The sequence below is a fragment of the Enterobacter sp. TCD1-1 genome (assembly GCF_020567405.1).
GTDB classification, from domain to species: domain Bacteria; phylum Pseudomonadota; class Gammaproteobacteria; order Enterobacterales; family Enterobacteriaceae; genus Enterobacter; species Enterobacter quasiroggenkampii.
Genome location: NZ_JAJCXF010000001.1, coordinates 1,486,788 through 1,543,845, shown reverse-complemented (window position 1 = coordinate 1,543,845; position 57,058 = coordinate 1,486,788). Strand labels below are relative to the sequence as shown.

Here is a 57,058-nt window from a genome sequence, read left to right as displayed (position 1 = left end):
TTATATGAAAATAGTTTATGCCTGCTTTTGGGTGAAAAGCCTAAAGAAATCAACATATGAATAAAACAGAACAATTGGCGAATCTGGCGGCGTATGCAGAAAGCCGCCTGGCAAACGATCCGCCGCTTCGGGCCGTACGTGCCTTTGAGGCCATCGCCCGGCTGGGCAGCGTCACGCTGGCCGCACAGGAGCTGAATATCTCTCCGTCGGCCGTCAGCCATCAGCTCAAGGTGCTCGAAGGATACCTGCAAATGCCGCTCACGGAACGTCAGGGGCGCAGGCTGGTGCTGAGCCAGCACGGGCGGGAATATTACCGCTCGATCCGTGCGGCGTTTAACGTGCTGCGCCAGGCGACGGAGCACCTGGCGGAGCAGGCGCAAACGCGTCAGGTCACCATCAGCCTGATCCCGCTGTTTGGTATGGGGTGGTTTATTCCACGTTTGCCTGCGTTTATGCGCGCCAATCCCCAAACCGAGATCAACGTGGTGTATGCCAACCACCGTAACTATCTGAGCGACGCGTCGGATATGTCGATTCGTTTTGGCAACGGGCAGTGGGCGGGCTATCAGAGTGAAAAGCTGATTTCCGGTCAGATGGTGCCGGTGTGCAGCCGTGCGTTTTTACGCATTCATGGCCATATCGATACGCCTGAGCAGTTGCTGCAAATGCCGCTCCTGCACGATGAAGAGCGTACAAGCTGGACGCAGTGGTTTTTGTTGCAGGGGGTAAAACGTCCTCTCCGGCGCAGCGGCCCGCTGTTTGAAGACGGACTGTTGACGCTGGCGGGCGTACAGGCTGGTCTGGGCTGTGCGCTAATGCGTGAGCCGCTGATTGCGCCGTATCTTGAGAGCGGTGAGCTGGTGAAGATATTTGACCTACCGATTGATGACGGGCGCGATTATTACCTCTGCGTGCGTTCGGATTCAGAGATGACCGAGGACGGCAAGCTGCTGCAAACCTGGCTGCGTCGGGCGGCGGGCGGGGAGTCGTCCGTCGGGTAAAGGACGGCGAAAAAAAAGCCAGCTTGTTCAGCTGGCTTTTGGACAGACAAGGTTTTAGAACTGGTAGGTCAGACCCAGCGCCACGATGTTGTCGGTACCGATGCCTGCCTGGCGAGTGAACTTGTTGTCGTCGAGCAGGTTGATTTTGTAATCCACGTAGGTGGACATGTTTTTGTTAAAATAATAGGTCGTGCCAACATCGATGTATTTAACCAGATCCTGGTCGCCGAAGTTTTCGATGTCTTTGCCTTTAGACTGCAGGTAAGCGATGGACGGACGCAGGCCAAAGTCGAACTGATACTGAGCCACAACTTCGAAGTTTTGCGCCTTGTTTGCAAAGCCGTAGATGTCGGTACGCTTGTTGTTAGAGGTACCGAAGCGGGTTGCGTTATAGGTCTGAGAGTACTGCGCCGCGAGGTAAACGTTGTTCGCGTCGTATTTCACACCACCGCTGTACACTTCTGCGCGGTCGCCTTCACCGTATACGCCAGCCGCATTCTGGTCAGCGGTACGACGGGAAGAAGACATTGCACCACCTACGCTGAAGCCTTCGCCCAGATCGTAAGTCAGGGATGCGCCATAGCCGTCACCGTTCTGGTTCAGCAGGCTGCGGCCGCTGGTGTTTTCACCGCTTACGCTGCCGTTTTTACCCTGATACTGCAGAGCAAAGTTCAGGCCATCAACCAGACCGAAGAAGTCCTGGTTACGGTAGGTTGCCACGCCGTTAGCACGAGACTGCAGGAAGTTGTCGGCACCGTAGGTGTCACCGCCGAATTCTGGCAGCACGTCGGTCCAGGAGGTCACGTCGTAAATCACGCCGTAGTTACGACCGTAATCGAATGAACCTGCTTCCGCGAATTTCAGACCTGCAAACGCCACACGCGTCCAGGACTGGTTGTCGCCTTCGTCTTTGTTGCCCTGAATCTGGTATTCCCACTGGCCGTAACCGGACAGCTGATCGTTAACTTGCGTTTCACCCTTGAAGCCGATACGCATGTAGGTTTTATCGCCATCTGCGCCAGCGTCATCAGAGAAATAGTGCAGACCTGTCACTTTACCGTACAGATCCAGCTTGTTACCGTCTTTGTTGTAAATTTCGGCAGCGTTAACAACGCCTGCTGCCAGCATGGAAGTGACTGCCACTGCAACTAATTTAAGTTTCATCTTAAATGTTCCTTATAATTTTTTTTGGGTATTTCCTGAACCACTTTGAACGATTTCTAAACGAGGCTGTTCGTCAATGGCATGCTATTCTTAAAAATCTCGTCGTCTTATTTCAATAATAAGTTTCAAAATATTAGAGATAATTTCAATTAGTGTGATCTCGATCGTGTGGGAAGGGTGATATGCAAACAATATGAGCGGAATTTATACGATTAATATGTATTTAATGCGTGGGATTATTGCTGTCGCTATAATTTCTGAAGGTTTTAATATCGTGCGTTAGATTTCGGTATGTTCGAGGGGTTGGGGCGGGTTCTATTACTGTTTTTCTTTAAAATTAGTTGGTTAGTCTGAATATTCGACGGCTATTCCGCATATTTCAATAAATGTGTCAGATCTGAATTATTGCAGTCATGGCTATCCATGGCGTTAATATTGATGGTTGACTAATTTCATGCTGTTGTCAGTTTATGTCAATTCCTTTCAGGGTGCTTTACAGATAACAGCAAATATAAACCGAATTTAAACAGACTGTCTGTTATCAGAATAAATATTCTGAAGTGCGATCACATTTTAAATTTATGTTAATTATGTTGCCGGGTTGAAATTCCCCCGGCCACGGCAGAAAACCTTATTTTCGCGTTGCGTACCAGCAGAGCAACGACCCGGCGCAGACCATCAGCGCGCCTTGCCAGAACGAGAATGAAAGGGGGGAGCTTAACACTGCGGCAGCAAGCGCAGCAGAGAGGACGGGGGTAAAATAGGACACGGCAGCCAGCACCGTGACGTTACCGTGCAGGATACCAATATTCCATGCGGCGTAACCAAACCCAAGCGCAATGCCGCACATAATGAGCTTCACCACCACCGGGAGGGTAAACACCATGTCGGGCTGATCGCTCAGGGCATATTTCACCCACAGACTTAGCGCGGTCAGCAAGACAAACAGGGTGATGCCGTTTTGTCCTTTCGCAAATTTGCTGGTGACTGTGCAATAGGCGGCCCAGATAAAGGCCCCGGCAAACGCCAGCGCATAGCTGAGAGGGCTGGAAACGACATTGCGGGTTATTTCTTCAAGGTGTAATCCCTCTTCGCCACCCAATACCCAGCAGACGCCCAGCAGCGAAATGACCAGGCCTGGGATCACCCACAGGGTAGATTTTTGCCCGTTGAACAAAATCGCAAATACGATCGTCAGGCTCGGCCAGAGGTAATTCACCATACCGACTTCAATCGCCTGCGCGCGCGTGGCGGCATAGCCCAGCGACAGCGCCAGGCATATTTCGTAGCTGACAAATAAAACGCTGCCCGCAATAAGATACCGCGGCGAGAACCGTCTGATATCAGGAAATCCTACCGTCACCAGGCACAGCAATCCGCTGAGGGTATAGATCATCGCCGCACCGCCTACCGGGCCCAGTCCCTCACTCACGCTGCGAATAAGACCGACCATGGTGCTCCATAACAATATCGCCGCCAGCCCAATAAGCGTTGCTCTCTTTCTGTCCATTACTTCGCCATCGCAATAAAAATCAAAGGAAAAATGTATCGCATTACGCCTGTCGCTGTCGTGAATTATTCTCTTAAGCCGTTAATCAAAAAGGGGTAATGAAATATTGCGGGGGTGACTATTAAGGGGGGGAAGACAGATGACCTTGATTTGACGCAAAAAAATCAGGGGCTTTGCTGTTAGTTTGCGGCGCGAAGTCTTTTCAGATAACGAGGACAACAATGGACGTCAGCCGCAGACAATTTTTTAAAATCTGCGCGGGCGGTATGGCCGGAACAACAGCCGCAATGCTGGGATTTGCTCCCAAAATGGCGCTGGCTCAGGCACGCAACTATAAGCTGCTGCGCGCGAAAGAGATCCGTAACACCTGCACATACTGCTCCGTGGGTTGTGGGCTTTTAATGTATAGCCTGGGCGATGGCGCGAAGAACGCCAGAGAAGCGATTTACCACATTGAAGGGGATCCGGATCATCCGGTGAGCCGCGGGGCGCTTTGCCCGAAAGGGGCGGGGCTGCTGGACTACGTTCACAGCGAAAACCGCCTGCGCTACCCGGAATATCGCGCGCCGGGTTCTGATAAATGGCAGCGTATCTCCTGGGATGAGGCCTTCTCCCGTATTGCAAAATTAATGAAAGCCGACCGCGACGCCAACTTTATTGAAAAGAACGCGCAGGGCGTGACGGTCAACCGCTGGCTGACCACCGGCATGTTATGCGCCTCTGCGGCCAGTAATGAAACCGGCATGCTGACGCAAAAATTTGTGCGCTCTCTCGGCATGCTGGCGGTAGACAACCAGGCGCGCGTCTGACACGGACCAACGGTAGCAAGTCTTGCTCCAACATTTGGTCGCGGTGCGATGACCAACCACTGGGTTGATATCAAAAACGCGAACGTCGTGGTGGTGATGGGCGGTAACGCCGCTGAAGCCCATCCGGTGGGGTTCCGCTGGGCGATGGAAGCGAAAAACAACAATGATGCGACGCTTATCGTCGTCGATCCGCGCTTTACGCGTACGGCATCGGTGGCCGATATCTATGCGCCAATCCGCTCCGGTACGGACATTACGTTCCTGTCCGGTGTGCTGCTGTACCTGATCGAAAACAACAAAATTAACGCGGAATACGTTAAGCACTACACCAACGCGAACCTGCTGGTGCGGGATGACTTTGCCTTCGATGACGGACTGTTTAGCGGCTATGACGCCGAAAAACGCCAGTACGATAAAACGTCCTGGAACTATCAGTTCGATGAAAACGGCTATGCGATGCGGGATGAAACCCTGACGCACCCGCGCTGCGTGTGGAACCTGCTGAAACAGCATGTTTCCCGCTATACGCCGGACGTTGTGGAAAACATCTGCGGCACGCCGAAAGCGGACTTCCTGAAGGTGTGTGAGGTGCTGGCCTCCACCAGCGCGGCCGACAGAACCACCACGTTCCTGTACGCGCTGGGCTGGACGCAACACACCGTCGGCGCGCAGAACATCCGCACCATGGCGATGATCCAGCTGCTGCTCGGCAACATGGGCATGGCCGGGGGTGGCGTGAACGCGCTGCGGGGTCACTCCAACATTCAGGGGCTGACCGACCTCGGACTGCTCTCGACCAGCCTGCCGGGCTACCTGACGCTGCCGTCTGAAAAGCAGACGGATCTGCAAAGCTATCTGGCGGAGAACACGCCAAAAGCGACGCTGCCGGACCAGGTGAACTACTGGAGCAACTATCCGAAGTTCTACGTCAGCCTGATGAAATCCTTCTACGGCGATGCGGCGCAGAAAGAGAACGACTGGGGCTTTGAGTGGCTGCCGAAGTGGGATCAGGCTTATGACGTCATCAAGTATTTCAACATGATGGATAAGGGCGACGTCACGGGATATATCTGCCAGGGCTTCAACCCGGTGGCCTCCTTCCCGGACAAGAACAAAGTCGTTCGCAGCCTGAGCAAGCTGAAGTACATGGTCGTTATCGATCCGCTGGTGACCGAGACCTCCACCTTCTGGCAGAACCACGGGGAATCAAACGATGTCGATCCGGCCTCGATTCAGACCGAAGTGTTCCGCCTGCCGTCCACCTGCTTTGCGGAAGAGGATGGCTCCATTGCCAACTCCGGCCGCTGGCTGCAGTGGCACTGGAAAGGCCAGGATGCACCGGGCGAAGCGCGTAACGACGGTGAGATCCTGGCCGGGATCTACCACCGCCTGCGCGAAATGTATCGCACCGAAGGCGGCAAAGGCGCGGAGCCGCTGCTGAAGATGAGCTGGCGCTACAAGCAGCCGGATCGTCCTGAATCCGAAGAGGTCGCGAAAGAGAACAACGGCGTGGCGCTGGCGGATCTGTATGACGCGAGCGGCAATCTGGTGGCGAAGAAAGGTCAGCTGCTGAACAGCTTCGCGCTGCTGCGCGACGATGGCTCCACGGCCTCGTCCTGCTGGATCTACACCGGCAGCTGGACCGAGCAGGGTAACCAGATGGCCAACCGTGATAACGCTGACCCGTCAGGTCTGGGCAACACCCTGGGCTGGGCATGGGCGTGGCCGCTGAACCGTCGCGTGCTGTACAACCGCGCGTCGGCGGACATCAACGGGAAGCCTTGGGATCCGAAGCGCATGCTGATCCAGTGGAACGGGGCGAAATGGACGGGGAACGATATCCCGGACTACAGCACCGCCGCACCGGGCAGCAACACCGGACCGTTTATCATGCAGCCGGAAGGACTGGGACGCCTGTTTGCTCTCAATAAGCTGGCGGAAGGGCCGTTCCCGGAGCACTACGAGCCGATGGAAACGCCGCTGGGGACAAATCCGCTGCACCCGAACGTGGTCTCCAGTCCGGTGGTGCGTATCTACGAAGACGACGCGCTGCGTCTGGGCAAAAAGGACAAATTCCCGTACGTGGGGACGACCTACCGCCTGACCGAGCATTTCCATACCTGGACCAAGCACGCGCGGCTTAACGCTATCGCGCAGCCGGAACAGTTTGTGGAGATAAGCGAAACGCTGGCGAAGGCGAAAGGCATTGCCAACGGCGATCGCGTGAAGGTGAGCAGCAAGCGCGGCTTTATTCGCGCGGTGGCGGTGGTCACCCGCCGCCTGCAGTCGCTGAACGTGCACGGCCAGCGGGTGGAAACCGTCGGCATCCCGCTGCACTGGGGCTTTGAAGGGGTGGCGCAGAAAGGCTACATCGCTAATACCCTGACGCCAAACGTTGGCGATTCCAACTCGCAAACGCCGGAGTACAAAGCGTTTCTGGTCAACATCGAGAAAGCGTAAGGAGCGATTAAATGACGATGGAAACACAAGACATTATTAAACGCTCCGCGACGAACCCGATTACCCCCGCGCCTCGCGCGCGGGACTACAAGGCAGAAGTCGCCAAGCTTATCGACGTCTCCTCCTGCGTGGGCTGTAAGGCCTGCCAGGTGGCCTGCTCGGAGTGGAACGACATCCGCGATGAGGTGGGGCATTGCGTAGGGGTTTACGATAATCCGGCGGATCTGAGCGCCAAATCCTGGACGGTGATGCGTTTTAGCGAAACCGACCAGAACGGCAAGCTGGAGTGGCTGATCCGCAAAGACGGCTGCATGCACTGTGAAGATCCGGGCTGCCTGAAGGCGTGCCCGTCTGCCGGGGCAATTATCCAGTATGCCAACGGGATCGTTGATTTCCAGCAGGACAACTGCATCGGCTGCGGCTACTGCATCGCGGGCTGTCCGTTTAATATTCCGCGCCTCAATAAAGAGGATAACCGGGTATACAAATGTACCCTGTGCGTGGACCGCGTCAGCGTCGGTCAGGAACCTGCCTGCGTGAAGACCTGTCCCACCGGGGCGATCCACTTCGGCACCAAAAAAGAGATGCTGGAGGTGGCGCAGCAGCGCGTCGATAAGCTCAAAGCACGGGGCTACAACAAAGCGGGCATTTACAACCCGCAGGGCGTGGGCGGTACGCACGTGATGTATGTGCTGCACCATAGCGACCAGCCGGAGCTGTACCACAACCTGCCGAAGGATCCGGCGATCGATACCTCCATCAACCTGTGGAAAGGGGCGCTTAAACCGCTCTCCGCGGCGGGCTTTATCGCCACCTTTGCCGGGTTGATCTATCACTACATCGGTATCGGGCCAAACAAAGAGGTGGATGACGACGAGGAGGAGCATCATGAGTAAGTCGAAAATGATCGTGCGCACCAAATTTGTCGATCGCGCCTGTCACTGGACGGTGGTGGTCTGCTTCTTCCTGGTGGCGGTATCGGGAATTTCGTTCTTCTTCCCGACGCTGCAGTGGCTGACCGAAACCTTCGGTACGCCGCAGATGGGGCGCATTCTGCACCCGTTCTTCGGCGTGCTGATTTTCGTGGTGCTGATGTTTATGTTCGTGCGCTTCGTCCATCACAATATTCCTGACAAGCAGGATATCCCGTGGGTGAAAGGGATTGTCGAAGTCCTGAAGGGTAACGAGCATAAAGTCGCGAAGGTGGGGAAATACAACGCCGGGCAGAAGATGATGTTCTGGACCATCATGAGCATGATTTTTGTGCTGCTGGTGACCGGCGTGATGATCTGGCGTCCGTATTTTGCGCATTATTTCCCGATTCAGGTGGTGCGTTACGCGCTGCTTATCCACGCGACATCGGCCATCATCCTGATTCATGCCATCCTGATCCATATGTATATGGCGTTCTGGGTGAAAGGGTCAATCAAAGGGATGATTGAAGGGAAGGTGAGCCGCCGCTGGGCGCAGAAACACCACCCGCGCTGGTACCGTGATGTGGAGCGACTGGAAGCAAAACAGGAAAGTACGGAAGGGATGAAGTAAGACCTGCGCCGTCGGCTTTGCCCGGCGGCGCTGCGCTTGCGCGGGCCTACTCTTCAAATTAGAACCGCTCCTCCACATACCGGAACGGATATTTTGTGGGTTTGACTTTGCCGATTTTGCGTTTCGGTAAATCCACTTTCTCAACATGTATTTCTTTATACGGGATCTGCGAAAGCAAATGCGAAATAATGTTCAGTCGCACGCGTTTTTTATCCTCTGAACGCGCCACAAACCACGGCGCCCAGGCGGTATCGGTGGCTTCAAACATGGCGTCGCGGGCGCGGGTGTACTCGTCCCACAGGTTAAAGGATTTAATATCCATCGGCGACAGCTTCCAGATCTTACGCCCATCGTTAATACGGTCGCGCAGGCGTCGCTCCTGCTCTTTCGGCGTCACCTCCAGCCAGTACTTCAGCAGGATAATCCCGGCATCGACCATCGCTTTTTCCATGACTGGCGCGCCGTCCAAAAATTTCTCCGCCTGTTCCTCCGTGCAGAACCCCATCACCCGCTCCACGCCCGCGCGGTTATACCAGCTGCGATCGAAGATCACGATTTCACCCGCCGAGGGCAGGTGGGGCACATAGCGCTGGAAGTAGAGCTGGCTTTTTTCCTTTTCAGTCGGCGCAGGGAGCGCAACAACGCGAAACACGCGCGGGCTGACGCGCTCGGTGATCGCTTTAATGGTGCCGCCTTTGCCGGCACCGTCGCGTCCTTCAAAAACAATACACACTTTTAACCCTTTGGCGACGACCCATTGCTGGAGCTTAACCAGTTCGACGTGCAGGCGGCGGAGCTCTTTCTCATACTCTTTGGTCTTAAGCGGTGCATTCGTTACGACATCAACAGCGACAGGGGTTTTCTTTTTGCTTCCCATGATTGTCATCCTCAGGTTGTCCGGTGCGGAAAAAGCGAGGCCGCACTATGAAGTGTAATCCACCTGATATTATGCGTATTGTTTTTAGGTAATTAATGTCACGACACTTTTTTCAGATACTGAGGTATGCACGAAGGTGCTAAGCACCTGTTCCTCTATTCGAATGCCGCGGATGCAATAAAATTAGCACTTTTAATTCCTCATGCCATGTGTGGTTAATGTGATAATTTCATTCTTATTTACTTAAAGGAACTAAGAATGAGTTGGAATAAAGAAGCCGCAGTTTCGTATCTCCGTTCACACGCTCTGGGGCGCTCTCACAGTGAATGTGCTAAGTTTACCCGCCTGGCCATTCTGGCTGGCGGTGTTAAGGTAGCGAACACAGATTATGCAAAAGATTATGGGGTTGAATTATTACGTGCAGGATTCAGTGAGCTGCCGCCCGGTTCAACATTAATTTCTGGCGATGTAGCTGTTATACAGCCCTACCCTGGTGGAAATGGCATAGGTCATATGACTATGTATGACGGTACGCAGTGGATTTCTGATTTTATTCAAAAAAGCATGTATCCGGGGCCTGGGTACCGCAAAATGCAACCATCATTTAAAATTTACAGGATGCACTGATGAAAAGAATATTTTTATCATTCGGTTTGTTGCTGGTGGGATGCAGTTCGGCTACCAATCAACATCATAGCGCGCAAGACGCTACCGAATCATTTTATAAATCCTATCTTTCCGTATTCGGCAGCGATGAAACCAGGCCTTATCCTGCCGACGAACTACGTAAATATGTTTCTGCTGATACGATTGCTCGCATTAATACCATTCAGGAAATTTCTGAACAAGAGTTAATTGAGTCTGACTATTTTACGTATACCCAAGATTATTCTCGTGAATGGATACCTGCGTTACGAGTGGAAAACGCCAGGGAATTTTTAAACGGTGAAGTAGTCCAGGTCATTGAAGGGGCGGGTAACGGGAGAAGCATCCATCTTGAGGTATTTCTTCGTCGTGAAGATGATGCATGGAAAATCTACCGCGTTCGTGACATAACGAACAATCATGAGCATCCTATTTTCAATGCTGGTGCTATTACACGCGCTAAAGCAGCGGCAGAGAGCGCACTGTAAAACCAGACCTTGAACCCTTTCCAGCCCTGACACCTGCCGGGGCTTTTTGTTTGCCACTCCCACCGCGTAGCAGTTGGAGAAAACTCCTGAATCAATGGATTAACCTGTCAGCCAGCTGATTTGAACTGGCTCACCATACAAGATTATTCAATAATGCCCGTTGCGAGTGATTAACCCGTGGTTGAGGTATGAAAAAGACAATATTTTCGTTGGCGCTTGGCACATTTGGCCTGGGCATGGCTGAATTTGGCATTATGGGCGTGTTAACCGAGCTGGCGCATGACACCGGTATTTCGATCCCCTCCGCCGGGAATATGATCTCGTTTTATGCCTTCGGCGTGGTGATTGGCGCCCCGATTGTGGCGCTGTTCTCAGGCAAGTTCTCGTTAAAAACCACGCTGCTGTTTCTGGTTGCCCTGTGCGCGGTCGGGAACGCTCTGTTTACGTTTTCTACGTCATATTTCTGGCTGGCGACCGGGCGCCTGATTTCCGGTTTTCCGCACGGCGCGATTTTCGGCGTCGGGGCGATTATTCTGTCTAAAATTGCGCCGCCGGGGAAGGTGACGGTCGCGGTGGCCGGGATGATCGCCGGGATGACCGTCGCCAACCTCGTGGGCGTCCCGCTCGGCACCTGGCTGGGGCACCAGTTCAGCTGGCGTTATACCTTTTTCCTGATCGCCCTGTTCGATGCGCTGGTGATCCTTTCGGTGCTGATCTGGGTACCGGACATCCATGACAAATCAGAAATTAAACTGACCGAGCAGTTCCAGTTCCTGAAGAAACCGGAGCCCTGGCTGATTTTTGCCGCCACGATGTTTGGTAATGCTGGCGTGTTCGCGTGGTTCAGCTTCGTTAAACCGTTTATGGTCAACGTTTCTGGCTTTTCCGAAGGCATGATGACCCTCATCATGATGTTGATGGGCCTTGGCATGGTGTTGGGCAATCTGTTGAGCGGCAAACTCTCGGGACGCTTTAGCCCGCTGCGCATTGCGGCCACCACCGACATGGTGATTGTCGCCTCGCTGATGCTGCTTTTCGCCTGCGGTGAACTGAAAACGGCCTCGCTAATCACGGGCTTTATCTGCTGTGCCGGGCTGTTCGCGCTCTCTGCGCCGCTGCAGATCCTCCTTCTGCAAAATGCGAAGGGCGGCGAGATGCTGGGGGCGGCCGGAGGGCAGATGGCGTTTAATCTCGGCAGTGCGATCGGGGCGTACTTTGGCGGGATGATGATTACCCTCGGCTTTAGCTGGCGCTACGTCACGCTGCCTGCGGCGTTACTCTCGTTCTCGGCCATGAGTGCATTACTGATCTACGGTTATCTGCGGGCCAGACAGGCTCAGGCTAACGCTCGCGCGCTAGCCTGATTGAAGTCAGGCAAGCCAGGGCTCGCCCAGGGTCAGCATCAGGCGGTTGGCCCAGGCGAAGAACGCGGCGGACTGCACCAGGTCAAGTTGGGCTAAGGTGTCCAGCCCCTCTTTTTCCAGCGCGGCAAGGTGCAGCGGCGTGGCGGCAGGCGGGGTTACCGACAGCGCTGCCGCAAAATTAATCTCCGCCTGCCAGCGCGCAGATTGCCCCTCGCTCAGGGATTGTCCTGGACGCACGGCCAGCAGGGCCTCTACCGCCGCGTCATCCTTTGACAGCTGGCTGGCTTTCCGCGCATGGACAGATGCGCAGTAGATGCAGCCGTTAATTTTACTGGCGACCGTTGCGGCCAGCTCGCGCTCGGCGCGCGGCAATCCCCCCGGCGTATAAAAAATCCCTTTATCCGTTAGCGTGCGCTGTTCAAGCACCGGCAGGTTGCGCCCCAGCAGGCGGAAATAGTCGGAATCGGTGTGGCCAAACTTCGCCAGTATAGCAACCTCGTCATCACGAAAATCCGCCAGCGGTTTGGCGGCGATCCACGGCTCCCAGCCCAGTTCCTGCTGGGTGAAGGCGACGGGAGCCGCCTTTCCGGTGGCCGTGGTGGCGGTCGTGTGCCAGACGCCTGCCGCCACCGGCGCATCGCTTGTGGCGACAGGCCTGTCGTTCAGCAGCCGCAGTCCGGCAATCAGTCGGCTCTGGAAGCTGACAAAGGCGATAAGCTGCGCCAGGGTCACGATGCCTTCCTTGCTCCATCCCGCCTGGGTCAGCGCCCTTAACGATGTCGGCGTGGCTTCGACGGGGGAGAAGGTCAGCAGGCGCGCGAAATTGAGCGCCGGGGTCAGACGGTCTGAGGTCGGGTCTGCCAGGCCAAACCCCGCATAGTGCGCGGCCAGCGCCTCCGCGTTATGCCACCTCGCAACTTTTGCCGCGACGGCGAAGCGCTCGTCCAGCGCAAAATCGCTATCCTGCTGAGTGAATAAGATTTCGTAGCTGCCTTGTGCGTGGCGCGTGGCGGCGTCCCGCGTGGCGCGCGCCTCTGCCAGAGGGGAACCGGGTTTAATTTCCGCCAGCTCGGCGAGAATGTCGTGACTTAATGACATAGGTATCTCCTCAATGGATATGGGGGGCAATATGTTCGGCGATCAGTTCGATGGAGCGCAGCGTGTCGCGATGGGTGGGCTCGACCGAATGGACCTGGAATGAGATATCCGTGGCGCGCCGGAGAACGGAATCGGCCTGCAGCGAACGCAGCACCGTCTCAGGCGAACCGATATGGGCGTCGAACTGGCGACGAAAATCTGTGACAGTGTCACCTTTAACCACGTGTCCGGCAGCGCGATGCTGCTGGGCCTGTTTCGTGAGACCCGGCGTTGCAACCTTCAGCGCATAGTCATCGCTGTCGGCGACGAATGCCGTACGGGAAGCCAGAATGCGCGGTGTGATACCGGCGGGCAGTGCCTCAAGGTAGGCATCCACAATTGGGTTCTGGATCGCGTCGAGCGTTAAATCCAACTGCTCTGCCGGGCGCGGCTGCGTGCGGGAGAGCATTAAACCGTGTCCGGCCCGCGCGGCGCGAACGGCACCGTCGACGGAAAAGGTGGCAATCCAGATCCGGTCAGCCAGCTGTGGCGCTGGCGGGTAAAGGTGGTTATCCGGATGGGTGAGCGAATCCCCGCGCCAGGCGCTCTGGATCACATGTAGATGGTCGGCAAAGGCCGCGCCGCGCTGTTCAAACGTCAGTCCGAACGGCAGGAAAGAGGTCGGTGTGCCGCCCGAACCAAAACCGACTTCGAGACGTCCATCAGCGAGTAAATCCAGCACGGCGGCATCTTCCGCCACACGCAGCGGGTTTTCCATCGGCAGGGTAATGATGGCCGTACCCAGCCGAATGGTTTCGGTATGCGCCGCAACGTGGGCCAGAAACAGCAGCGGCGACGGCAGGCCGCCTTCATTCTCATGGAAGTGGTGCTGCGCGATCCAGGCGCTGTCAAAACCGTGGCGTTCAGCGTGGCGGATCTGTTCTGTAGCAAGACGATAGCGCTCTTTTGGCGTGGCATCGTCAAGCAGGCGGGTGAAAAATCCCAGGCGTTTTCGCGTCATGCGAACTCCTCCGTAGCGGGTGAAAAATGGGGAATGGCGGCAATCAGCTCGCGGGTATAGTCGTTCTGTGGCGACGTGAATAAGGTTTCGACGTCACCGTGTTCGACCACCTGCCCGCTGCGCAGCACCGTGACGCTATGGGCGATCCGGCGAACGGTGGAGAGATCGTGCGTGATGAACAGATAGGTTAATCCCAGCTGTTGCTGCAGCTGCTGAAGCAGAGCCAGAATTTGCGCCTGTACGGTCACGTCCAGCGCGGAGGTGGCTTCGTCCAGCACCAGAATAGTCGGCTCCAGGATCAGCGCACGGGCGATGGCCACGCGCTGGCGCTGCCCGCCTGAAAGCTCTCTGGCCGTACGGGTCAGGAGTTCGACGGGCAGGGCAACCCGCTGCGCCACGGTCTCCACCCGGGCCTTTCGCTCCGCCTTAGCGAGGCGAGAAAAGTTCTTCAGGGGCTCTTCGATGATGTCAAACAGCGTCTGACGCGGGTCGAGAGAGGCGAACGGGTTCTGGTAGACAAACTGGATCTTCTGGCGCAGCTGACGGCGGGCCTCGCGGCTGAGCGCGGTGGCATCAATGTCATCAATAATGACCTGTCCGTTATCCGCCTGTTCAAAACCCAGCAAAATACGGGCGAGGGTGGTCTTTCCGGAGCCGGATTCACCGACCAGCGCATGGGTGCTGCCGCGTCTGACGTCAAACGTCACCCGATCCAGCGCCTGAAGCTGATGACCTTTACCCAGCGAGAACCGTTTGCTGATGGCGCGGGCGCGAATGGCCGGTGACGAGAGCGGAAGACCTGATACCGGGGCGATGGTCAGACGCTGGCCCTGGAGATCGCTCAGTAGCTGACGGGTGTAGGCGTGCTGCGGCGTGCGGACAATGTCGGCGGTGTCGCCGTGCTCCTGAACCTCACCGTTGCGAAACACCAGCAGCCTGTCCGCGCGCTGGGCAGCCAGCGCCAGATCGTGGGTGACAAACAGAACCGCAGTACCCGATTCCCGGCGCAGGATATCCAGCAGATCGAGAATGCGTTTTTGCACCGTCACGTCCAGCGCGCTGGTGGGCTCATCGGCAACGATCACGTCCGGGCGCAGGGCAATGGCGATGGCAATCAGCACGCGCTGTTTCATCCCGCCGGAGAGCTGATGCGGATACTGCGTCATGCGCTGTTCGGGGTGGCTCAGGCCGACCTTTCTCAGCAGGGCGAGCACCTGCTCGTCGCGCTGGAGAGCCGTTACCTTTTGGTGCAGCTGAATAATTTCCCCGACCTGCACGCCGATCGTCTTGACCGGGTTGAGGGAATTACCCGGATCCTGCGGAACCAGGCTGATTCGCGCCCCGCGAAGGGTATCGAGACGCTTCGCTGACCACCGGCTAATCTCCTCGCCGTTGAGCACGATTTTTCCCGCATCGCGCCGGGCGTTATCCGCCAGCAGGCCAATGATTGCCTGTGCCGTGGTCGTTTTGCCGGATCCGGATTCGCCGACAAAGGCCAGCATTTCCCCTCGCCTGAGGGTAAAGCTGACGTTATGTACCACCTCGCGCCACTGGCGCGCGGTACGGTAGCTGATGGTCAGGTTTTCTACCGAGAGTACGGTCATTTCTGGCCTCCGCTGAACTGTTGGCTGATACGGTTGGTGGCAAGCACCACGGCGATGACGACCACGCCGGGGAAGGTGGTTAGCCACCATGCGGTAGAGAGATAGTTACGGCCTTCGGCGATCAATAAGCCCCATTCCGGTACGGGCGGCGGGGTGCCGTAGCCGAGAAAGCTCAGCGTGGAGAGGGCCAGAATGGCCTGACCAAACTGCAGCGTGGCAAAGGCGAGGACGGCGGTTAAGGCATTGGGCAGGATGTGTCGCCACAGCACTGCCAGGAACGTCCCGCCGCTGCCGAACGCTGCCTCGACATAATCCGTATGGCGGATGCGCCCCACTTCACCGCGCGCGAGGCGGGCGAAGCTGGCAATGGAGGCCACGCCGACGGCAATCGCGGCATTAACGGTGCCAAATCCGAGCAGAATAATGACCGTCAGCGAGAGCAACAGAGACGGAATGGACAACAGCACGTCGACAAAACGCATCAGGAAAGACTCGACGCGTCCGGCGAACGCCCCGGCAATGACCCCCAGGCCGGTGCCTGCCACCAGCCCCATCGTGACGGCAGCGAGCGCCGCGCTCAGGGAGTGGGACGCACCATACACAATACGGGTATAAACATCGCGGCCAAGCTGATCGGTGCCGAGCCAGTGGCCCGCCTGCGGCGCCAGACGTTGCGCTCCGGCGATGCCCTCAATCGGGCTGTAGTGGGTTAACAGGCCGGGCGCCACGACGGCAAAAAGCGCAATAATAATGACCGCCCATGCCAGCCACAGTCCCGGCTGCCACGCGACGCCCTGCCAGCCGGGAACGCGTTTTCGCGCGGCGGCAGCGTAATCGACCAGGCTCATGATGCACCTCCGGTAACGGTTTGCAGACGGGGATCCAGCAGCGGCATCAGCAGATCCACCAGCAGATTGATCAGGACAAAACCGAGAGCGGAAATCATGACCACCGCCTGGAGCACGGCGATGTCCTGGTTGTTCACCGCCTGCTGGGTCAGCTGCCCGAGCCCGCTGCGGCCAAAAACGGTTTCGGTGATCAGGGCCCCGGCAATAAGCTCGCCCAGCAGCAGCCCGGCAATGTTCAGGACCGGCAGCAGGGCGTTGCCGGTGACGTGACGCCACAGCACGGCGGTTTCACTCAGCCCTTTAGCCCTGGCCACGGCGACAAACGGCTGCGTCGCCACCTGGTCGAGGCTGCGCATCAGGATTTGTGCCAGCGGGGCGGAGATCGGGATCGCGACGGTCACGATCGGCAGGATCAGCCCCTGCAGCGGCGTCGGGTTAATCACCGGGATCAGCCGCAGCTGGAAAGAAAAGAGCTGGATGAGGGCAATCCCCAGCCAGAACGTCGGTAAGGAGATAAACAGGACCGGCAGAGACTGGAGGGTATTACTTAGCCAGCGCAGACCCGGCAGGCGCGACGCAAAGGCCAGCGCAAACGCCAGCAGGACCGCGAGTAAAAAGGCGGGCAGGGCGAGGCTCAGGGTATCCGGCAGATTGCTGGCAATCAGCTCGCTGACCGGCACCCCGGCCTGTAACGAGTAGCCGAAATCCCCGCGCAGCATCGCCAGCAGCGTGTGGCCGTATTGCTGCCAAAGCGGGCTGTCCGCGCCGTAGGCCACGCGCATCTCCTCGATTTGCGCCGGGCTTAAGCCCAGGTCCGGGTTCTGAAATTTAATCAGCACCGCGTCGCCCGGCAGCACCTGGAGCAACACGAACGAGAGGGTAAAGGCGGCCCACAAGACCAGTAGCCCGTGCCCAAAACGTTGAAGAAGTGCGTGGCGCATCGTCAGCTCCTCAGTGTTTCTCTATCCACGCGCCGTAGAACGACGGGCGGCCGACCGCTTCAAAATTGACGCCTTTCAGCCACGGCGCACCGGCAAAGACCTGCGGCTCTTCGAAAATCGGAATGACGTAGGCGTTATCCAGCAGGTAACGCTGGGCATCGCCGGTCAGCTGCAGGCGTTTTTGCGGATCAACCTCTGAGGAGATATTCACCAGCAGCGCATTCAGCTTGTCGTCACGGAAGCTTTTGACCTTGTCGCTGGAGCCGCCTTTTTGCAGCAGGGCGTCGCGGTTAGCGGGGTAGAACATGCTCTTCACCACGTCCGGATCGGCGCGGCCCACTTCGGAGACGGTTAACGGGGTTTTCAGCGGATCAAGGTTATCCAGCGTGCGGCTGCCTGCGTCGCCGGCTTTCACGTTCAGCGCCACGCCCACCTGTCGCCACTGCTGGGCAACCAGCTGCAGCACCTCTTTATTTTGTGGCTGCGGCAGGGATTCATACACCGTCAGCGCCAGCCGCTGTCCATCTTTGGCGCGGATCCCGTCGCTGCCTGCTTTCCAGCCTGCCTCGTCCAGCAGCTGGTTGGCTTTTGCCGGGTCGAAGGACAATTTGTCGCTGAGATCGACAAAGCCAGCGGCGGAATCGGCAATTACCGACTTCGCCTGCGGATAGTTAGCCGAGAAGAGGGTCTCGACCACCTGTTTTGCATTCGTGGCATGCAGCAGCGCCTGGCGCACGCGAATATCGGAGACCAGCGGGTTATCCGGGCGGAAGCTAATGCTGTCGTTCACCCCGCGGGTCGGGGCGGCGTAGATTTTATAGCCCTGATCGGTCGCCTGCTTTTCGTCATACGCCTGCACCTGGCGAATAAAGTCGGCCTGACCAGCCAGCAGGGCGCCGACGCGCACGCTGTCTTCCTGAGTCACGATAAACTTGATGCCATCAAGATTGGCTGGCCCCTGTTGCGCCAGATTTTTGGGCCCCCACTGGTAGTCCTTACGTGCTTCCAGCGTCACTTCGCGACCCAGCTTCTCGTCCTTCACCACAAACGGGCCTGAGCCAATGATATGCCGGGCGTCACCCAGCTCTTCAAAATTGCGCTTGAGCGTGCTGAGCGAGACCAGGCCCGACCCGATGGTGGCGGTGCCCTGCAGGAATCCCGGTGACGGCTTTTTGAAGTAGAACTTCACGGTCAGCGGGTCGACCACTTCACTGCGATCGTAGTTATTGATCACTTCTGACACCGGCAGGCGCTGCGCCTTGTTACCTAAGCCGTAGGTATCAAAGTTTTTTGCTACGGCGTTGGCGTCCAGCGGCGTGCCGTCGGAGAAGGTGATCCCCGGGCGAATTTTGAAGGTGTATTCGGTTTTATCGGCGTTGGTGGTCCAGCTTTCGGCCACCCACGGTTCGACCTGCAGCGTCTTTGGGTTCTGCCACGTCAGTTTGTCGGTAATCTGGTTCAGAATGCCGCCGTTCGGGTAGAAGCCGCCGGCAGGCGGATAGAGGTTGGTGTGCGCCTGTTGCTCCAGATAAATCAGCGTGCCGCCTTTAACAGGCGCATCCGCGGACCAGGCGGCGGTGGTCGTCAGAATCAGCGCCGTCAGCAGCGGCAGACGAAATGGGGTTTGCATGGTGAATTCCTTTGTTATCTTCTTGTTAGCGTCGGATTCATCATCGGGCGCAGGGGAAAACAAGGGAACAAAGGAATTAAGATAAGGATTGCCGGAAAATGGCTATAAAAAAACCGCCCCTGTCAGGAGCGGTAATTGAACGGTGGGTGATTATGAACGCAGGTCAATCACCATACGGCCACGGATCTGGCCCTGTTCCATCTCTTTGAAGATGGCGTTGATGTCCTCGATCGGGCGCATCGTGACTTTCGGCACGACTTTACCTTCAGCGGCGAACTGGAACGCTTCCTGCAGATCCTGACGGGTACCGACCAGCGAACCCACCACCTGAATGCCGTCCAGCACCAGGCGAGGAATGTCGAGGCTCATCGCTTCCGGCGGCAGACCAACGGCGACCACGCGGCCACCGGCACGCACGGCATCCACCGCCGAGTTGAAGGCGGCTTTTGCGACGGCAGTGACGACTGCGGCATGCGCGCCGCCGGTTTTTTCCTGCACAATTTTAGCGGCATCTTCGCTGCGGGAGTTGATGGTGAGATCCGCACCCATGCTGGCCGCCAGCTTCAGCTGTTCGTCGTTAACGTCAAGGGCGATGACTTTGGCGTTAAAGACGTTTTTGGCGTACTGCAGCGCGAGGTTACCCAACCCGCCGAGACCGTAAATCGCAATCCACTGGCCCGGTTTAATACCCGATACCTTCACTGCTTTGTAGGTGGTGACCCCAGCGCAGGTAATGCTGCTGGCCGCCGCCGAATCCAGACCTTCCGGCACTTTTACCGCGTAATCCGCGGTGACGATGCACTCTTCCGCCATGCCGCCGTCAACGGAGTAACCGGCGTTTTTCACGTCACGGCACAGGGTTTCGTTGCCGGAATTACAGTATTCGCAGTGCCCGCAGCCTTCAAAGAACCAGGCCACGCTTGCGCGGTCGCCGACTTTCAGCGACTTCACGCCAGGGCCGACTTCTTTCACGATACCAATCCCTTCATGGCCCAGGATGACCCCGGTTTTATCGCCGAAATCACCGTTCTTCACGTGGAGGTCGGTATGGCATACGCCACAGCACTCCATCTTCAGCAGGGCTTCCCCATGCTTTAGCGGGCGTAAGGTTTTTTCGGTAACGTTGACCTGGTGATCCTGAGTGACAACAGCAGCCTTCATGTGTATCTCCTTGTTCATGATAAGAATCTGCATAGCAGGTGTAGTACCTCTTAAGGATTAATACATTAGCCTGGTAATGCAAGGCTGCAGCAACATAATGTCATCATTTGATTCGATTTCAGATTAAGAATACGCCGTTCCTCTAATAATTAAGGGGGAAAATTCTGGCCCGGCGAGGCGCTCGCCGGGCGCAGACTTACAGTTGGGCTTCTATCTCCTCTATCTCTTTACGCCATTGCGCCTGCAGCTGCGGCTTTTGATGCTTCGGCTTACGCGCCAGATCGTTTTCCAGCAGCGTTTCCAGCGCGACCAGGCGTTCAAGCAGATCGTCATAAGGCGAGGGGCGATCCGTCGGCGCCGCGATGTCAGGCGCAGTGGATGTGACCAGCCCCGCGCGTTCACGCAGCCGCTCAAACACCGCTTCAGCATCTTGCCACTCGCTCAGTTTTCCCTCTTCAATCAGCCAGAAACGGTTGCAGCTTTGGCTAATTAACTGACGGTCATGGCTGACCAGCAGGACGCCGCCTTCGAACTGCTGAAGGGTGTGCGCCAGCGCCTCTTTGCCTTCCATGTCCAGGTGGTTGGTAGGCTCATCCAGCATCAGCAGGCTATAGCGGGCAAGCGTCAGGCCAACGAACAGCAGGCGCGAACGTTCGCCTCCGCTGAGCGTGCTGACCGTTTGTCCGTGACGCGCCCACGGGAAACCGGCGCTTATCAGGGCCATTTTGCGGTTCTGCGGATCCGGAGCGAAAGGCTCCAGCGCGTCGAGCAGCGTGGCGTTGTCCGGCAGCTGGTTCAGCGTCTGGTCGTAATAGCCCGGCGACACGCGCGGGTGTAGCTTCAACCCGTCATGGGTCAGTTCATCCGTAAACTGTCGCCAGATAAGTTTCATCAGCGACGATTTACCGCAGCCGTTACGACCGACAATCGCCACGCGATCGCCGCTTTTTAACCGCGCAACGTCGACGCTAAACAACGCAGGCAGGCCCGGAGCAGGGGGCACGTCAAGGTTTTCCATCTCCAGTAAACGGTCGGCCCGCAGCGCGTCGCCGCGAAGGGTTAGCGTCCACGGGCTACCTGCCGTGAGTTCCGTCTGGCTCTCCCTGAGCCGTTCGACCTGCTTTTCCATCTGTTTGGCTTTTCGGGCCAGGTCTTCGTTGTCGTAAACCTTGCCCCAGGTCGCCAGCCGCTTCGCGCTGGCGGTCACGCGGTCGATCTCCTTTTGCTCCGCCTTGTGGCGCTGCGCATCGCTCTCATCTTTTGCTTCAAGCGCCTTGCGTGCTGCCGTACAGGGAAGGGCAAAGTAGTGCAGCGTTTTATCGCGCAGGATCCAGCTGCCGTTGGTGACGGCATCCAGCAGCTGTCTGTCATGCGAGACCAGCACAAAGCTGCCCGACCAGTTCTGTAGGAAGTGTTCCAGCCAGAGCATGGTCGGGAGGTCCAGGTGGTTGCTGGGTTCATCCAGCAGGAGCAGGTCCGGCTCGTGAATCAGTGCCCGGGCCAGCAGCAGGCGGGTGTGCTGTCCGCCGCTCAGCGTGGCGGATTGCAGCGCCATATCCTGCGGCGTGAAGCCCATGCTTGCCAGCAGCGTTTCGGCTTTCCAGCGCAGGCTATCGCGCTCAGCAAAAGGCAGCTGTGCGAGTACGGCATCCAGCATGGTCAGCGGAAAAATAGCGTCCGGGAGATGTTGCTCCACGCGCGCCATCAGGCAGTGCCCGGCCAGCGAGACCGTTCCGGCGGCGGGGGAGTCAGTGCCATCCAGCACCTTCAGCAGCGTACTTTTACCGCAGCCGTTGTCGCCCAGCAGGCCAATGCGGTCGCCTTTTTTCAGCGTAAAGGAGAGTGAGTCGAAGAGCGTGCCAAACGCCGTATCAACGCGTAAAGATTGTGCAGTGAGTAAAGTGCTCATTGTTGCTTACCCAAGAGTTACAGGCATGTTTATGCCTCGTCAAACATCGCTGACGATAACTCAGTAAGCCCGAGAGAAGGGATTTCAGGGGTTGGTGTCTTCGCTCAAGCAGAAGTTATCGCAGCACGATACCGATAACGCTTGAGCTGGTGCGATCACCAAATGTATGTGAAACATTGAAAATTTCACGATACAGCATAATTGGCCTCCTTATATGTTATGAGTTTGTAGGTGACTATCACTATACAACGTTTCTTTGTATATACCAAACAGAGGGGCAGCATTGCAGCCAGTGCAAATGCCGCCTTCGTCATCATGCACAACAACGATCGTTCCATGAATCACGATAGATAATATTACCCTCCGTATACTTCCAGGTAATCGCTTCATAACGTAATTCGAGCGTTTCAAGATGTGTGCTGCTTATACCGTTAGGAGACAGGTAGGGTGCAACCGTTGTAAACTTGACGTTTTCCAGAATGATATTGAAATACTCGGCCTCAATACCTGATTCCAGAATACGGTACATTTTAATTGTGGCTTTCTTCATGGTTCGGCCTTCACAGACAGCGCGGTACAAAAGTGGTGTTGTTTGGTCAAACTCCTTTACTATCGTGATAGGGCGATGGACTCGCGTTCCTGTTAGTTTTCCCCAGCTTGGATCTACCGGGATAGTGACACCGTGAGAAAAGGATTTTAACTCGATAGACCCCAGGCGAAGTGGCATCATGCAGCTACCGATTACCGGAGAACCGTTCTCATCTTCAAGCCATAAGTGTGCGGGTGTAGACATACTATTTCCTTATAGATAAATTACGATAAAGCTAACGTTTGAGATTTACAATTTCATATAGCGATAAAATAACTATCACAAAAATGAAGAATATAGGAACAGGCCATATTGGCCCGTCAGGGCAAAGTTGGAAAAAGACAACTGCAAATAAAAGTGTCAATAGCGAAGGGCCGTACATCGATATCAATGAAAAGAATATCCGCCTGAAAAATCTTTTAATAAGATGCATCATGATTACTGAACCATCCTTGTTATGATATCTGCAATCTCACTATCCGATACCCATTGTGCTTTAAAAGCTTCAGCCCGTTTAAACAATGGCTCTATTAAGAAGTACAACATTTCCAGCTCTTTAGCGTATAGCGCTGAGTAGTACGCTGGATAAGTAATATGAAGGCGATGCGAACTATCTGCTGCTTTCTGAACAATGCCGTACAGGCCAATACCTCCAACAACCTGTCCCGCTCTTCGCCCAGCCAGTGCACTAAGTTCAAGGCTTAGATTCATACCTGCAGCAACATATGATGCTGTTGCTAAAGCAAATCCGGCGTTTGTGAGTGAACTTGCGGCGATATGAATATTTACTGCCATTAGCAATTGTTTGATGTGCTCTAGCTGATCGGAGGTTTTGTGTCGGAATACTTCTTCAAAGTAGATGTTGAGCATTTCATACACAACATCTCTATGCCATATAATATGATAAACACCTTTAGCAAATCGGATGTCTTCGGACTTTTGTTTCTGGCATACGTCTTGATATTCATCAGTAAAGCAGGAGGTATAATACAGCGCGCGCGTTGCACCTGCGCCGATCATTTCAATCTGATTTGATACGGCTTTTCCTACACCCGTTAATGCATGCTCGAGTTTTAACGCAAGGATGTTATTCGCCTGCAAATAACTTATCACTTCATTTTTATAGTACATAACCGCTCCTTACTTTCCTCGCAATTTTGCACGTCAATAGTACTCTTGATGTCTGAGCTTCCATCACTTTTCAGCCAATAATATCCGAGGGTTGTCATTTCAAAACGCCTATTTTTAGTAATACAAAACGTTACTAAACTCTTAAAAAAATACGTTTGTTAGACAAAAAGTGTTATGCGAAATTTTTATATTTCAATGGGGTATGAATAGTTGTTGAAATATTTATTTTTTTAATAAAGGGAAGAGGAATGACGTAGAAGCGGCAAAGAAAATAAAGGGAGGAGGGTGATGACATTCCCTCTCCCTTTTGAGGAGAGGGAACGGTCAAAGCGGATCAAATCGACGTACGGCGATAGCTGCGGTATTCAGGCTTCCAGAAGTTGTCGTCGATGGCCTGCTGCAGCGCGTCGGCAGAAGTTTTCACCGCCACGCCCTGCTGCTGCGCCATTTTACCCACCGCAAACGCGATAGCGCGCGACACCTTGTGAATATCCTTCAGCTCAGGCAGAACCAGACCTTCGCCGTCGTTGACCAGCGGCGAATGGCCCGCCAGGGTCTCGCTCGCCGACATCAGCATTTCGTCGGTGATGCGGGACGCGCCGGAGGCGATAACGCCCAAACCAATGCCCGGGAAGATATAGGAGTTGTTGCACTGAGCAATCGGATAGGTTTTATCCTTCCACACCACCGGATCGAACGGGCTACCGGTGGCAACCAGCGCGTTACCTTCGGTCCAGGCGATGATGTCCTGCGGCGTCGCCTCCACGCGGGACGTCGGGTTAGACAGCGGCATCACGATAGGGCGCTCGCAGTGCTTGTGCATCTCGCGAATAATCTCTTCAGTGAAGAGACCGGTTTGCCCGGAAACGCCGATCAGAATATCCGGCTTCACGTTGCGCACCACGTCCAGCAGGGAAAGGACTTCGTTGTCGGTATCCCAGTTTTTCAGGTTGTCGCGTTTCTGCACCAGCTTCGTCTGGAACGGCAGAAGGTTCGGCATGCCGTCGGTCAGCAGGCCGAAACGGTCCACCATAAAGACGCGGGAGCGGGCCAGCTCTTCGCTTAAGCCTTCGCGCTGCGTCTGGGCGATAATCTGCTCGGCAATACCGCAGCCTGCGGAGCCTGCGCCAAGGAAGACGATTTTCTGGTAGCTCAGCTGGCTTCCCGCTGCACGGCTGGCGGCGATAAGCGTACCCACCGTGACGGCTGCGGTGCCCTGGATATCGTCGTTAAAGGAGCAGATCTCATCGCGATAGCGGTTCAGAAGCGGCATCGCGTTTTTCTGCGCAAAGTCTTCAAACTGCAGCAGCACGTCCGGCCAGCGGTGCTTCACGGCCTGGATGAAGTCGTCGACAAACTGATAGTACTCGTCGTCGGTAATACGCGGATGACGCCAGCCCATATAGAGCGGATCGTTGAGCAGCTGCTGGTTGTTGGTGCCGACGTCCAGTACTACCGGCAGGGTATACGCCGGGCTGATGCCGCCGCAGGCAGTGTAGAGAGAGAGCTTACCGATTGGGATCCCCATCCCGCCAATGCCCTGGTCGCCGAGGCCGAGAATACGTTCGCCGTCGGTCACCACAATCACTTTGATATTGTGGTTAGGCACGTTCTGCAGAATATCGTCCATGTTGTGACGGTTCTGATAAGAGATGAATACACCGCGGGAGCGACGGTAGATCTCGGAGAAACGCTCGCAGGCGGCACCCACCGTCGGGGTGTAGATCACCGGCATCATCTCTTCGAGATGGTTTTGTACCAGGCGATAGAAGAGGGTTTCGTTGGTGTCCTGAATGTTGCGCAGGTAGATGTGTTTGTCGATTTCAGTTTTGAAACCCTGGTACTGGATCCACGCGCGCTCTGCCTGTTCTTCAATGGTTTCAACCACTTCGGGCAGTAAACCTAGCAGGTTAAAGCTGCTGCGCTCTTCCATGCTGAAGGCGCTGCCTTTGTTGAGCAGGGGGAATTCGAGTAAAACCGGTCCGGCGTATGGGATGTATAAGGAACGATGTTTTTTCAGTTTGTTGTCCATGTCACTCACTCTTTTTATGAAGATCCGTCCCTGACACTGCTGTTTGTCATCTTTCTGGCCTGTGCGATGGGGTGCGGTCCGGCGGTATTATAAAGGAGCTAAATATTAATTACCGCAACACATAAACAAAAACACCATCGGGATTACCGATGGTGTTCTGGATCTCAGTCTGGAACTTACTTGCCGGCGTGGCGTTTTCTGCCGGTGGCGTGAGTGACTTGGGTTTCGTGGTCGCCTTCAATCACCACTTTACGCTGATTAGAAAGCTTGTAGTTCAGTCCCAGAATATGGCGTGCCTGACGGTTCGATTTCATATTAACTCCTCAATCCTGTTGATAGTTTTAAGGACCAGTTTGCTTACGCAAACGAAATGTAACCCCTTAGGTTGCAGATCCAGCTTAGCAGGTTTTTACAAGGGTGCGTTTTGCCCGCTGACGACGTAGTTAATGGTCTGCTGGTAGATGTCACTGAGGATGTCATTATCTGTGGATTCCACCCACCTGGTGAGTTCCATCAAAATGTCATCTTCAGTCACAGCACCGTGCTCGGCGTGAAGACCCTGTGCAATCGCGTTAACGAGTTCAGGTTGTGCTGCTGCGGTATTTGCCGGGTAATAAGTAAACATGCTGCCTCCGTGTCGTTGTCTGTTTAATGGTACGGCTCGCAAAAAAATTAATTCATAAACAGAATGGCAAATATTTTCCCGGTTGTGGCTCAGATTCATCTTAGAAATAAAAATGACATAAGTGTATGCTTTTGTGTGGTTTTGAAATGTGGGGGTAAATCGACGTGGCGTTGAGAGAATATTATGACGGTGCTCCTGCTATCACGAAAATATAGCAGGAGCAGAGTTTACATTACCACTTCATTTCGCCGGTATTCACCTTAGCGCTTAATTCCAGCGAGCTCTCTTCAGCCAGGTTCGGATACTGTTTTTTCAGGGTGCTGATGACGCCTGCAGAATCTTTATGAACGGATAAGGCCTTTTCAAAGCGCTGGAGATAGTCACGGGTAAAATCAATCGCCCCCGTCCCGGCTGGTGGGGTGCCCAGATAGTGACCCGGGATGACGCGCTCGGGTTTGTGCGCCGCCATATTCACCAGCGTTTCCTGCCACTGCTTACGGCTTTCCGCTGTCTGGGTGTCTGCCGTCCAGACGTGAATTCCCCAGGCTACCCCGGTGCCGCCGAGGATGGTTTTCGCTGACGGGATCCACACATAGGCCGCGTAGCTGTCAGGCTGTTCGATATCGATCTTTTCTCCGTCCACCATAAACGTGGTGGAGGCGAGCACCTGCGGGACGACCAGCTCGGTTGGCGCGCCGTCTTTCATCTGCGGACCCCAGAAGGCGAGCTTGGCGTCTTTGGTAGCCTTGATGTGGTCAACCACATGCTGCGTGGCCACCACTTTGGCGTTCGGGAAGGCTTTGACCAGCGGCTGCAGGCCAAAATAGAAATCCGGATCGCCGGAGGTGATCACAATCTTGTTCAGGGTTTTACCGCTTTGACGAATTTTCTCTACCAGCGCTTCGCCATCCTTCACGCTAAACTGCGCGTCAAACAGCACCGCTTCTTTCGGGCCGGAAACCAGCGTGGAGGAGACCGCGAAAATGCCTTTCTCCTGCGGGTTATAGGTATCAATGCTCAACGGTGCGGCAAAAACAGCCGGAGTGAAAAGCGTGGAAAGCAGGGCAAGTTGAGTGAATTTCATGCTGTTGTCTCTGTTGTTCAGGAATGTCTCTATTGTACGGATAATCGCATTTGCCAGAATTCCTGAAACAGGACATGCTTAGTTTCATAAATCGAGCAAATGGAGCTTATATGGATCGCGTTATTGCCGCTCAGGTTTACAACCGAATATGCGAGCTGGGAAGTTTGAGCGCGGCGGCCCGCGCGCTGGGTATTTCCCGACCGATGGTGAGCCGCTACCTTGAACAGATGGAAAAGTGGGCAGGTACGCGTCTGGTAAACCGCTCCACGCGCAAGCTGACGCTGACTGCGGCAGGGGAAAAGGTGCTGCAAAAAACGCGGACGCTCTCGCAGATCTCGCAGGAAATTGAAGGCCAGTCAGAGAAAGATCTCCCGTCAGGTACCCTGCGGGTGGCCTGCGCGCACTTTACCGCGATGCACCTGATTGCGCCGGTGCTGCCCGGTCTGCTCTCGCGCTACCCGCAGCTGCGCATCGAACTGGATGTGAACAACCATCCGGTGAGCCTGGTGGGAGAACGCATTGATGTCGCCGTGCGCATTACGGATAACCCCGAACCCGGCATGATTGCCCGCCGGCTGGGGGAGTGTCGCTCGGTGCTCTGCGCTTCGCCGGAGTATCTGGCACAACACGGTATTCCCGTCAGTCCCGAAGAGTTAGCCCAGCATAACTGCCTGCACTACAGCTTTTTTGCCGGGCAGTCCTGGCACTTCCTGACGCCGGAAGGCGAGAGCCTGAGCGTGGCCGTCAGCGGCAACCTGAGCGCCAGCATCTCTTCGCTGCTGATGGATGCGGCGATTAAGCACTGCGGTATCGCCATGCTGCCGGAGCGCGAAGCGCGTGCCGCGCTGGCGCAGGGAATACTGGTGCCGGTACTGGAGACGCTGGAGCCGAAACCGCTGGCCATCCATGGCATTTATCAGTCCCGTGAATACCAGCCTGCCGCGCTGCGGGTGTTCCTCGACGCGCTGGCGCACCATTTACTCAGTGACTAAGACTCGTCTGTCTTGCCCGCAGAATCCGGACAGCCTTCTATACTTAACTCTTTGTAAGCCAAAAGGAGAGCAAGAATGACTATTCATAAGCACGGTTCGGCACACTGGTCTGGCGACATTAAGCGCGGTAAAGGGACGGTTTCCACCGAGAGCGGCGTTCTCAATCAGCAGCCTTATGGTTTCAATACCCGCTTTGAGGGTGAAAAGGGGACCAACCCGGAAGAGCTGATCGGCGCGGCACATGCGGCCTGTTTTTCGATGGCGCTGTCGCTGATGCTTGGTGAAGCGGGCTATACCGCCGACGCTATTGATACCACCGCGGACGTCTCTCTGGATAAAACCGACGGCGGCTTTGCGATTACGAAGGTTGCCCTGAAAAGCAAGGTGACCGTTCCCGGCATCGCCCCTCAGCAGTTTGACGGTATTATTCAGAAAGCGAAAGCGGGCTGCCCGGTTTCGCAGCTCCTGAAAGCCGAGATTACCCTGGACTACACGCTAAATTAACTCCCTGCCGGGTTTGCGCCCGGCTATCCCTTCAGTGCGGCGGGAAACACTTCCGCCAGCCACGCAATAAACACCTTAAGACGGTGCGTCAGATGCCGGTTCTGAGGGTAAACCACATGAAACGGATAGGCGGCAGGGCGCCAGTCGCTCAGGATCGCCGTCAGCGTACCCGCCTGTAAATACGCATTTGCCGAATACTCAAACGTCTGAACGATCCCCAATCCCGCTGCGGCAGCCGCCAGATGGGCATTACTTTCGTTTACGCCGAGATAATGCGGAATATTGATTTCCAGCGTCTCGCCGTTCTCTCTGAAGCGAAACGGAAATGCCCGCCCGGTGACGGGCGAGAGGTAGCTAATGAGCTTGTGGCCGTTGCACAGCTCCTGCGGATAGGCCGGAACGCCATGGTTTTTCAGGTAACCCGGCGTCGCGCAGGTAACCATTTCGGCGTTGCCAATATGGCGGGCGATGAGGGTCGAGTCGTTCAGCGGGCCGCCGCGGATGACGCAGTCTACGTTACCGCTGATAAGATCCACCGGACGATCGGCTACCCCAAGGTCGATGCGGATTTCCGGATAACGCTGCATAAAAGCCGGCAGCAGGGGAATAAGCACGTCCCGGGCGGTGGAGCCGCCCACGTCAACCCGCAAATGCCCTTTGGGCGTCGCGCGGGAAACGCGAAACGCGGTGTCGATATCTTCTATATCTATCAAGACTCTGAGCGCTTTTTCATAGTAATCCGCCCCTTCCGGCGTCGCGACCACCCGGCGAGTCGTCCGGTGCAGGAGGCGTATTTCAAGATGCGCCTCAAGCGATTTCACCAGCTTGCTCAGGGTGGCGATGGGCATGTTCAGCGAGTCCGCCGCGCGGGTAAAGCTGCCGGTTTCCACCACCCGGGTAAACGCGCGCATCGCCATTAGCTGGTCCATTAGGCTCCCCTGATTATTTCTGTGTGTGAATAGTCATTTTCATTTTTGCCGGTTTTTCACTAATCCGGCAAGGGCTAAAGTTTGTCCAACGCAAACCCAACAAAAGGTAAATGACATGAACACGACTCTCTCAGGAAAAATCGCACTGGTCACCGGCGGCAGCACCGGCATCGGTCTTGCCACGGCGCAGGAGCTTGCTGCACAGGGCGCGAAGGTGTACGTCACCGGACGACGTCAGGCCGAGCTGGACGCGGCGGTGGCTGAAATCGCTTCAACGGCAGTGGGCATTCGCGCTGACGTGTCAAAACTGGCGGACCTGGACGAGGTCTATGCCCGGATAGCCAAAGAAGAAGGCCGCCTCGATATTCTGTTCGCCAATGCGGGTGGCGGCGATATGCTGCCGCTGGGCGCGATAACCGAAGAGCAATTTGACCGGATTTTCGGCACCAACGTCCGCGGGGTGCTGTTTACGGTACAGAAGGCGCTGCCGCTGCTGTCCGCCGGATCCTCGATTATTCTGACCGGCTCGACGGTGTCCATTAAAGGGACGGCAAACTTTAGCGTCTACAGCGCCAGCAAGGCCGCCGTGCGCAACTTTGCCCGCTCCTGGGCGCTGGATTTGCAGGGCCGTGGGATCCGCGTCAACGTGGTAAGCCCGGGGCCGATCAAAACCCCTGGCCTCGGCGATCTGGTGCCGGAAGAACATCGTCAGGGGCTGTACGACGCGCTGGCCGCACAGGTGCCGCTCGGCCGTTTAGGCGCGCCGGATGAGGTGGGTAAAGCGGTGGCGTTTCTGGCCTCCGACGCGGCCAGCTTTATTAACGCCACCGAGCTGTTCGTGGACGGTGGGATGGCGCAAATTTAACCCAGACTGCGCCAGCAGCGGACATCACGGCCCTCGCGAGAGGGCTGTAACGGCTGAGGACGTTCGCACCCCTGCGCGGCCATCGGGCATCGGTCACGGAAAAAACAGCCTTCGGGCAGATGACGGTTGCCGGGAAGCTCCGTTTTGCGTAAGGCCAGCGTCTCATCCAGCGGTTCACCGGTGCGGGGAACCGAATCGAGCAGCAGACGAGTGTAAGGATGGCGCGGCTCCCCTAGCACCTGAGCGGCGCTGCCCAGCTCCACAATCTGCCCAAGGTACATCACCGCCACGCGGTCGCTCATGTGCCTGACCACCGAGACGTTATGTGAGATCAACACGTAGGTAAGATTTCGCTGCTGTTGCAGGGTCACCAGCAGGTTGAGGATCTGCGCCTGCACGGAGATATCCAGTGCGCTGGTGGGTTCATCGAGCACGATGATATCCGGATCGGACGAGAGCGCCCGGGCGATGGCAATGCGCTGGCGCTGCCCGCCGGAGAAGGCGTGCGGAAGCCGGTCGAGATACTCCGGGCGAATGCCCACCTGTAGCGCCAGGTTTTCAGCCAGCTGACGGCGTTCGCGCTCGCTGCTGCGCTTTTGTACCCACACCGGCTCGGTGATAATGCGCCAGACCGGCAGGCGCGGGTCGAGCGAAGAGAGCGGATCCTGAAACACCATCTGCATGCCGCCCGCGTGGTGCGCCCGCTGGCAGGCGCCGGTGCTGGGCTTAAGCATGCCCATCAGCAGCTGGGCCAGCGTGCTTTTCCCGCAGCCGGACTCCCCGACAATGCCAAGCGTCTCTCCCCGACGGATTTCAAGGTCGAGCCCGTTGAGCGCGTGAACCTGTTCCGTCACGCGGCCCAGCCAGTTTTTACGTGCCGCAAAATTGACGTGCACGCTATCCAGTTCCAGCAGTACATCAGACATGGACTTTCTCCCGTTGTGGATACCAGCAGGCAGCCTGTTGGCCCTCTGCACCATGGGGCTGTAAGCGCGGTGTTTCGCTGCATTTCGTCCCGGCGGCAAAGCAGCGCTCGCGGAACGCGCATCCCTGCGGAAGCTGGCTGAGGTTGGGGACCGTGCCGGGGATGGCGGGAAGCGGGGCCCGCGGCTGGCCGTTTTCCGGCGCGCACTGCAGCAGGCCAATGGAATAGGGATGCACAGGCTGATGGATCAGCGTTTGCGTGGCACCGCTCTCGATCACGCTGCCCGCATACATCACGTACACTCTGTCGCAGAGCTGGGACACCACGGCCATATCGTGGCTGATAAACAGCACCGAGGTGCCGCTGGCCCGTGCCTTGTGCTTCAGCAGGCGCAGCACCTGCAGCTGGACGGTGACGTCCAGCGCGGTGGTCGGTTCGTCGGCGATAATCAGCTCCGGCTCGCAGGAGAAGGCAAGGGCGATCATCACCCGCTGGCGCATCCCGCCGGACAGCTCAAACGGATAGCGCGCCATGACCGCTTTCGCATCCGGGATTTGCATCTCTTCCAGCAGGGTAATCGCCTTCTGCTGCGCCTCATGCCGGGAAAGCGGCTGATGCTGGCGGATCACCTCGACCATCTGTTTGCCAATCCGCCGCGTCGGGTTGAGGGCGGTCATGGGCTCCTGAAAAATCATCGCGACCTTTGCGCCGCGCCACTGGCGAAGCTGTTTCTCGGACGCCGTCAGGACGTTTTCGCCGAGTAATTTCACCTGGCCATGATGAATACGGTAGCTGCCTTCCGGCAGCAGCCGCATGGCGAGCATGGCGGTCACCGATTTACCTGAACCGGATTCGCCCACCACGCCGACAATTTCACCCCTGCCGATCTCCAGCGAGACGTGGTTCAGCGCGTGAACCTCGCCGCGAAAAATGGGGAAGCTCAGATGCAGGTCTTCAATCTTGAGTACCGGATCGGTCATCACTGTTTACCTCCCGATTTCGGATCCAGCAGATCGCGGATACCGTCGCCAAACAGGTTAAAGCCCACGGCGGTTATCAAAATCGCCGCACCGGGAAACGCGCAGTACCACCACTGGTCCAGAACGTAGTTACGGCCGACGGCCACCATCGCGCCCCATTCGGCGGTCGGCTGCTGCGCCCCCAGGCCAATAAACCCCAGCGTGGCGGCCATCAGGATGGCGCTGCCGATGTCCAGCGACGCCTGCACGATCAGCGGCGGCAGGGCGTTGCGCAGGATGTGCCAGCGGATCAAATGCCAGCGGGAGGCGCCAAAGGTGCGGGCGGCCTGCACGTAGGTAAACTGGCGCACCACCAGGGTTTGGCCGCGTGCCAGGCGGACGTAAAACGGAATGCGGACAATCGCAATCGCCAGCATGGCGTTAAACAGGCTCGGCCCGAGCGCGGCGGCCAGCGCCATGGTCAGCACCAGGGAAGGTATCGAGAGCATAATGTCCATCACCCGCATGATGACGGCGTCGCCGCGCCCGCCCAGCACGCCGGACAGACAGCCCAGCAGCGAACCGATGCCGCCCGCAATCACCACCACCGCCAGTCCGGCGGTAATGGACTGCTGGCTGCCCGCCAGCACGCGGCTGAACAGATCGCGGCCCACCTCGTCGGTACCAAACCAGTGCTGCGCAGACGGCGCCTGCAGGCGCGCGGTCAGATCCAGCGCGTTCGGGTCATGCGGCAAGATCCACGGTGCGGCCAGCATAATGAAAAGCATCACAAGCATAATGACGCCACCAACGATCGTGAGCGGGCTTTGACGCAGCATCCAGAACAGCTTTGCCCAGTTGATGCGTTGTCTGACGGGTTTAACCGGGACGGGCGTTTCCTGCGTTAACATCATTCGGCACCTCCGCGCCCAATTCGCGGGTCAATCCACAGGTAAAGCAGATCGACCACCAGATTAACCAGCACGTAGGCCAGCGAAACAACGACGGCAAAGCCCATCACGGCAGGGAAATCGAGCGCCTGAATGGACGTCACCACCCAGGCTCCCATGCCCGGCCAGGCAAAGACGGTTTCGGTCAGTACGGCGCCGTACAGCAGATCGCCCAGCGCCAGCCCGAGCACGGTAATCGACGGGATCATCGCATTTGGCAGGGCGTAGCGCAGGACGATATACCAGCCGGGCAGGCCGCTGGCGCGGGCGGTGCGAATGTAGTCTTCGCTAAGCTGCTCCAGCATCGCGGAACGGACCTGACGCGCCACGATGCCCAGGTGAACAAACGCCAGCGTCAGCGAGGGCAAAATCAGGTGCTGCAGCGCATTGAAAAAGACCTCTCCGTTACCTTCCAGCAGGGCATCCAGCAGATAAAAGCCGGTGACGTGGGCAGGTGGGTCGAGCCAGTCGTCCAGCCTGCCGCCGCCCGGCAGGATCTGCAGGTGCCCGTAGAACAGGACAATGACGCCCAGCCCAAGCCAGAAGGCCGGGGTGGAGATCCCGGTCATCGCCATTAAACGTACCAGGTGATCCAGCCAGCGGTTGCGGTATACCGCCGACAAAATCCCCAGCGGCACGCCGATGACCAGCGCCAGCAGCAAGGAACAAAAGGCCAGTTCCAGCGTGGCGGGGAAAAAAGCCTTCAGGTCTTCCGCAACCGGACGGCCGGTCCGGATGGAGGTGCCTAAATCACCGTGGGCCAGGGCGTCCACGTAGCGGCCAAACTGAACGTACAGTGGCTGATCCAGCCCCAACTGCTGGCGAATGTTCTGCACGATATCGTCGCTGGCGCGGTCCCCGGCCAGCAGACGGGCCGGATCGCCGGGGATCAGGTGCGAAATAATAAAAGTGATAATACAGACACCGGCCACCACCAGGAGTAACCCCCAGCAGCGCTGGCGCACGATGCTCCAGAACGTCATACACTTTCCCCCGGCGAAACGGTTACTTGCTCATGGTGGCGATGTTAAACACCTGCTCGAGCATCGGATTAAAGGTGAAGCCTTTGACCTCTTTGTTCATCGCCAGCTGGTAGTTCTTCTGGAACAGATAAACGTAGGCCGCCTCGTCGATGACTACCTTTTGCGCCTGCTGGTAATCTTTGGTGCGTTCCGCCTGGTCGGTGGTTTTCAGCGCGGCCTGCAGCAGGGAATCGACCTCTTTGTTTTCATAGAACGAGCGGTTGCCCGGCAGCCCTTTTTTGTCCGATTCGAACCAGTAGTTCATGAACATGTACGGGTCGGCAAAGTCCGGGCTCCAGTTGCCGATGGCAATGTCGTAATCGCCTTTGCCGACGCGGTCGCGCATGGTGGCGTTGGCCAGTTTTTCCAGCTTGACGTTAATGCCGATCTTGCCAAGGCTGGCCTGGGTTGAAAGCGCGATAGGCTCCCAGTTCGGATCGTTGTCAGAGTAGAGGAAGGTCAGGCTGGCGGGCTTGTCTTTAACCTTCTCCAGGGCCGCTTTGGCTTTGGCCTCGTCGAGGCTGTACTGCATGGCCGTGGCGTCAAATCCCCACATGCCTTCCGGGATCGGGCCGCGCATCTGCTTGCCGTTGCCGCTCAGAATGCCTTTCACCATCCCCTGATAGTCCGTCGCCCACGAGACCGCGCGGCGTAAATCGACCTGATTGAGCGGCGCTTTGCTGTTGTTGAGGTAGAGGTAGGTGACGCGCAGAGACGGGTATTCGGCGACGGCGACTTTCCCTTCCTGCTTCAGGGCCGCCAACTGATCGACCGGCAGGGAGTCGGCAATGTCCAGGTCACCGCGGGAAAGCTGCAGACGGCGCGACGCGCTCTCACCGATAATTTTCACCGAGACGCGCTTGAAGTGCGGCTTGTCGCCCGGCCAGTGCGGGTTTGGCACCAGCACCAGCTGCTGGCCTTTCTGCCAGCTCTTCAGCATAAACGGCCCGGACCCGGCGGTGTTTTGCGCCAGATAGCCGCGCGCGTCGTCCGCGGCATTGGCCTTCAGCACCGCCGGGTTAATGATGGAGGCGCCGTCGTTCGCCAGGGTGTAGAGGAAAGGCGCGAACGGCTGGCTGAGGGTGAATTTCACCGTATGGTCATCAACGGCATCAATTTTCAGATCTTTTGGGAAGGCTTCAGACGGCCCCTGGCTGAGCTTCAGCAGGCGTTCAAAGGAGAGTTTGACCGCCTCGGCGGTGACCGGCGTACCGTCGGAGAATTTGGCGTTATCCGCCAGGGTGAAGGTCCACTCTTTCTGGTCGTCGGAGGCTTTCCAGCCCGTCGACAGATCGCCTTCCACCTCGGTTGAGCCTGGCTTGTACTTGACCAGACGCTGGTAGGACGGATAGGTGACGGTCCAGTCATTGTTATCGATAGTGATGGCCGGATCGAGCGTTTGCGGATCGGCGGCTTTACCAATGACCAGCATGTCTTTCGGGACGGCAGCCAGCGCCAGCGGTGCACTCAGGGCCAGCGTGGCGGCAATGACGGTCGAGAGAAGCGATGTTTTCATGGCAGTGCTCCAGGTTTAAAGAGGGGTGTGCGTCAGGGGAAAACAGGCAAAACGGTCATCAAGCAGCGGGTAGCTGGCGGCGTTCGGCAGTTCGAAGTGCCACCATTCGCTGCCGATCCCGACAAAACCGCCGCCGAACATGATGGCGTTCAACAGCAGACGGTTGCGCTGGGCGTGGGGCGGCACGGAAGGGTGATACGGATGCGAGCGGTCATGCATTTCGTCAAAACCGGCGCCCATATCCAGCACGGCGTTATGCTCGTCCATCAGGGTCACGTCGATGGCCGTGCCGCGACTGTGGTTGGAGCCAATCGCCACGTCGACAACATATTCCGGGTTCGGGCAGGCCTCCCACAGCTGGGCCTGCGCCTGCTGTGGCCGATAGGCGTCGTAAACCACCAGCTTCAGTCCGGCCAGCGTGGCAATGCTGATGGCTTTTGCCAGCGCGGTGGCCGCGTCGGTATGCAGCAGGCACAGCGCCTCCTGGTAAATTGGGCGGCCGGTAATATTGTCGGCGGTGGCGTACTTCAGATCGATATGCAGCGTGGGGAACGTCTTCGCCACATCAATCAGTTCACTCTCTACGGGCATAGCTCCGCTCCTTTAGCGTTCGAATTGACCAAACTCTTGTTGTAATTGTCGGTTTACTGCCAGGCGCGCCGGGAGCGCATCACCCAGCGCTTCCACCACACCCGACAGCAGCAGGTTGAACAGACAGCTCACAGGGGCAAGTGAATCCCAGAAATGACCGGTATCGGTTTTCACCTGCAGTAAATCAATCGGATAATCCCGCGCCCACGGGCACCAGATATCGGTGATTAAGGCCAGCGGAATGCCTTTCTCGCTCGCGACGCGGCAGTACTGTCGGGCCATCGTGGAGTAGGTACGCGTATCGGTCAGCACGACATAAGGGTGCGCAAACCCGGAGTTCAGGGATTCCACCCAGCTGCCGGATGCCCCTTCGGAGTAGCTCACCCGCGGGCGGAGGTATTCAAGGTGGCTGAAGAAGGCGTTGGCGATCCCGCGCGTGGACTGGATCCCTAGCACAAAGACCGCGTCCGCGTGGGCCAGATGGTGCACCACCTGACGAAAAGCGTCCGTTTGCGCCAGCTGATACACCTGCGTAATGGCGTCCACTTCCAGCGACAGGGCGTGCTGAAGGCGGTTGGGCAGGGGGCGCTGCTGCTGCCAGGAGTCGAGGCGCTCGTTCATGCCCCAGGGCTGGTAAGGAGCGCGCAGGCTCTTTTTGGCATCCTCCAGGTTGCGATACCCCAGCTTGCGCAGAAAGCGTCCGACGGTAATCCCGCTGGTCCCGCTCGCCAGCCCGACGCTCTCCGCCGTTTCAAACGGGATTTGCGCGGCGTGCGCCAGCAGCCAGCTCCCGACCCGCTTCTCGCTGGGGGTCAGCTGGCTGAACGTCGCTTCGATACGGCTCAACATCTCAGGTTTCGTCGTCATACCGCCTCGCTGTTAACAGGCTGTCAATGGCCGAAATTGTGTTACCTGGTTAACAATGCATGACGCGTGCCATGTTCACAGGCGGGCGAAAACCCGCTGCACAGTAAACTTCATGCAATATTTGGTTAACCAATGATCAACATTTGTGCAGCGTAGTTCACTTTTGGTGCACTGGCTGACCGGACAGGTATGAATTTGGTGAATACGTCAGCCTGTTCACATTTTTGATAAGATAGAAGCACTGAGAACATAAAAGGGATCCCTCATGGCGAATTTGCCCTGGCGAGTCAGCGTGCGCCTGATCGCGCTTGCAAAGAAAACAGGAATGGTCGTGGGGATCGTCCTGGTCGTCCTGCTGGCGGTGCGGGTGTATCTCTCGCAGCAGGGGCCGGAACTGCACCTGTGGCACACCTGGCGGGCAGATGAGATGTCCGTTCGCGAGCTGGATAACGCCGATTTTGCCGGGTACCTCGCCCGGGAAAAGGCGATTTTCACCGATCTGGATAACGCGGTGACGGCGAAAACAGCGGGCGAGGAACAAACCCCGTTAAACCGCTATTACCGCCAGAGCCTGGTGTGGCCCGGTCAGTTTGCCCCCGATGCCAACCGCTCCTTTGTGCTGATGCCAGCCGGCAAGCCCCGCGGCGCGGTGGTGCTGCTGCACGGGCTGACGGATTCGCCATACAGCGTCAGGCGCCTTGCCGTGAACTATCAGCAGCACGGCTTTGTGGCCGTGGTCCCGCGTCTTCCCGGACACGGTACCGCGCCCGGTGCGCTGACGGACGTGGATTGGGAAATGTGGCTGGCGGCCACGCGCCTTGCCGTACGGGAAACCACGCGTCTGGCGGGTGAGGCTGTGCCTCTGCATCTGGTGGGCTACTCCAACGGCGGGGCGCTGGCGATGAAATATGCCCTCGATGCGCTGGACGCGCCTGCACTGCGTAAACCGCAGCAGGTGATCCTGCTCTCGCCGATGATTGGCGTGACGGCCTTTGCGCGGTTCGCCGGTTTCGCCGGGCTACCGGCGCTGCTGCCGCCGTTTGCCAAAGCGGCCTGGCTGAATATCTCCCCGGAATATAATCCGTATAAATACAATTCGTTCCCGGTGAACGCCGCCCGCCAGTCGTGGCTGCTGACGAAGGCCCTGCAGGAGCAGATTGGCCGCGCGGCGCGGGAAAACAGGCTGGCGAATTTGCCGCCGGTGCTGGCGTTCCAGTCGGTGATGGACTCCACGGTCAGTACCCGCGCGGTGGTCAGTGGCCTGTTTGACCAGCTTCCGGCAAACGGCAGCGAACTGGTGATGTTCGATATCAACCAGGCGGCGAGCTTCCGTCCGCTCTTCAAACCGTCGTCCTGGACGGCCACCACGGCGCTGCTACCGGTCGCGCAGAGACGTTACAGTGTCACTATTATCACCAATGCCAGCGAGCACAGTTTCTCGACGGTGGCGAAAATAACCCCGGCAGGCAGAACGCAGGAGACGGTGGTGCCGCTTGCCCAGTCCTGGCCGCAGGATGTCTATTCCCTGTCGCACGTTGCGGTGCCGTTCCCGCCGGATGACGATCTCTATGGTCGCGAACCTGGGGTGAAAAACCGCTACGGTATCAGCCTGGGGACGATTGCGCTCTGGGGAGAAACGTCCGTATTGAGCGTCGGAAAAGAGGCGCTGATGCGGGTCACCTCGAACCCGTTTTACGACTTTATGCAGGAAAGGATTAACAGCCGGATCGGGGACGAGAAAAAGTAACGTTCCCCTGTAGCGTGAATATGTTAGGTCGCATTGATTAAGTATGTTACATAGTAGCTTCAAGGCACCTCTCTTTCTCATTGGAACCCCTTTTTGTGCTGACGACTCTGATCTACCGAAGCCAGTTGAATTTATCCCGCCCGTCCACCGAACTGCGGGAGCTGGTGGCGCGCGCCAGGGGCCGCAACACAAAACTGGCTATTACCGGCGTCCTCCTGGCTAATGGGAATGAGGTTCTGCAGATCCTCGAAGGGTCGGAAGAGAGTGTGGTCAAACTTTTCCATACCATCCGTGAGGACAAGCGGCACAGCGGGGTGGTAGAACTGCTGCGGGACTATGGTCCGCGCAGACGCTTCGAAAACGTCGGCATGCTGCTGTTCGATCTGCAAACGCAGTCGCCGAAAGAGGTGTTGCAGTCGGTGCTGCGCTACAGCAAGCTGGACAGCTATCTGACCTCCGACGATCGGGTGTTCAAATTTATTCAGACCTTTATAACCGGTAAACGTCCGGTCCCATCGGGGGCACGCTACACCGCGGACAAATGGACGCTCTCGACCGAAACGCTACCCTTTGGCGAACACCTGGGCCTGATTGCCGGGCAAACCTGCCAGTTCGCGCTGCAGCCTATTGTCGAGCCCTCGGAAGGGAAGATCAGCTCCCTTGAGGCGCTTATCCGCGGCAACGACGGCGGCAGCCCGGAGCATTTCTTCAGCACCGTCGACCCGGACAACATCTACGAAGTCGATCTCCAGACAAAAGCCTATGCCTTTGCGCTGGCGGAAAAGCTGGGCATTGGCAGCCATAAAATCGCGGTAAACCTGCTGCCCATGTCGCTGGTGAATGTCCCTGGCGCAGTGGAATTTCTGGTCGATCAGATTAAAAAACATGGCCTTCAGCCGGAGCAGGTGGTCATTGAAGTCACTGAAAACGAGATGATCTCCGGGCTCAACCAGTTTAACAGCGCCATCAAGCAGCTTCGCGGCGAGGGGATTGGCCTGGCGATCGATGATTTTGGCTCGGGCTATGCCGGGCTTTCGCTGCTGACCCGCTTCCAGCCGGACAAAATTAAAATCGACCGTGAGATTGTCAGCAACATCCACCTGAGCGGCCCAAAACAGGCGATTGTGCGCTCCATCATCAGCTGCTGCTCCGATCTTGAAATCACCCTGGTGGCCGAAGGCATCGAGAAAATTGAGGAGTGGTGCTGGCTCGAATCGGCCGGAATCCGCCGCTTTCAGGGATTCCTCTTTGCCCGGCCGCAGCTTAATGGCGTCGGCGATATCCACTGGCCGCATCTGGTGCGGTAAGCCAATTTTCCCTCCCGTTATTTCCCCTTTGCCTAGCCTGTGCTTAAATAGCTAAAACGGTTTAACATAGTTTAGCTACGAGGATCACATGAAGAAAATCTGGGTACTTGGCGATGCGGTAGTGGATTTGCTGCCTGATGGAGAAGGTCGATTACTGCAGTGTCCCGGCGGCGCGCCGGCGAACGTCGCGGTCGGTATTGCCCGGCTGGGCGGCCAGAGCGCCTTTATCGGCAGGGTTGGCGACGATCCTTTCGGGCGCTTTATGGCGAAAACGCTCGCTGACGAGCGGGTTGACGTGAGGTGGATGCGCCTTGACCCGGCGCACCGCACCTCAACGGTGGTGGTCGATCTCGACGACCACGGCGAGCGCTCGTTTACCTTCATGGTGCGCCCGAGCGCCGATCTGTTTCTCGAACCCGACGACCTGCCGACGTTCAGCGCCGGGGAGTGGCTGCACGTCTGCTCCATCGCCTTAAGCGCCGAGCCGAGCCGGACTGCGACGTTTCAGGCGATGGCCGCCATTCGTGAGGCGGGCGGTTACGTCAGCTTCGACCCCAATATTCGACCGGACCTCTGGCCGGATGAGAACGCACTGCATGGCTGCCTGGAGCAGGCCCTGCAAAGCGCCGACGTGGTGAAACTTTCGGTAGAAGAGCTGGCCTTTTTCACCGGCAGCGCGGAGGTCAACGTTGGTCTGGAGGTGCTGATGCAGCGCTGCCCGGCGCGTCTGGTGCTGGTTACCCAGGGAAAAGCGGGCGTAACCGCGTGGCATGAAGGTACCGTAAAACACTACCCGGCAACGCCTGTGCAGTGCGTCGATACGACCGGTGCGGGCGATGCCTTTGTAGCGGGGCTGCTCTACGGGCTGGCCGCCGGACAGGACCTGACGCCGGTTATCGCGCTCGCCCAGCGCTGCGGCGCGCTGGCCACCACCGCCAAAGGGGCGATGACCGCGTTGCCCTGGCAGCACGACCTGTAATTTCTCCTCTCCTGGCCGCCATCCGGCGGCCTGAATTGTCGCCTCGATCACACTTACTAAATCGGTTTAGCAAAAAAGATTGCCGATCCAAAATTCACAGGTTTAGTATCAGCAACCTAAACCGGTTTAGCAATTTAGCACGTTTAATGACTTCTTTTAGGGATGCGACAAAATGTATAAAAAACGCAGACTTGCCGTGATGATAGGCATGCTGGCCGGAAGTACCTCTGTTTTTGCCCAGACGGATATGTCCAGTATTGAAGCGCGCCTTGCCGCGATGGAGCAGCGCCTTCAGGACGCGGAGACGCGCGCGCAGGTGGCTGAGAAACGCGCCGCGGCAGCAGAACAAAAAACGCAGCAGCTGGTTGCCGCTCAGCAGCAGGCGCAAACGACGACCCAGGAGGTGGCGCAGCGCACCACCGCGCTGGAGAAGAAGGCGGATCAGACCGGCGGGTTTGAGTTCCACGGCTATGCCCGCTCTGGCCTGCTGATGAACGATGCCGCCTCCAGCAGCAAAAGCGGCCCTTACCTGACGCCAGCCGGTGAAACCGGCGGTGCGGTGGGGCGTCTGGGTAACGAAGCCGACACCTACGTCGAGCTGAACCTCGAGCACAAGCAAACCCTGGATAACGGGGCGACCACGCGCTTCAAGGCGATGCTGGCCGACGGTCAGAGAACCTATAACGACTGGTCAGCCGATACCAGCGACCTCAATATTCGCCAGGCCTTCGCAGAGCTGGGCAATCTGCCTGATTTTACCGGCGCGCTGAAGGGCAGTACCTTCTGGGCGGGTAAACGCTTCGACCGCGACAACTTTGACATCCACTGGCTGGATTCCGACGTGGTGTTCCTGGCCGGTACCGGCGGCGGCGTTTATGACGTGAAATGGAACGATTCGCTGCGCAGCAACTTCTCCATTTATGGCCGCAACTTCGGCAGCGTGGAGCAGACCGACAACAACGTTCAGAACTATATCCTCAGCATGAACCACTTCGCCGGCCCGTTCCAGCTGATGGTGAGCGGCCTGCGGGCAAAGGATAACGACGATCGTAAAGACACTAACGGCGAACTCATCAAAACGGATGCCGCCAATCACGGCGTTCATGCTCTGGTGGGCTTGCATAATGACAGCTTCTACGGCCTGCGCGAAGGGACCGCCAAAACGGCGCTGCTGTATGGTCACGGGCTGGGTGCGGAGGTGAAAAGCATCGGCTCCGATGGCGCCTTGCTGTCTGAGGCGGATACCTGGCGCTTCGCAAGTTACGGTGTCACGCCGATCGGCGGTGGCTGGAGCGTTGCGCCCGCCGTTCTGGCACAAAGCAGTAAAGATCGCTACGTCAAGGGCGATAGCTATGAGTGGGTAACGCTCAACACCCGCCTGATCAAAGAGGTCACCCAGAATTTCGCGCTGGCCTTTGAGGGCAGCTATCAGTACATGGATTTAAACCCGGAAGGCTATAAGGATCGCAACGCCGTGAACGGCAGTTTCTACAAGCTGACCTTTGCGCCAACCTTAAAAGCAAGCAAAATCGGCGATTTCTTCAGCCGTCCCGAACTGCGCCTGTTTGCCACCTGGATGGACTGGAGCAGCAAACTGGATCATTACGCCAGCGATGATGCCTTTGGCAGCAGCGGTTTCAACGCCGGCGGGGAATGGAACTTTGGGGTCCAGATGGAAACCTGGTTTTAACCCATCACGCTCCCGCCTGGCGGGAGCGTTTCGCACATCATAAAAAGAAGTCAGGCAGAGGTATCTATGGATTTTAATCAAATCGCCCGCGAGCTTATTCCGCTGCTCGGTGGCAAGGAAAATATCGCCAGCGCGGCGCACTGCGCAACGCGTCTTCGTCTGGTGCTGGTCGATGACGCGCTGGCGGATCAGCAGGCTATCGGCAAGGTCGACGGTGTGAAAGGCTGCTTCCGTAACGCCGGGCAGATGCAGGTGATTTTTGGCACGGGCGTGGTCAACAAGGTGTACGCCGCCTTTATTCAGGCGGCGGGTATTAGCGAATCCAGTAAATCTGAGGCTGCGGATCTGGCGGCGCGCAAGCTGAACCCGTTCCAGCGCATTGCCCGTCTGCTCTCCAACATCTTTGTGCCGATCATCCCCGCGATTGTGGCGTCCGGTCTGCTGATGGGCCTGCTCGGCATGGTGAAAACCTACGGCTGGGTCAATGCGGATAACGCCATCTACATCATGCTGGACATGTGCAGCTCGGCGGCGTTTATCATTCTGCCTATTCTGATTGGCTTTACCGCCGCGCGCGAATTTGGCGGTAACCCGTACCTCGGCGCGACGCTGGGCGGCATTCTGACCCACCCGGCGCTGACCAACGCCTGGGGCGTGGCGTCGGGCTTCCACACCATGAACTTCTTCGGCCTTGAGATCGCGATGATTGGCTATCAGGGCACGGTATTCCCGGTGCTGCTGGCCGTCTGGTTTATGAGCATCGTGGAGAAAAACCTGCGCCGCGCGATCCCGGATGCGTTAGACCTGATCCTGACGCCGTTCCTCACCGTCGTCATCTCCGGCTTTATCGCCTTGCTGATTATCGGCCCGGCGGGGCGCGCTCTGGGGGACGGTATCTCCTTTATTCTGAGCACGCTGATCGCCCACGCGGGCTGGCTTGCCGGGCTGTTGTTCGGCGGACTGTATTCGGTGATTGTGATCACCGGTATTCACCACAGCTTCCACGCGATTGAAGCCGGGCTGCTGGGCAACCCGTCGATTGGCGTTAACTTCCTGCTGCCGATCTGGGCCATGGCGAACGTGGCGCAGGGCGGCGCCTGTCTGGCGGTGTGGTTCAAAACCAAAGATGCCAAAATCAAAGCCATTACTCTGCCGTCGGCGTTCTCTGCAATGCTGGGCATCACCGAAGCGGCCATTTTTGGTATCAACCTGCGCTTCGTTAAGCCGTTTATCGCTGCGCTGATTGGCGGCGCGGTGGGCGGGGCATGGGTGGTCTCCGTGCATGTGTACATGACCGCCGTTGGGCTGACCGCGATTCCGGGCATGGCCATCGTGCAGGCCAGCTCGCTGCTGAACTATATTATCGGCATGGTGATTGCTTTCGGCGTGGCGTTTACCGTCTCACTGCTGCTGAAATATAAAACGGATTCTGAATAATGACGTTACCTTCCCGCTGGCCTGCGATACTGCAGGCCGTTATGACAGGTCAGCCGCGGGCGCTGTCGGACAGCCATTATCCGCAATGGCACGCCGCGCCGGTGACGGGGCTGATGAACGACCCGAACGGGTTTATCTGGTTCGCTGGCCGCTATCACCTGTTCTATCAGTGGAACCCCCTGGACTGCGAGCATCGCTTTAAGTGCTGGGGGCACTGGAGCTCTGCGGACCTGGTGCACTGGCGGCATGAGCCGCTGGCGCTGATGCCCGACGAAGCGTATGACCGCAACGGCTGCTACTCCGGTAGCGCCGTCGATAACGAGGGCGTTTTGACCCTGTGCTACACCGGCAACGTCAAGTTCGATGACGGTAGCCGCACCGCCTGGCAGTGCCTGGCCGTAGAGCAACCGGACGGTACCTTCAGGAAGCTGGGGCCGGTGCTGGCGCTGCCGGAAGGCTACACCGGCCACGTGCGCGACCCGAAGGTGTGGCGGCACGACGGGGACTGGTACATGGTGCTCGGCGCGCAGGATGTGCAGAAGCGCGGCAAGGTGCTGCTGTTTAAATCAGCCGATTTGCACGCCTGGACATCCTGCGGGGAGATCACCGGTCACGGGGTTAACGGCCTGACGGACGCGGGTTATATGTGGGAGTGTCCAGACCTGTTTGCCCTCGACGGGACACATGTCCTGATCTGCTGCCCGCAGGGGTTGGCGCGCGAGCCGCATCGCTATCTCAATACCTATCCGGCCACCTGGATGAGCGGGGCGTTTGATTACGCCAGCGCCGCATTCGATCACGGCGAGCTTCACGAGCTGGATGCGGGGTTTGAGTTTTACGCCCCGCAAACCACGCTGGCGGAAGATGGACGCCGCATCCTGATCGGCTGGATGGGCGTACCGGACGGGGAAGAGATGCTTCAGCCCACCCGGGCGCACGGCTGGATGCACCAGATGACCTGCCCGCGCGAACTACGCTATCGCGACGGCAGGCTCTGGCAGACCCCGGCGCGCGAACTGGCGGCGCTGCGTGAAGATGAGCAGCACTGGCAGGGGCGCGCCAGCGACGCGCCCGAACTGGACGCGACGCGTCTGGAGTTTGAGCTGGGCGCATCGCAGGTGAACGTCGATTTTGCCGGCGCGCTGCGCCTCACGCTCGATGAGCAAGGCGTACGTCTGGAACGCGCGAGCCTGAAAACCGGTGAAACACTGACCCGCTACTGGCAGGGGGACGTCCGTCATTTGCGCGTCCTGTGCGACCGCTCCAGCGTCGAAATCTTCATTAACCAGGGAGAAGGGGTAATGAGCAGCCGCTATTTTCCTGACCATCCGGCCTGGGTGCGATTCGAAGGTGCGTCCGATATCACATTACGCTACTGGTCGCTGCGCGCCTGCATGATAGAATGAGGGTTTTGGCAGCCGGATCTAAGTCGTTGTGAGAAAAACAAAACGCGTCACCATTAAAGACATCGCGGAGCTGGCGGGTGTGTCAAAAGCCACCGCCAGCCTGGTTCTGAACGGTCGCAGCAAAGAGCTTCGCGTGGCGGAAGAGACGCGCGAGCGCGTGCTGGCAATTGCAAAAGAGCACCACTATCAGCCCAGCATTCACGCCCGCTCGCTGCGCGATAACCGCAGCCACACCATTGGTCTGGTGGTCCCGGAGATCACCAACTACGGTTTTGCCGTCTTTTCTCACGAGCTGGAAACGCTGTGCCGCGAGGCGGGCGTTCAGCTGCTGATCTCCTGCAGCGATGAAAACCCGGGGCAGGAGACGGTGGTGGTGAACAACATGGTGGCGCGTCAGGTGGACGGGCTGATTGTGGCCTCCAGCATGCTCAACGACACGGACTACCATAAGCTGAGCGAGCAGCTGCCGGTGGTTCTGTTTGACCGCCACATCAACGACAGCGCGCTGCCGCTGGTGATCACCGATTCCATTACCCCGACGACCGAACTGGTGGCCGACATTGCGCGCCAGCATCCTGATGAGTTCTACTTTCTCGGCGGCCAGCCCCGGCTGTCGCCCACGCGCGACCGCCTGGAAGGCTTTAAGCAAGGGCTGCGTGAGGCCGGTGTGGCGCTGCGCCCCGAGTGGATCATTCATGGCAACTATCATCCGAGCTCCGGATACGAGATGTTTGCTGAACTCTGCGCCCGCCTGGGGCGTCCGCCGAAAGCGCTCTTCGCCGCCGCCTGCGGGCTGCTGGAAGGGGTGCTGCGCTATATGGGCCAACATAACCTGCTGCAGAGCGATATCAGGTTAGCCAGTTTTGACGATCACTATCTCTACGATTCGCTGACGATCCCGGTGGATACCATTCGTCAGGATAACCGCCAGCTGGCGTGGCACTGCTTTGATTTGATTAGCAAATTAATCGAGGGGGAGACGCCGCAGCCGTTGCAGCGCAAGCTCAATGCCACCCTGCAGCGACGCTATAAGTCAGCGAAATAGCCCGGTTCGATACATCAATAACTTTAATTAATTTAAGTTTTGGAATGGCCGATAACCATAAGGAATAATTCTCCTTGAGGTATTGGTTTATGTCGTTGAAAAAGTCGTCCCTGATTGTCCTGTTCTCGCTGCTTTTCTTCTTTGTTGTCAGCACCGTCACCAGCGTTGGCCTCATCATTAAAAGTAATAATTCGCTGGATAACGTCAACAAAGAGATCCAGGTTGTGCTGTCCATTATTGACCCTATTAACCACAGCCGTACGCTGCGCGTGCGGGTGATGGAGTATGTGAAGATGGTGGAAGCGGGCAACGCGGCGGACGGCGCTGCAAAGCTTACCGCCGTGAAAGAGGCGCTGACCAAAGCGGATCACGCCTTTGCGGCCTTTATGGCGTCGCCGCGCCTGAGCGATGAAGCGCCGCTGGTCACTGCCTATCAGGACGCCTGGCAAAACTACCGCAACCAGGGGCTGGCGCCGCTGATCGACGCCGCCGAGGCGCACGATGTTGCCAAATTCAACGCGCTGATCCCGGAAGTCTCCCGCCTCGACCGCCAGTACGAGATCGTTCTCGACCAGGTGCTTTCCGTCCACCAGAAATACGCCAAAAGCCTGAACGAAGATGCCAGCAGTAACTTCGTCTCTGGCCTGGCGATCATTGCCGCTATCGCCAGCCTGTTTGTGGTGGTGATTGTCGCCGTCAGCCTGCTGATGAAGCGCTTTGTCTTTGCGCCAGTTAACCTGGCGCGCGAGCACTGCAGCCAGATTGCGGCAGGCAAGCTGGACATTCCGGTGCCGGTGAAGGGGAGTACAGGCAACGAAATCGACCATCTGATGGGCTCGATGGAGCAGATGCGTCAGGCGCTGCTGGCGACCATCGCCCAGGTGCGCGATGCGAGCCATACCGTAACGCATGCAGCCCAGGAGATTGCCTCCGGGAATATCGACCTGGCGTCACGCACCGAGCAGCAGGCTTCGGCGTTAACCCAGACGGCGGCCAGCATGGAAGAGCTGAGCGCGACGGTGGCGAACAATACCGATAATGTGTATCAGGCCGGGAAACTGGTGCAGGACGCGGTGAAAAATGCCCACACCGGTGAAGCGGTAACCCGTGAAGTCATCGACACGATGAATACCATTGCGGCGAACTCGAAGCGCATTGAAGACATCACCAGCGTGATTAACAGCATCGCCTTCCAGACCAACATCCTGGCGCTGAACGCGGCGGTTGAAGCGGCGCGCGCCGGTACGCAGGGACGCGGCTTTGCGGTCGTAGCCAGCGAAGTGCGCACCCTGGCGCAGAAAAGCGCGGTGGCGGCGAAAGATATCGAAAGCCTGATCGCGCAGTCGGTTTCCAGCGTGAAAAACGGTGCGGAGCTGGTCAGCCGCTCGGGCGAGGTGATTGATTCGATCATTTCGTCGGTGAATAAAGTGAATACGCTGATGGAGCAGATCTCCGTCGCCTCTGAAGAGCAGAGCCGCGGGATCAGCCAGGTTGGGCAGGCGGTGACCGAGATGGACGGCGTGACCCAGCAGAACGCCGCGCTGGTGCAGCAGTCCGCGGCGGCAGCGGCTTCGCTGGAAGAGCAGGCGCAGCAGCTTTCACGGAGTATTTCGAGTTTTAGTTTGCCGGTGCAGGCTTGATTTTATGAGGGGAGGCTCCGCAAGGAGCCTTTTATATTACTGTCATACATAAAGTCTTGCCTGCTTACTCTTTGAGTTTGTTTCAGTACCACTTATTGTATTTCACATATATAACAGAAATAACAATCACCCAAACGACGCTGAGTAAAGCAGCATGCCCCGGTATAAACCGTACAAATAGATATATTCCAATTACGATAAGCAACGCAGGAATCAGGTAAAAAAACGACTTCAAAAGCCATAAAATTGCTTGCTTCATTTCCGCAGTATCTCGTACAAGGCGTCGCCTATCACTTGCTCATTATTATCCCCAGAGTTTACCTGGTAAATGATTTCAGACATTTGCGGTTCGATTAAGAAGTATAACATCTCGATATTTTCTTTATAAAGTGCCTGGTAGTACTGCGGATCCTGAAATTTGAGGCGATTAGCTGCAGATGCTGCTACCTGAGCCTTTGAGTAAAGCGTTGCACCATTAACGAACCAAGTCGAGAATGAGTTCACAAGCCTGATATGATTTTGCTTAAAATCTTTGCTGTTGATGATCAGGTTCGCAAGAGTAAAGGAGAGGGCTAGCTTGCTGGCTTTCGCCGATGCATGCTCGGCAGCTTTACCCAACAAGTTATGGATATTCGTAATCAGGTCTTTGCTCTTTTGTTCGCCCAGCCTATTGAGAGTTTTCCTAAAATAGATTTCAACCATGTCTAAAGTGACATCTTTTCGGTTGTAAATTTCACCTAAGGCAAGGACTAAGCGTTTGTCTTCACGCCAGGTATCACGGCATGCGTTACGATAATACTCGTCTGGCATCAAACATGCACCGTAGCTAACCAGGCGCTGCGTTCCCTGTTTCACCTTTTCCAGAGTTGCCATATGGTCTTCATGCATGTCTCGAAGCGAGTTTGTTAGTGCAATAGCTAACTGTTTATTCGACTGCATTTTCAGTTGCAAATAGTTTTGTGCCATTTTATATAACCTTGCAGTATCATTACCTTATTATCATTGATCATGTTTGATAGAGGGGCAACATCGAAAATGGCAAAGCGCAAGAGTGCTCTGGTTTATGTCCTGACCGTCATTATTTTTTTGCTTATTATCCCTGAGATCATTCTGCGTGTTTGCACGTCCGAGCAACTTGGCCGTCTCAGCGACTTCACCAGTTTAGGTGGCTTGTTAAATCCATTATTATCCTTGCTCATCTTCCTGGCACTGTTTTCAATCATACTGGCCGTCATTGCTATCGCATTGGTTAAGCGACTTCTTCGTACGCGATGATTTGCCTGCAAGTGACTCATAGCATCCGTCAGCCGTTACCGCTATGAGTCCAAATTCTGCAGCACAAAAAAATTTTATTCACCCCAGCAATATTTCACTCCCTCATCCGTCTACCTCATCACAAGCCATAATCAGTTACTGCAAACGAGGTAAACACCATGAGAGATTTTGAAATGCACGGCAGAGGTCACGGGCGCGGATTTGGTCGCCACCGTATGGGCAAGGGCTTAGTCATCGGCGCGGTGATTTTCATCGTGCTCGGCCTGCTGGTGATGTCCCTGTGGAACGCCTTGCTTCCGGCGATCCTGGGCGTGAAGGCCATCGGATTCTGGCAGGCGCTGGGCATTCTGGTGCTGAGTCGCATTCTGTTTGGCGGCTTAGGTTTCCGCCCCGGAATGTTTGGCGCGCACCGCCGCATGCACGAGCGCTGGATGAATATGACGCCCGAACAGCGCGAAGCGTTTATTCAGCAGCGCCGTGAAGGCTTCGGTCGCCACGGTCGCGGCCACTGCGGCTGGCATGGCCATCGTGACGATAAGCGCGATGAAGCCACGCCAAAAGCGCCGGAAGCAGAGTGAGCGAGATGAAAGCCGGGGAGGCGGGCGGATCCATGCTGATGTCGGCGCTCAATGCCTGCCGCGCCCGGCTGAAAGCCTTCATTCGCGGACGGACGTCCGTTCGCGATGATGCCGACGACATTTTGCAGGAAGTGACGTATCAGTTGATGAAAGTGGAGCAGCCGGTCGAAAACGTCGCCGCCTGGCTGTTCCGCGCGGCGCGTAACGAAATGACCGACCGGGCGCGTAAAAAGCGCGAGGTGTCGCTCTCCGGCTATTTTACGGGCGAAGATGACGACGGTTATCCGGAAGACGAGCTGGCCGAAACCCTGTTCGGCGTACCGCACACGCCGGAGGAGGAGTACCTCAAGACGCTGCTGTGGGAAGAACTGGGGCAGGCGCTGTCTGAACTTCCACAGCCGCAGCGGGAGGCGTTTGAAAAGACCGAGCTCCACGGCTACAGCATTAAGATGCTGGCAGAGGAGACCGGCGCCAGCGAACAGGCGCTGTTATCCCGCAAGCACAAGGCGGTGCTGTTTCTACGCACGCGGCTACGGGACGTCTATGACGCGCTGACGGGCGAATAGCGGCGGCAGACAAAACCTTACACTTCCGGCACTTGTAGATTCATCACTATCGTTTATGATCGGGGCGTCTTGTCACGCTGGAATGTTATGCGCAACCGTCAGCTCCTCGGAAAATGGCTTTTGATTATCACCTGTCTCGCGATGGCGCTTTGCCTCGTGCAGCGTGCGGTGATGCTCAACCATTTTTTACAGGGACTGGATCCGCAGATTTCGCTGAGTGCAGATGCCCCGACTCAAACCAGCAACACTGAACAACCCGGCCCGTCGCCGTGTCAGCTCGGCGCGCACTCGCTTCTCTGCGCGCAGCCGCTGTTCTTCGACGGTGCGTTACCGGCCATTATTATCTTCTTCGCGCTGCTGCAGCTGTTGACGCAAGGGCGGGCATTGGCTCCGGCGGAACAGCCCGTTCAGGCGCCGCCTCCCCGAATACACCTTAAAAACTGCGTTTTCCGTGAATGAAAAACATCGTCCTCACACGATAATTTTTTACTGTTCACGGAGTACAACATGGTTAACCTCTTCAGGGGATTCGTCTTCCTGTGGCTGTCCTGCATCGGCATTGTCCATGCGGCAGACACCGGCTGGCTGGTCTCCCCACAAAACGATCACGCCCGCATCCGCTTTCAGGCGGAGAGGGAACAAACGCATGTTAAAGGCCTGCTCACCGTTGAGCTAAAGCCCGGCTGGAAAACCTACTGGCGATCGCCGGGCGAGGGCGGCGTGGCGCCGAAAATCAGCTGGCCGGAAGGCGTAACGGACAGCTGGTCCTGGCCGGTGCCGTCGCGCTTCGATATCTCCGGCATGACCACGCAGGGCTATCACGATAAGGTGACGATCCCGATTACGCTCGACGGAGCGAAGGGCGACACGCTCGACGGGACGCTGACGCTCTCTACGTGCAGCAACGTCTGCCTGCTGACGGACTACCCGCTGCACCTCGATTTTACCCAGCCGGTGGATGAGGGCTTCCGCAGCGCCTTCGGGCAAGCGATGCGCGCCGTGCCGGGTTCATCAGGCGTGTCGTCTGATCTTTCCGCCTGGCTCTCTTGCGACAAGCTGGTGATTACCGGCACGACGGACGGGAAGTGGGACAATCCGGGGATCTACTTTGACCCGCTGGAGGGTGACATTCTGCCCGGCGAGCCGGTCATTAAACATGACGGCACTGCGCTTCGGGTGACGGTACCCGTGACCGACGAATGGGGTGATAAACCCGCCTCATTGGCAGGCAAAAGACTGTCGTTTGTGCTGACCAACGGCGATCGGGCGCAGCAAACCACCATGACCGTTGGGGCAACGCCCGAAGAGACCTCCGTGCCGGACGGGACGGGAAAAATGGTGCTCTTTGCGCTGCTGGGCGGGCTGATCCTGAACCTGATGCCCTGCGTGCTGCCGGTGATGGGCATGAAGCTTAACAGCATCTTGCTGGCGGGATCGAACAGCCGCGCCATCAGGCTGCGCTTTCTGGCCACCAGCGCCGGGATCCTCACCTCCTTTATGCTGCTGGCCGGGATGGTCACTGCGCTGAAGCTGGCCGGAGCGTCGCTGGGGTGGGGCATTCAGTTCCAGAACCCGTGGTTTATCGGCCTGATGGTCGCCGTGACCTTCCTGTTTGCGCTGAACCTGTTTGGGACGTTTGAAATGCTGCTGCCTTCTTCTGCCGCAGGACGGCTGGCGACGGCAGGGGGATCGGGGATCGGAGGCAGCTTCTGCGAAGGGATGTTCGCCACGCTGCTGGCGACGCCGTGCTCCGCACCGTTCCTCGGTACCGCGGTCGCCTTTGCCCTTGGCGCGCCGCTGCACGCCCTGTGGCTGATCTTCCTGATGCTCGGCGTGGGCATGAGTCTGCCGTGGCTGTTCGTTGCCCTGGTACCGAAAACGGCCATGCTGCTGCCGAAACCCGGCCGCTGGATGAACACGCTCAGGGTCATCCTCGGCATGATGATGCTGGCCTCCAGCCTCTGGCTGGCAACGCTGTTGAGCGCGCATCTGGGCGAGGTGTTCAGCCAGATCGTGATGCTGGCGTTGACTGCCGCTGCGCTGGTGCTGTTCGCGCTGAAGGGGCAAAAATCTTCGCTCTTGTTCTGGCTGGTGGTCATCGCGCTGTCGGCGTTCGGCGGGTATCAGCTGCGCGGTCTGCTTAACGCGCCGTCTGACGCTCCGGCACAAAGCGTTGCGCAGACTATCCCGTGGCAGCCGCTCAGCGAAGAGGCTATCGAGAACGCGCTGGCGCAGGGGAAACGGGTGTTTGTGGATATCTCCGCGGACTGGTGCGTGACGTGCAAAGTTAACGAGCACCGCGTACTCAGTCAGCCGGACGTGATTGCCGCGCTGCGCCAGCCGGACGTGGTGGCCCTGCGCGGGGACTGGAGCCAGCCGTCCGCGTTTATCGCGGATTTTCTGGCGAAGCGAAACCGCTACGCCATTCCGTTTAACGCGGTGTATGGCCCCGGCCTGCCTGATGGCGAAATCCTCTCGCCGCTGCTGGACAAGCGCACCCTGGTCACCACCCTGAACAACGCAAAAGGCTAACTGTGTCATGAAAAAATTCCTTATTACGCTGCTGCTCCTGCTGGCCCCGATTCAGGTGTTTGCTGCCCAGCCGCTGACGCCGGACCAGGAGCAGCGCGCGCAGAAGATGATCGCTGATTTCCTGTTTAACGATCCAAACTCCCCGCGCATCGGCGCGAAAAACCCAAAGCTCACCCTGGTGGTGTTTACCGACTACAACTGCCCGTACTGTAAAAAATTCGATCCGTACCTGGAGAAGATTGTCGAAAAACATCCGGACGTGGCGGTGGTCTTTAAGTTTTTACCTTTCCGCTCGGAAAGTTCGCTGACCGCCGCACGAGACGCGTTAACCTTCTGGCGTGCGCATCCTGAGCAGTTTATGAAGCTGAACCACACCCTGATGGCGAAAAAGGGGTACCACGATGACGCCAGCATTCAGGAGGCGCAAAAGCGGGCGGGCGTGAGCGTGACGACGCCGGACGAGGAGAGTTTTCTGACGATCAGGCGCAGCCTCATTGTGGCGGAAAAAATGGGGATCCAGGGCACGCCCGCCACGCTTATCGGCGAGGGGCTGCTTCCCGGCTGGGTGCCGTTCGAACAATTCGACGAAATGGTCAGTGACGCACTGAAAAGCCGCTAACCTGAAGGGGGCGAAATGCCCCCGACAAACCGGAGAGGGAAATGAAAAAATTACTGTTACTTTCGGCGCTGGCGACGTCAGGGCTGGCACAGGCGGCTGAAGCCATACCGGATGTGGTGAAGCACTTCAGCGAGCAGCAGAACATCAAAATCATCAAGAAGCTGGATGCGCCGGGCGGCGCGCCAGCCTGGCTGGGGCAGTATCAGGATATGGGCGTGACGCTCTTTCTTACGCCGGACGGCAAGCACGTGATCTCAGGTTATCTTTATGATGACAAAGGGAAGAACCTCAGCGAGGGCTATTTCCAGAAAGAGATCTACGCCCCAATGGGACGCGAGATGTGGAAAAACCTCAACGCGGCGCATCCCCTGAAGGAAGGGGCGGATAGCGCCCCGCGTAAGGTCTTTGTCTTTGCCGATCCGTTCTGTCCGTACTGCAAGCAGTTCTGGTCCGAGGCGCAGCCGTGGGTGAAGGCCGGTAAGGTGCAGCTCAATACGCTGCTGGTGGCGTTCCTCAACCCCAACAGCGGACGCAACGCCGCCGCCATTCTGAATGCGAAAGATCCGGTTGCGGCCTGGCGCGAATACGAGCTCTCCGGCGGCAAAAAACTGCCCAAGCCTGAAGGCGAGGCTTCCCGCGAAACGGTTGAGATCCTACAGAAACATCAGGCGCTGATGGACAGCCTCGGCGCTAACGCCACGCCGGCCATTTACTATCTGAATGCGGAAAATGAGCTGCAGCAGGTGGTGGGTATGCCGGATGCGCAGCAGCTCGAGGCGATGTTCGGGCCGAAGCCGTAAAAAAACAGGCAGAAACGGGCGTTTCTGCCTGACCGTTACTTAGCTACCCCAGCGTCCCCGGAGGTAGTTTACCGCCTGCTGGGTCTGCGGCTGGTTCAGGTAATCTTCCCGGAACAGGATGGTGCCGTTGACGTTGGGCAGCGAATCGTTGAGATCGAGCTGCTTTTTCAACTCCGGCACGCCGCCCTGAACCGTCCAGTCCGGCTCGTTTCTCGACGGTTCGCCCACCTTGTAGAACGCAATGCCGATATACAGGCGCGTGTGGGTCGGCTTCACGACGTCGGCCCACCATCTGGTCAGCACGTCGTAGCGCGCGGCATCACGCGCGAAGGGCCAGTAAATCTGCGGCGCGATGTAGTCCAGCAGGCCCTGCTGCACCCACTGGCGCGTATCGGCGAAGGATTCATCATAGGCCGCGGCGCCCCGTGTGTCGGAGCCTGCCGGGTCAAAGGAGTGGTTACGCCATACCCCCGCCGGGCTGACGCCAAACTCAACGTCGGGCTTTGTCTGCTTGATCGCGCGGGAGACCTGGACGATCAGCTGCTGCGTGTTGTGCCTTCGCCAGTCGGCTTTTGAGGCAAATCCCTGGCCGTACTGCCGCCAGGTCTGCGAATCATTCAGCGCGGAGCCCGGCGATTCGGCATAGAAGTAATCATCAAACTGCACGCCGTCTACCGGGTAGTTCGCCACCACTTCGGTCACCACTTTGGTTATCCAGTCCCGCACCTCGGGAATGCCCGGGTCGAGCACAAAGCGGTCGCCTGAGATGCGGACCCATTCCGGATGCTGAACATAGACGCTGGACGGGGTCTGATAGGCGGTCCGGTTCAGGGCGGCGATGGTGGACGGTTTGGTGTTGGTCGACACGCGATAGGGGTTGAACCAGGCATGGACCTTCATGCCGCGCTTGTGCGCTTCATCAAGCATAAACTGCAGCGGATCGTATCCCGGATATTCCCCGATGTTGCCCGTCAGCATATCCGACCACGGGAGAATCTTTGATGACCAGAGGGCGGTGCTGTCCGGCTTCACCTGGAAAAAGACCGTGTTGATGCCGAGTTGCTTAAGGTTGTCGAGCTTTGCGATCAGCGCTTGCTTTTGCATCGCGATGCGCTGGTCCGCGCTGCGGCCATTCACCGAGGCCACCGGGGGCCAGTCGAGACGCGAGACGGTCGCCAGCCAGATGCCGCGCATCGGCTGGTTTGCCTGCGGCGTCGGTTTGCTGACGGTGGGGAGAGGGGTAACCAGCGATTTCGGTGGTTTTGAGGAGCAGCTCACAAGTAAAAGCGCGCAGGCAGCCAGCGCACCGATCCGTTTTACGTGTCGCGTCATTTGCGTATTAGCTCTTGATAATCCGACTGTTGGCCCAGGGATTAAAGGCGGGCGCCGCCTGCGCTGTATTTCCCTCATCGTTGAGAGAGTCCAGATACAGGGCTTCCACTTCCGCGCGCGCCCATGGGGTGCGGCGCAGAAATTTCAGGCTCGATTTAACGCTGGGGTCTTTTCTGAAACAGTTAATTTTGATGCGGTCGCCCAACTCGCTCCAGCCATATTTCGCCACCAGGGCGTTGACCATCATCTCCAGCGTTACGCCATGCAAAGGATCTTTGGAAATATGTGCAGTCATAGGCGTCCGGATGTCTCGATTTTTAGGGGATTGGGGTAAACGCTGAAAGGGTACAAGAAAGCAGGGGAAGCGGCAATTTTCCTTTTCCCCTCGCTCACTTTATGACGGACTCCGTGCGCTGATTTTCGCCGACAATTTTTCCCGCACTGTTTTTTATCGTAAACCGAATCGACAC

At 57.3% G+C, this 57,058-nt stretch carries 54 protein-coding genes (1 of these 54 running past the window's edge); 25 read left to right on the top strand and 29 right to left on the bottom strand.

Features of this window, described 5'->3' with window-relative positions; translation table 11 throughout:
- Positions 1–56: 56 nt before the first annotated feature.
- Positions 57–1,001 (top strand): LysR substrate-binding domain-containing protein, encoded by a 945-nt coding sequence (locus tag LJA86_RS07430; protein WP_048223352.1) that lies wholly within the window; start codon positions 57–59, stop codon positions 999–1,001.
- A gap of 54 nt (positions 1,002–1,055) precedes the next feature.
- On the opposite strand, the gene LJA86_RS07425 is transcribed toward LJA86_RS07430, so the two are convergent.
- Both LJA86_RS07425 and yddG read right to left on the bottom strand, forming a co-directional pair.
- Positions 1,056–2,165, bottom strand: a complete 1,110-nt coding sequence (locus tag LJA86_RS07425) for a porin OmpC (protein WP_032647384.1) — start codon at positions 2,163–2,165, stop codon at positions 1,056–1,058.
- 631 nt (positions 2,166–2,796) lie between these two features.
- Positions 2,797–3,675, bottom strand: coding sequence for an aromatic amino acid DMT transporter YddG (gene yddG, locus LJA86_RS07420; protein WP_229225928.1), 879 nt, complete (start codon positions 3,673–3,675; stop codon positions 2,797–2,799).
- Between the two features lie 221 nt (positions 3,676–3,896).
- On the opposite strand from yddG, the gene fdnG reads away from it, so the two are divergent.
- Genes fdnG through fdnI form a run of 3 tightly spaced genes read left to right on the top strand, consistent with a single transcriptional unit; the run spans position 3,897 to position 8,489 of the window.
- Entirely contained in the window at positions 3,897–6,944 is a 3,048-nt protein-coding gene (gene fdnG / locus LJA86_RS07415; RefSeq protein ID WP_229225927.1) for a formate dehydrogenase-N subunit alpha, read from the top strand.
- An 11-nt stretch (positions 6,945–6,955) separates the two neighbouring features.
- Positions 6,956–7,840 carry a formate dehydrogenase subunit beta gene (fdxH, locus tag LJA86_RS07410; RefSeq protein WP_048029865.1) on the top strand — a complete coding sequence of 295 codons (885 nt, stop codon included), beginning with the start codon at positions 6,956–6,958 and terminating at the stop codon, positions 7,838–7,840.
- On the top strand, positions 7,833–8,489 hold the full coding sequence (gene fdnI, locus LJA86_RS07405; RefSeq protein WP_229225926.1) for a formate dehydrogenase-N subunit gamma: 657 nt from the start codon (positions 7,833–7,835) through the stop codon (positions 8,487–8,489). The genes fdxH and fdnI overlap by 8 nt, the downstream gene beginning before the upstream one ends.
- Before the next feature lie 58 nt (positions 8,490–8,547).
- On the opposite strand, the gene ppk2 is transcribed toward fdnI, so the two are convergent.
- Positions 8,548–9,366, bottom strand: coding sequence for a polyphosphate kinase 2 (gene ppk2, locus LJA86_RS07400; RefSeq protein WP_069719172.1), 819 nt, complete (start codon positions 9,364–9,366; stop codon positions 8,548–8,550).
- Between the two features lie 258 nt (positions 9,367–9,624).
- Here ppk2 and LJA86_RS07395 point away from each other — a divergent pair, with 258 nt between their 5' ends.
- The 3 genes from LJA86_RS07395 to araJ all read left to right on the top strand — a co-directional run bounded on the left by LJA86_RS07395 (position 9,625) and on the right by araJ (position 11,863).
- Positions 9,625–9,993 (top strand): hypothetical protein, encoded by a 369-nt coding sequence (locus LJA86_RS07395; protein ID WP_229225925.1) that lies wholly within the window; start codon positions 9,625–9,627, stop codon positions 9,991–9,993.
- Entirely contained in the window at positions 9,993–10,499 is a 507-nt protein-coding gene (locus LJA86_RS07390) for a YbjP/YqhG family protein (RefSeq protein WP_229225924.1), read from the top strand. Before LJA86_RS07395 ends, LJA86_RS07390 begins: the two co-directional genes overlap by 1 nt.
- Before the next feature lie 188 nt (positions 10,500–10,687).
- On the top strand, positions 10,688–11,863 hold the full coding sequence (araJ, locus tag LJA86_RS07385) for an MFS transporter AraJ (RefSeq protein WP_229225923.1): 1,176 nt from the start codon (positions 10,688–10,690) through the stop codon (positions 11,861–11,863).
- Between the two features lie 6 nt (positions 11,864–11,869).
- On the opposite strand, the gene LJA86_RS07380 is transcribed toward araJ, so the two are convergent.
- The 14 genes from LJA86_RS07380 to LJA86_RS07310 form a co-directional block, all read right to left on the bottom strand.
- Positions 11,870–12,961, bottom strand: coding sequence for an alkylhydroperoxidase domain protein (locus LJA86_RS07380; RefSeq protein ID WP_023327543.1), 1,092 nt, complete (start codon positions 12,959–12,961; stop codon positions 11,870–11,872).
- A gap of 10 nt (positions 12,962–12,971) precedes the next feature.
- Entirely contained in the window at positions 12,972–13,961 is a 990-nt protein-coding gene (locus tag LJA86_RS07375; RefSeq protein ID WP_229225922.1) for a putative FMN-dependent luciferase-like monooxygenase, read from the bottom strand.
- On the bottom strand, positions 13,958–15,565 hold the full coding sequence (locus tag LJA86_RS07370; protein WP_229225921.1) for a dipeptide ABC transporter ATP-binding protein: 1,608 nt from the start codon (positions 15,563–15,565) through the stop codon (positions 13,958–13,960). The genes LJA86_RS07375 and LJA86_RS07370 overlap by 4 nt, the downstream gene beginning before the upstream one ends.
- Complete coding sequence (locus tag LJA86_RS07365; RefSeq protein ID WP_229225920.1) at positions 15,562–16,413, bottom strand: ABC transporter permease; 852 nt, start codon at positions 16,411–16,413, stop codon at positions 15,562–15,564. Before LJA86_RS07365 ends, LJA86_RS07370 begins: the two co-directional genes overlap by 4 nt.
- Positions 16,410–17,354, bottom strand: a complete 945-nt coding sequence (locus tag LJA86_RS07360) for an ABC transporter permease (RefSeq protein WP_023327539.1) — start codon at positions 17,352–17,354, stop codon at positions 16,410–16,412. The genes LJA86_RS07365 and LJA86_RS07360 overlap by 4 nt, the downstream gene beginning before the upstream one ends.
- A gap of 10 nt (positions 17,355–17,364) precedes the next feature.
- On the bottom strand, positions 17,365–18,984 hold the full coding sequence (locus tag LJA86_RS07355; protein ID WP_048029875.1) for a TIGR04028 family ABC transporter substrate-binding protein: 1,620 nt from the start codon (positions 18,982–18,984) through the stop codon (positions 17,365–17,367).
- A gap of 150 nt (positions 18,985–19,134) precedes the next feature.
- Complete coding sequence (gene adhP / locus LJA86_RS07350) at positions 19,135–20,145, bottom strand: alcohol dehydrogenase AdhP (protein WP_045908784.1); 1,011 nt, start codon at positions 20,143–20,145, stop codon at positions 19,135–19,137.
- A gap of 196 nt (positions 20,146–20,341) precedes the next feature.
- Complete coding sequence (locus tag LJA86_RS07345) at positions 20,342–22,054, bottom strand: ABC-F family ATP-binding cassette domain-containing protein (RefSeq protein ID WP_229225919.1); 1,713 nt, start codon at positions 22,052–22,054, stop codon at positions 20,342–20,344.
- Between the two features lie 313 nt (positions 22,055–22,367).
- The gene (locus tag LJA86_RS07340; protein WP_028013237.1) at positions 22,368–22,847 is read right to left on the bottom strand and encodes an Hcp family type VI secretion system effector; all 480 of its coding nucleotides are present in this window, start codon (positions 22,845–22,847) and stop codon (positions 22,368–22,370) included.
- Between the two features lie 234 nt (positions 22,848–23,081).
- Positions 23,082–23,774, bottom strand: a complete 693-nt coding sequence (locus LJA86_RS07330; RefSeq protein ID WP_229225918.1) for a hypothetical protein — start codon at positions 23,772–23,774, stop codon at positions 23,082–23,084.
- Between the two features lie 334 nt (positions 23,775–24,108).
- A complete protein-coding gene (locus LJA86_RS07325; RefSeq protein WP_032674848.1) occupies positions 24,109–25,806 on the bottom strand; it encodes an NAD-dependent malic enzyme in 1,698 nt (565 codons plus the stop codon).
- A gap of 176 nt (positions 25,807–25,982) precedes the next feature.
- Entirely contained in the window at positions 25,983–26,120 is a 138-nt protein-coding gene (gene sra / locus LJA86_RS07320; protein WP_008501714.1) for a stationary-phase-induced ribosome-associated protein, read from the bottom strand.
- A gap of 95 nt (positions 26,121–26,215) precedes the next feature.
- Positions 26,216–26,431 (bottom strand): biofilm-dependent modulation protein, encoded by a 216-nt coding sequence (gene bdm / locus LJA86_RS07315; protein ID WP_008501713.1) that lies wholly within the window; start codon positions 26,429–26,431, stop codon positions 26,216–26,218.
- 232 nt (positions 26,432–26,663) lie between these two features.
- Complete coding sequence (locus LJA86_RS07310) at positions 26,664–27,515, bottom strand: Vmh family MBL fold metallo-hydrolase (protein ID WP_229225917.1); 852 nt, start codon at positions 27,513–27,515, stop codon at positions 26,664–26,666.
- A 110-nt stretch (positions 27,516–27,625) separates the two neighbouring features.
- On the opposite strand from LJA86_RS07310, the gene LJA86_RS07305 reads away from it, so the two are divergent.
- Together LJA86_RS07305 and LJA86_RS07300 are read left to right on the top strand one after the other, a co-directional pair.
- Entirely contained in the window at positions 27,626–28,507 is an 882-nt protein-coding gene (locus LJA86_RS07305; protein ID WP_229225916.1) for a LysR family transcriptional regulator, read from the top strand.
- 75 nt (positions 28,508–28,582) lie between these two features.
- Positions 28,583–29,011: an OsmC family protein gene (locus LJA86_RS07300; RefSeq protein WP_008501708.1), complete on the top strand. Its 429-nt coding sequence runs from the start codon at positions 28,583–28,585 to the stop codon at positions 29,009–29,011.
- A 23-nt stretch (positions 29,012–29,034) separates the two neighbouring features.
- Here LJA86_RS07300 and LJA86_RS07295 read toward each other — a convergent pair whose 3' ends face one another.
- The gene (locus tag LJA86_RS07295) at positions 29,035–29,940 is read right to left on the bottom strand and encodes a LysR family transcriptional regulator (protein WP_229225915.1); all 906 of its coding nucleotides are present in this window, start codon (positions 29,938–29,940) and stop codon (positions 29,035–29,037) included.
- 115 nt (positions 29,941–30,055) lie between these two features.
- On the opposite strand from LJA86_RS07295, the gene LJA86_RS07290 reads away from it, so the two are divergent.
- The gene (locus tag LJA86_RS07290) at positions 30,056–30,805 is read left to right on the top strand and encodes an SDR family NAD(P)-dependent oxidoreductase (RefSeq protein WP_229225914.1); all 750 of its coding nucleotides are present in this window, start codon (positions 30,056–30,058) and stop codon (positions 30,803–30,805) included.
- On the opposite strand, the gene LJA86_RS07285 is transcribed toward LJA86_RS07290, so the two are convergent.
- From LJA86_RS07285 to LJA86_RS07255, 7 genes are read right to left on the bottom strand one after another with little or no spacing between them, the layout of a single operon-like run.
- Complete coding sequence (locus LJA86_RS07285; protein ID WP_045908778.1) at positions 30,802–31,731, bottom strand: oligopeptide/dipeptide ABC transporter ATP-binding protein; 930 nt, start codon at positions 31,729–31,731, stop codon at positions 30,802–30,804. The genes LJA86_RS07290 and LJA86_RS07285 overlap by 4 nt on opposite strands.
- Entirely contained in the window at positions 31,724–32,710 is a 987-nt protein-coding gene (locus LJA86_RS07280) for an ABC transporter ATP-binding protein (RefSeq protein WP_229225913.1), read from the bottom strand. The genes LJA86_RS07285 and LJA86_RS07280 overlap by 8 nt, the downstream gene beginning before the upstream one ends.
- Positions 32,710–33,603: a D,D-dipeptide ABC transporter permease gene (gene ddpC / locus LJA86_RS07275; protein WP_229225912.1), complete on the bottom strand. Its 894-nt coding sequence runs from the start codon at positions 33,601–33,603 to the stop codon at positions 32,710–32,712. The genes LJA86_RS07280 and ddpC overlap by 1 nt, the downstream gene beginning before the upstream one ends.
- Positions 33,600–34,622, bottom strand: a complete 1,023-nt coding sequence (locus tag LJA86_RS07270) for an ABC transporter permease (protein ID WP_023327529.1) — start codon at positions 34,620–34,622, stop codon at positions 33,600–33,602. The genes ddpC and LJA86_RS07270 overlap by 4 nt, the downstream gene beginning before the upstream one ends.
- Positions 34,623–34,644: 22 nt before the next feature.
- Complete coding sequence (locus tag LJA86_RS07265; protein ID WP_229225911.1) at positions 34,645–36,177, bottom strand: ABC transporter substrate-binding protein; 1,533 nt, start codon at positions 36,175–36,177, stop codon at positions 34,645–34,647.
- Between the two features lie 15 nt (positions 36,178–36,192).
- Complete coding sequence (ddpX, locus tag LJA86_RS07260) at positions 36,193–36,768, bottom strand: D-alanyl-D-alanine dipeptidase (protein ID WP_025911023.1); 576 nt, start codon at positions 36,766–36,768, stop codon at positions 36,193–36,195.
- Positions 36,769–36,780: 12 nt separating this feature from the next.
- Positions 36,781–37,635, bottom strand: a complete 855-nt coding sequence (locus LJA86_RS07255) for a MurR/RpiR family transcriptional regulator (protein WP_229225910.1) — start codon at positions 37,633–37,635, stop codon at positions 36,781–36,783.
- Positions 37,636–37,900: 265 nt separating this feature from the next.
- Between LJA86_RS07255 and LJA86_RS07250 the strand changes: the two genes are divergently transcribed.
- The 8 genes from LJA86_RS07250 (at position 37,901) to LJA86_RS07215 (ending at position 48,886) form a co-directional block, all read left to right on the top strand.
- On the top strand, positions 37,901–39,382 hold the full coding sequence (locus LJA86_RS07250; protein WP_229225909.1) for an alpha/beta hydrolase: 1,482 nt from the start codon (positions 37,901–37,903) through the stop codon (positions 39,380–39,382).
- A 95-nt stretch (positions 39,383–39,477) separates the two neighbouring features.
- Entirely contained in the window at positions 39,478–40,689 is a 1,212-nt protein-coding gene (locus tag LJA86_RS07245; protein WP_229225908.1) for a diguanylate phosphodiesterase, read from the top strand.
- A gap of 88 nt (positions 40,690–40,777) precedes the next feature.
- Positions 40,778–41,668, top strand: coding sequence for an aminoimidazole riboside kinase (locus LJA86_RS07240; protein WP_229225907.1), 891 nt, complete (start codon positions 40,778–40,780; stop codon positions 41,666–41,668).
- 172 nt (positions 41,669–41,840) lie between these two features.
- On the top strand, positions 41,841–43,358 hold the full coding sequence (locus tag LJA86_RS07235) for a carbohydrate porin (RefSeq protein ID WP_229225906.1): 1,518 nt from the start codon (positions 41,841–41,843) through the stop codon (positions 43,356–43,358).
- Positions 43,359–43,424: 66 nt separating this feature from the next.
- Entirely contained in the window at positions 43,425–44,795 is a 1,371-nt protein-coding gene (locus LJA86_RS07230) for a sucrose-specific PTS transporter subunit IIBC (RefSeq protein ID WP_023619263.1), read from the top strand.
- Positions 44,795–46,201: a sucrose-6-phosphate hydrolase gene (locus tag LJA86_RS07225; protein WP_229225905.1), complete on the top strand. Its 1,407-nt coding sequence runs from the start codon at positions 44,795–44,797 to the stop codon at positions 46,199–46,201. Before LJA86_RS07230 ends, LJA86_RS07225 begins: the two co-directional genes overlap by 1 nt.
- Before the next feature lie 28 nt (positions 46,202–46,229).
- Positions 46,230–47,246, top strand: coding sequence for a LacI family DNA-binding transcriptional regulator (locus tag LJA86_RS07220; protein WP_229225904.1), 1,017 nt, complete (start codon positions 46,230–46,232; stop codon positions 47,244–47,246).
- Positions 47,247–47,335: 89 nt separating this feature from the next.
- Positions 47,336–48,886 carry a methyl-accepting chemotaxis protein gene (locus LJA86_RS07215; protein ID WP_024909531.1) on the top strand — a complete coding sequence of 517 codons (1,551 nt, stop codon included), beginning with the start codon at positions 47,336–47,338 and terminating at the stop codon, positions 48,884–48,886.
- 255 nt (positions 48,887–49,141) lie between these two features.
- On the opposite strand, the gene LJA86_RS07210 is transcribed toward LJA86_RS07215, so the two are convergent.
- The gene (locus LJA86_RS07210; RefSeq protein ID WP_045910606.1) at positions 49,142–49,852 is read right to left on the bottom strand and encodes a hypothetical protein; all 711 of its coding nucleotides are present in this window, start codon (positions 49,850–49,852) and stop codon (positions 49,142–49,144) included.
- Between the two features lie 69 nt (positions 49,853–49,921).
- On the opposite strand from LJA86_RS07210, the gene LJA86_RS07205 reads away from it, so the two are divergent.
- The 7 genes from LJA86_RS07205 to dsbG all read left to right on the top strand — a co-directional run bounded on the left by LJA86_RS07205 (position 49,922) and on the right by dsbG (position 55,256).
- Positions 49,922–50,161 carry a hypothetical protein gene (locus LJA86_RS07205; protein ID WP_229225903.1) on the top strand — a complete coding sequence of 80 codons (240 nt, stop codon included), beginning with the start codon at positions 49,922–49,924 and terminating at the stop codon, positions 50,159–50,161.
- 158 nt (positions 50,162–50,319) lie between these two features.
- Complete coding sequence (locus LJA86_RS07200) at positions 50,320–50,739, top strand: hypothetical protein (RefSeq protein WP_045910604.1); 420 nt, start codon at positions 50,320–50,322, stop codon at positions 50,737–50,739.
- Positions 50,740–50,744: 5 nt separating this feature from the next.
- Positions 50,745–51,305: an RNA polymerase sigma factor gene (locus tag LJA86_RS07195; protein ID WP_229226254.1), complete on the top strand. Its 561-nt coding sequence runs from the start codon at positions 50,745–50,747 to the stop codon at positions 51,303–51,305.
- A gap of 87 nt (positions 51,306–51,392) precedes the next feature.
- On the top strand, positions 51,393–51,764 hold the full coding sequence (locus LJA86_RS07190) for a hypothetical protein (protein WP_167210770.1): 372 nt from the start codon (positions 51,393–51,395) through the stop codon (positions 51,762–51,764).
- A 48-nt stretch (positions 51,765–51,812) separates the two neighbouring features.
- Positions 51,813–53,837, top strand: a complete 2,025-nt coding sequence (locus tag LJA86_RS07185) for a protein-disulfide reductase DsbD family protein (protein ID WP_229225902.1) — start codon at positions 51,813–51,815, stop codon at positions 53,835–53,837.
- A 7-nt stretch (positions 53,838–53,844) separates the two neighbouring features.
- Entirely contained in the window at positions 53,845–54,456 is a 612-nt protein-coding gene (locus LJA86_RS07180; protein ID WP_229225901.1) for a DsbA family protein, read from the top strand.
- Between the two features lie 41 nt (positions 54,457–54,497).
- Entirely contained in the window at positions 54,498–55,256 is a 759-nt protein-coding gene (gene dsbG, locus LJA86_RS07175; RefSeq protein ID WP_229225900.1) for a thiol:disulfide interchange protein DsbG, read from the top strand.
- A gap of 39 nt (positions 55,257–55,295) precedes the next feature.
- Here dsbG and LJA86_RS07170 read toward each other — a convergent pair whose 3' ends face one another.
- The 3 genes from LJA86_RS07170 to LJA86_RS07160 form a co-directional block, all read right to left on the bottom strand.
- A complete protein-coding gene (locus LJA86_RS07170) occupies positions 55,296–56,588 on the bottom strand; it encodes a glycoside hydrolase family 10 protein (RefSeq protein WP_229225899.1) in 1,293 nt (430 codons plus the stop codon).
- Positions 56,589–56,595: 7 nt separating this feature from the next.
- On the bottom strand, positions 56,596–56,883 hold the full coding sequence (locus LJA86_RS07165; protein ID WP_045415848.1) for a VF530 family DNA-binding protein: 288 nt from the start codon (positions 56,881–56,883) through the stop codon (positions 56,596–56,598).
- A gap of 94 nt (positions 56,884–56,977) precedes the next feature.
- Positions 56,978–57,058, bottom strand: partial view of a glycosyl hydrolase 2 galactose-binding domain-containing protein gene (locus tag LJA86_RS07160; protein WP_420707830.1) — the final stretch only. The gene runs 2,091 nt beyond the window's last position; only the last 81 of its 2,172 coding nucleotides appear in the window; its start codon lies beyond the right edge, outside the window — the gene reads right to left on this strand; the stop codon is at positions 56,978–56,980.

Bases quoted from the DNA above. Each gene is read 5' to 3' on its own strand.
- LJA86_RS07325 (WP_032674848.1), bottom strand. From the start codon at position 25,806: ATGGACAACAAACTGAAAAAACATCGTTCCTTATACATCCCATACGCC.
- LJA86_RS07390 (WP_229225924.1), top strand. From the start codon at position 9,993: ATGAAAAGAATATTTTTATCATTCGGTTTGTTGCTGGTGGGATGCAGT.
- LJA86_RS07190 (WP_167210770.1), top strand. From the start codon at position 51,393: ATGCGCAACCGTCAGCTCCTCGGAAAATGGCTTTTGATTATCACCTGT.
- LJA86_RS07395 (WP_229225925.1), top strand. From the start codon at position 9,625: ATGAGTTGGAATAAAGAAGCCGCAGTTTCGTATCTCCGTTCACACGCT.
- ddpC (WP_229225912.1), bottom strand. From the start codon at position 33,603: ATGATGTTAACGCAGGAAACGCCCGTCCCGGTTAAACCCGTCAGACAA.
- LJA86_RS07300 (WP_008501708.1), top strand. From the start codon at position 28,583: ATGACTATTCATAAGCACGGTTCGGCACACTGGTCTGGCGACATTAAG.
- LJA86_RS07210 (WP_045910606.1), bottom strand. From the start codon at position 49,852: ATGGCACAAAACTATTTGCAACTGAAAATGCAGTCGAATAAACAGTTA.
- LJA86_RS07180 (WP_229225901.1), top strand. From the start codon at position 53,845: ATGAAAAAATTCCTTATTACGCTGCTGCTCCTGCTGGCCCCGATTCAG.
- LJA86_RS07195 (WP_229226254.1), top strand. From the start codon at position 50,745: ATGAAAGCCGGGGAGGCGGGCGGATCCATGCTGATGTCGGCGCTCAAT.
- LJA86_RS07295 (WP_229225915.1), bottom strand. From the start codon at position 29,940: ATGGACCAGCTAATGGCGATGCGCGCGTTTACCCGGGTGGTGGAAACC.
- LJA86_RS07205 (WP_229225903.1), top strand. From the start codon at position 49,922: ATGGCAAAGCGCAAGAGTGCTCTGGTTTATGTCCTGACCGTCATTATT.
- ddpX (WP_025911023.1), bottom strand. From the start codon at position 36,768: ATGCCCGTAGAGAGTGAACTGATTGATGTGGCGAAGACGTTCCCCACG.
- LJA86_RS07430 (WP_048223352.1), top strand. From the start codon at position 57: ATGAATAAAACAGAACAATTGGCGAATCTGGCGGCGTATGCAGAAAGC.
- LJA86_RS07425 (WP_032647384.1), bottom strand. From the start codon at position 2,165: ATGAAACTTAAATTAGTTGCAGTGGCAGTCACTTCCATGCTGGCAGCA.
- LJA86_RS07165 (WP_045415848.1), bottom strand. From the start codon at position 56,883: ATGACTGCACATATTTCCAAAGATCCTTTGCATGGCGTAACGCTGGAG.
- LJA86_RS07185 (WP_229225902.1), top strand. From the start codon at position 51,813: ATGGTTAACCTCTTCAGGGGATTCGTCTTCCTGTGGCTGTCCTGCATC.
- LJA86_RS07215 (WP_024909531.1), top strand. From the start codon at position 47,336: ATGTCGTTGAAAAAGTCGTCCCTGATTGTCCTGTTCTCGCTGCTTTTC.
- LJA86_RS07225 (WP_229225905.1), top strand. From the start codon at position 44,795: ATGACGTTACCTTCCCGCTGGCCTGCGATACTGCAGGCCGTTATGACA.
- LJA86_RS07250 (WP_229225909.1), top strand. From the start codon at position 37,901: ATGGCGAATTTGCCCTGGCGAGTCAGCGTGCGCCTGATCGCGCTTGCA.
- LJA86_RS07240 (WP_229225907.1), top strand. From the start codon at position 40,778: ATGAAGAAAATCTGGGTACTTGGCGATGCGGTAGTGGATTTGCTGCCT.
- fdxH (WP_048029865.1), top strand. From the start codon at position 6,956: ATGACGATGGAAACACAAGACATTATTAAACGCTCCGCGACGAACCCG.
- adhP (WP_045908784.1), bottom strand. From the start codon at position 20,145: ATGAAGGCTGCTGTTGTCACTCAGGATCACCAGGTCAACGTTACCGAA.
- LJA86_RS07375 (WP_229225922.1), bottom strand. From the start codon at position 13,961: ATGACGCGAAAACGCCTGGGATTTTTCACCCGCCTGCTTGACGATGCC.
- dsbG (WP_229225900.1), top strand. From the start codon at position 54,498: ATGAAAAAATTACTGTTACTTTCGGCGCTGGCGACGTCAGGGCTGGCA.
- LJA86_RS07355 (WP_048029875.1), bottom strand. From the start codon at position 18,984: ATGCAAACCCCATTTCGTCTGCCGCTGCTGACGGCGCTGATTCTGACG.
- LJA86_RS07305 (WP_229225916.1), top strand. From the start codon at position 27,626: ATGGATCGCGTTATTGCCGCTCAGGTTTACAACCGAATATGCGAGCTG.
- araJ (WP_229225923.1), top strand. From the start codon at position 10,688: ATGAAAAAGACAATATTTTCGTTGGCGCTTGGCACATTTGGCCTGGGC.
- fdnI (WP_229225926.1), top strand. From the start codon at position 7,833: ATGAGTAAGTCGAAAATGATCGTGCGCACCAAATTTGTCGATCGCGCC.
- LJA86_RS07265 (WP_229225911.1), bottom strand. From the start codon at position 36,177: ATGAAAACATCGCTTCTCTCGACCGTCATTGCCGCCACGCTGGCCCTG.
- sra (WP_008501714.1), bottom strand. From the start codon at position 26,120: ATGAAATCGAACCGTCAGGCACGCCATATTCTGGGACTGAACTACAAG.
- LJA86_RS07255 (WP_229225910.1), bottom strand. From the start codon at position 37,635: ATGACGACGAAACCTGAGATGTTGAGCCGTATCGAAGCGACGTTCAGC.
- LJA86_RS07365 (WP_229225920.1), bottom strand. From the start codon at position 16,413: ATGAGCCTGGTCGATTACGCTGCCGCCGCGCGAAAACGCGTTCCCGGC.
- LJA86_RS07340 (WP_028013237.1), bottom strand. From the start codon at position 22,847: ATGTCTACACCCGCACACTTATGGCTTGAAGATGAGAACGGTTCTCCG.
- LJA86_RS07170 (WP_229225899.1), bottom strand. From the start codon at position 56,588: ATGACGCGACACGTAAAACGGATCGGTGCGCTGGCTGCCTGCGCGCTT.
- bdm (WP_008501713.1), bottom strand. From the start codon at position 26,431: ATGTTTACTTATTACCCGGCAAATACCGCAGCAGCACAACCTGAACTC.
- LJA86_RS07380 (WP_023327543.1), bottom strand. From the start codon at position 12,961: ATGTCATTAAGTCACGACATTCTCGCCGAGCTGGCGGAAATTAAACCC.
- LJA86_RS07285 (WP_045908778.1), bottom strand. From the start codon at position 31,731: ATGTCTGATGTACTGCTGGAACTGGATAGCGTGCACGTCAATTTTGCG.
- LJA86_RS07370 (WP_229225921.1), bottom strand. From the start codon at position 15,565: ATGACCGTACTCTCGGTAGAAAACCTGACCATCAGCTACCGTACCGCG.
- yddG (WP_229225928.1), bottom strand. From the start codon at position 3,675: ATGGACAGAAAGAGAGCAACGCTTATTGGGCTGGCGGCGATATTGTTA.
- LJA86_RS07200 (WP_045910604.1), top strand. From the start codon at position 50,320: ATGAGAGATTTTGAAATGCACGGCAGAGGTCACGGGCGCGGATTTGGT.
- LJA86_RS07235 (WP_229225906.1), top strand. From the start codon at position 41,841: ATGTATAAAAAACGCAGACTTGCCGTGATGATAGGCATGCTGGCCGGA.
- LJA86_RS07330 (WP_229225918.1), bottom strand. From the start codon at position 23,774: ATGTACTATAAAAATGAAGTGATAAGTTATTTGCAGGCGAATAACATC.
- LJA86_RS07360 (WP_023327539.1), bottom strand. From the start codon at position 17,354: ATGCGCCACGCACTTCTTCAACGTTTTGGGCACGGGCTACTGGTCTTG.
- LJA86_RS07310 (WP_229225917.1), bottom strand. From the start codon at position 27,515: ATGAAATTCACTCAACTTGCCCTGCTTTCCACGCTTTTCACTCCGGCT.
- LJA86_RS07230 (WP_023619263.1), top strand. From the start codon at position 43,425: ATGGATTTTAATCAAATCGCCCGCGAGCTTATTCCGCTGCTCGGTGGC.
- LJA86_RS07345 (WP_229225919.1), bottom strand. From the start codon at position 22,054: ATGAGCACTTTACTCACTGCACAATCTTTACGCGTTGATACGGCGTTT.
- ppk2 (WP_069719172.1), bottom strand. From the start codon at position 9,366: ATGGGAAGCAAAAAGAAAACCCCTGTCGCTGTTGATGTCGTAACGAAT.
- LJA86_RS07290 (WP_229225914.1), top strand. From the start codon at position 30,056: ATGAACACGACTCTCTCAGGAAAAATCGCACTGGTCACCGGCGGCAGC.
- LJA86_RS07270 (WP_023327529.1), bottom strand. From the start codon at position 34,622: ATGACGTTCTGGAGCATCGTGCGCCAGCGCTGCTGGGGGTTACTCCTG.
- LJA86_RS07280 (WP_229225913.1), bottom strand. From the start codon at position 32,710: ATGACCGATCCGGTACTCAAGATTGAAGACCTGCATCTGAGCTTCCCC.